Source organism: Arenibacter nanhaiticus (genome assembly GCF_900141935.1).
GTDB lineage: Bacteria > Bacteroidota > Bacteroidia > Flavobacteriales > Flavobacteriaceae > Arenibacter > Arenibacter nanhaiticus.
Window position 1 is genome coordinate 57,672 of the sequence record NZ_FQYX01000007.1, and the last position, 57,671, is coordinate 115,342.

General features: G+C 39.0%; 58 protein-coding genes (2 of these 58 cut by a window edge). 52 read left to right on the forward strand and 6 right to left on the reverse strand.

The window, feature by feature from the left end; genetic code table 11:
* From BUA16_RS06280 to BUA16_RS06320, 9 genes are all read left to right on the forward strand, one after another.
* A protein-coding gene (locus BUA16_RS06280; RefSeq protein ID WP_072763890.1) for a UDP-N-acetylmuramate--L-alanine ligase crosses the window boundary here: on the forward strand, positions 1-779 show its 3' portion. The gene continues 583 nt to the left of window position 1, outside the view; 779 of the gene's 1,362 nt are visible here — the last part of the coding sequence; the start codon falls outside the window, past its left edge; the stop codon is at positions 777-779.
* A gap of 391 nt (positions 780-1,170) precedes the next feature.
* Positions 1,171-4,446: a SusC/RagA family TonB-linked outer membrane protein gene (locus tag BUA16_RS06285; RefSeq protein WP_245795526.1), complete on the forward strand. Its 3,276-nt coding sequence runs from the start codon at positions 1,171-1,173 to the stop codon at positions 4,444-4,446.
* 25 nt (positions 4,447-4,471) lie between these two features.
* Positions 4,472-6,244 carry a RagB/SusD family nutrient uptake outer membrane protein gene (locus tag BUA16_RS06290; protein WP_072763892.1) on the forward strand — a complete coding sequence of 591 codons (1,773 nt, stop codon included), beginning with the start codon at positions 4,472-4,474 and terminating at the stop codon, positions 6,242-6,244.
* Positions 6,245-6,436: 192 nt separating this feature from the next.
* Positions 6,437-7,135 (forward strand): RadC family protein, encoded by a 699-nt coding sequence (radC, locus tag BUA16_RS06295; protein WP_072763894.1) that lies wholly within the window; start codon positions 6,437-6,439, stop codon positions 7,133-7,135.
* 151 nt (positions 7,136-7,286) lie between these two features.
* Entirely contained in the window at positions 7,287-8,534 is a 1,248-nt protein-coding gene (locus BUA16_RS06300; protein ID WP_394333067.1) for a polysaccharide deacetylase family protein, read from the forward strand.
* Positions 8,527-9,216 carry a YjjG family noncanonical pyrimidine nucleotidase gene (locus tag BUA16_RS06305; protein ID WP_072763898.1) on the forward strand — a complete coding sequence of 230 codons (690 nt, stop codon included), beginning with the start codon at positions 8,527-8,529 and terminating at the stop codon, positions 9,214-9,216. Before BUA16_RS06300 ends, BUA16_RS06305 begins: the two co-directional genes overlap by 8 nt.
* Positions 9,217-9,290: 74 nt before the next feature.
* The gene (locus BUA16_RS06310) at positions 9,291-9,839 is read left to right on the forward strand and encodes a hypothetical protein (protein ID WP_072763900.1); all 549 of its coding nucleotides are present in this window, start codon (positions 9,291-9,293) and stop codon (positions 9,837-9,839) included.
* Positions 9,840-9,841: 2 nt separating this feature from the next.
* A complete protein-coding gene (locus BUA16_RS06315; RefSeq protein WP_072763902.1) occupies positions 9,842-11,272 on the forward strand; it encodes a DUF5723 family protein in 1,431 nt (476 codons plus the stop codon).
* Between the two features lie 31 nt (positions 11,273-11,303).
* Positions 11,304-12,182: a hypothetical protein gene (locus tag BUA16_RS06320; RefSeq protein ID WP_072763904.1), complete on the forward strand. Its 879-nt coding sequence runs from the start codon at positions 11,304-11,306 to the stop codon at positions 12,180-12,182.
* A gap of 652 nt (positions 12,183-12,834) precedes the next feature.
* Here BUA16_RS06320 and BUA16_RS06325 read toward each other — a convergent pair.
* Entirely contained in the window at positions 12,835-14,112 is a 1,278-nt protein-coding gene (locus BUA16_RS06325) for a replication-associated recombination protein A (RefSeq protein ID WP_072763906.1), read from the reverse strand.
* A 220-nt stretch (positions 14,113-14,332) separates the two neighbouring features.
* Here BUA16_RS06325 and BUA16_RS06330 point away from each other — a divergent pair, with 220 nt between their 5' ends.
* The gene (locus tag BUA16_RS06330) at positions 14,333-15,070 is read left to right on the forward strand and encodes a rhomboid family intramembrane serine protease (RefSeq protein WP_072763976.1); all 738 of its coding nucleotides are present in this window, start codon (positions 14,333-14,335) and stop codon (positions 15,068-15,070) included.
* Here BUA16_RS06330 and rlmB read toward each other — a convergent pair.
* From rlmB to BUA16_RS06350, 4 genes are all read right to left on the reverse strand, one after another.
* Positions 15,067-15,810 (reverse strand): 23S rRNA (guanosine(2251)-2'-O)-methyltransferase RlmB, encoded by a 744-nt coding sequence (gene rlmB / locus BUA16_RS06335; RefSeq protein WP_072763908.1) that lies wholly within the window; start codon positions 15,808-15,810, stop codon positions 15,067-15,069. The genes BUA16_RS06330 and rlmB overlap by 4 nt on opposite strands.
* A gap of 238 nt (positions 15,811-16,048) precedes the next feature.
* Complete coding sequence (locus tag BUA16_RS06340) at positions 16,049-16,960, reverse strand: DUF1735 domain-containing protein (protein WP_072763910.1); 912 nt, start codon at positions 16,958-16,960, stop codon at positions 16,049-16,051.
* A 17-nt stretch (positions 16,961-16,977) separates the two neighbouring features.
* Positions 16,978-18,360: a SusD/RagB family nutrient-binding outer membrane lipoprotein gene (locus BUA16_RS06345; RefSeq protein WP_072763912.1), complete on the reverse strand. Its 1,383-nt coding sequence runs from the start codon at positions 18,358-18,360 to the stop codon at positions 16,978-16,980.
* A 17-nt stretch (positions 18,361-18,377) separates the two neighbouring features.
* Positions 18,378-21,587, reverse strand: coding sequence for a SusC/RagA family TonB-linked outer membrane protein (locus BUA16_RS06350; RefSeq protein ID WP_072763914.1), 3,210 nt, complete (start codon positions 21,585-21,587; stop codon positions 18,378-18,380).
* A 404-nt stretch (positions 21,588-21,991) separates the two neighbouring features.
* Here BUA16_RS06350 and rpsL point away from each other — a divergent pair, with 404 nt between their 5' ends.
* From rpsL to ctlX, 38 genes are all read left to right on the forward strand, one after another.
* Positions 21,992-22,366, forward strand: a complete 375-nt coding sequence (rpsL, locus tag BUA16_RS06355; RefSeq protein WP_072763916.1) for a 30S ribosomal protein S12 — start codon at positions 21,992-21,994, stop codon at positions 22,364-22,366.
* Between the two features lie 23 nt (positions 22,367-22,389).
* The gene (rpsG, locus tag BUA16_RS06360) at positions 22,390-22,866 is read left to right on the forward strand and encodes a 30S ribosomal protein S7 (protein ID WP_072763918.1); all 477 of its coding nucleotides are present in this window, start codon (positions 22,390-22,392) and stop codon (positions 22,864-22,866) included.
* 11 nt (positions 22,867-22,877) lie between these two features.
* On the forward strand, positions 22,878-25,010 hold the full coding sequence (gene fusA, locus BUA16_RS06365) for an elongation factor G (RefSeq protein ID WP_072763919.1): 2,133 nt from the start codon (positions 22,878-22,880) through the stop codon (positions 25,008-25,010).
* A 10-nt stretch (positions 25,011-25,020) separates the two neighbouring features.
* Entirely contained in the window at positions 25,021-25,326 is a 306-nt protein-coding gene (gene rpsJ / locus BUA16_RS06370; protein WP_006988551.1) for a 30S ribosomal protein S10, read from the forward strand.
* Positions 25,327-25,479: 153 nt separating this feature from the next.
* Complete coding sequence (gene rplC / locus BUA16_RS06375; RefSeq protein ID WP_072763920.1) at positions 25,480-26,097, forward strand: 50S ribosomal protein L3; 618 nt, start codon at positions 25,480-25,482, stop codon at positions 26,095-26,097.
* Entirely contained in the window at positions 26,097-26,726 is a 630-nt protein-coding gene (rplD, locus tag BUA16_RS06380) for a 50S ribosomal protein L4 (RefSeq protein WP_072763921.1), read from the forward strand. Before rplC ends, rplD begins: the two co-directional genes overlap by 1 nt.
* A gap of 7 nt (positions 26,727-26,733) precedes the next feature.
* The gene (gene rplW, locus BUA16_RS06385) at positions 26,734-27,024 is read left to right on the forward strand and encodes a 50S ribosomal protein L23 (RefSeq protein ID WP_072763922.1); all 291 of its coding nucleotides are present in this window, start codon (positions 26,734-26,736) and stop codon (positions 27,022-27,024) included.
* Positions 27,025-27,033: 9 nt separating this feature from the next.
* On the forward strand, positions 27,034-27,858 hold the full coding sequence (gene rplB / locus BUA16_RS06390) for a 50S ribosomal protein L2 (RefSeq protein WP_072763923.1): 825 nt from the start codon (positions 27,034-27,036) through the stop codon (positions 27,856-27,858).
* 13 nt (positions 27,859-27,871) lie between these two features.
* Entirely contained in the window at positions 27,872-28,150 is a 279-nt protein-coding gene (gene rpsS, locus BUA16_RS06395) for a 30S ribosomal protein S19 (protein ID WP_026810026.1), read from the forward strand.
* A gap of 6 nt (positions 28,151-28,156) precedes the next feature.
* Positions 28,157-28,564 (forward strand): 50S ribosomal protein L22, encoded by a 408-nt coding sequence (gene rplV / locus BUA16_RS06400; RefSeq protein WP_072763924.1) that lies wholly within the window; start codon positions 28,157-28,159, stop codon positions 28,562-28,564.
* A 10-nt stretch (positions 28,565-28,574) separates the two neighbouring features.
* Positions 28,575-29,294: a 30S ribosomal protein S3 gene (rpsC, locus tag BUA16_RS06405; protein WP_072763925.1), complete on the forward strand. Its 720-nt coding sequence runs from the start codon at positions 28,575-28,577 to the stop codon at positions 29,292-29,294.
* A gap of 20 nt (positions 29,295-29,314) precedes the next feature.
* Positions 29,315-29,734, forward strand: a complete 420-nt coding sequence (gene rplP, locus BUA16_RS06410) for a 50S ribosomal protein L16 (RefSeq protein WP_072763926.1) — start codon at positions 29,315-29,317, stop codon at positions 29,732-29,734.
* A 17-nt stretch (positions 29,735-29,751) separates the two neighbouring features.
* Positions 29,752-29,943 (forward strand): 50S ribosomal protein L29, encoded by a 192-nt coding sequence (rpmC, locus tag BUA16_RS06415; RefSeq protein WP_072763927.1) that lies wholly within the window; start codon positions 29,752-29,754, stop codon positions 29,941-29,943.
* Positions 29,944-29,956: 13 nt separating this feature from the next.
* Complete coding sequence (gene rpsQ, locus BUA16_RS06420) at positions 29,957-30,214, forward strand: 30S ribosomal protein S17 (RefSeq protein WP_031445107.1); 258 nt, start codon at positions 29,957-29,959, stop codon at positions 30,212-30,214.
* A 2-nt stretch (positions 30,215-30,216) separates the two neighbouring features.
* Entirely contained in the window at positions 30,217-30,585 is a 369-nt protein-coding gene (gene rplN, locus BUA16_RS06425) for a 50S ribosomal protein L14 (RefSeq protein ID WP_072763928.1), read from the forward strand.
* Between the two features lie 13 nt (positions 30,586-30,598).
* Positions 30,599-30,913 (forward strand): 50S ribosomal protein L24, encoded by a 315-nt coding sequence (rplX, locus tag BUA16_RS06430; RefSeq protein ID WP_072763929.1) that lies wholly within the window; start codon positions 30,599-30,601, stop codon positions 30,911-30,913.
* Between the two features lie 2 nt (positions 30,914-30,915).
* On the forward strand, positions 30,916-31,467 hold the full coding sequence (gene rplE / locus BUA16_RS06435) for a 50S ribosomal protein L5 (protein WP_072763930.1): 552 nt from the start codon (positions 30,916-30,918) through the stop codon (positions 31,465-31,467).
* 1 nt (position 31,468) lies between these two features.
* Positions 31,469-31,738 (forward strand): 30S ribosomal protein S14, encoded by a 270-nt coding sequence (gene rpsN, locus BUA16_RS06440; protein WP_072763931.1) that lies wholly within the window; start codon positions 31,469-31,471, stop codon positions 31,736-31,738.
* A 70-nt stretch (positions 31,739-31,808) separates the two neighbouring features.
* Positions 31,809-32,207 (forward strand): 30S ribosomal protein S8, encoded by a 399-nt coding sequence (gene rpsH / locus BUA16_RS06445; protein ID WP_072763977.1) that lies wholly within the window; start codon positions 31,809-31,811, stop codon positions 32,205-32,207.
* 20 nt (positions 32,208-32,227) lie between these two features.
* Positions 32,228-32,770, forward strand: coding sequence for a 50S ribosomal protein L6 (gene rplF / locus BUA16_RS06450; protein WP_072763932.1), 543 nt, complete (start codon positions 32,228-32,230; stop codon positions 32,768-32,770).
* Positions 32,771-32,781: 11 nt separating this feature from the next.
* Positions 32,782-33,138 carry a 50S ribosomal protein L18 gene (gene rplR / locus BUA16_RS06455; RefSeq protein WP_072763933.1) on the forward strand — a complete coding sequence of 119 codons (357 nt, stop codon included), beginning with the start codon at positions 32,782-32,784 and terminating at the stop codon, positions 33,136-33,138.
* 7 nt (positions 33,139-33,145) lie between these two features.
* Positions 33,146-33,670 (forward strand): 30S ribosomal protein S5, encoded by a 525-nt coding sequence (rpsE, locus tag BUA16_RS06460; RefSeq protein WP_072763934.1) that lies wholly within the window; start codon positions 33,146-33,148, stop codon positions 33,668-33,670.
* A gap of 13 nt (positions 33,671-33,683) precedes the next feature.
* Positions 33,684-33,863, forward strand: coding sequence for a 50S ribosomal protein L30 (gene rpmD / locus BUA16_RS06465; RefSeq protein ID WP_072763935.1), 180 nt, complete (start codon positions 33,684-33,686; stop codon positions 33,861-33,863).
* 15 nt (positions 33,864-33,878) lie between these two features.
* Positions 33,879-34,331 carry a 50S ribosomal protein L15 gene (rplO, locus tag BUA16_RS06470; protein ID WP_072763936.1) on the forward strand — a complete coding sequence of 151 codons (453 nt, stop codon included), beginning with the start codon at positions 33,879-33,881 and terminating at the stop codon, positions 34,329-34,331.
* 13 nt (positions 34,332-34,344) lie between these two features.
* On the forward strand, positions 34,345-35,688 hold the full coding sequence (secY, locus tag BUA16_RS06475; protein WP_072763937.1) for a preprotein translocase subunit SecY: 1,344 nt from the start codon (positions 34,345-34,347) through the stop codon (positions 35,686-35,688).
* Between the two features lie 3 nt (positions 35,689-35,691).
* On the forward strand, positions 35,692-35,907 hold the full coding sequence (gene infA, locus BUA16_RS06480; RefSeq protein WP_013751343.1) for a translation initiation factor IF-1: 216 nt from the start codon (positions 35,692-35,694) through the stop codon (positions 35,905-35,907).
* A 9-nt stretch (positions 35,908-35,916) separates the two neighbouring features.
* Positions 35,917-36,033 (forward strand): type B 50S ribosomal protein L36, encoded by a 117-nt coding sequence (gene ykgO / locus BUA16_RS06485; RefSeq protein ID WP_013621733.1) that lies wholly within the window; start codon positions 35,917-35,919, stop codon positions 36,031-36,033.
* 2 nt (positions 36,034-36,035) lie between these two features.
* Entirely contained in the window at positions 36,036-36,410 is a 375-nt protein-coding gene (rpsM, locus tag BUA16_RS06490; RefSeq protein ID WP_072763938.1) for a 30S ribosomal protein S13, read from the forward strand.
* 13 nt (positions 36,411-36,423) lie between these two features.
* Positions 36,424-36,816, forward strand: a complete 393-nt coding sequence (rpsK, locus tag BUA16_RS06495; RefSeq protein ID WP_072763939.1) for a 30S ribosomal protein S11 — start codon at positions 36,424-36,426, stop codon at positions 36,814-36,816.
* A 109-nt stretch (positions 36,817-36,925) separates the two neighbouring features.
* Positions 36,926-37,531 (forward strand): 30S ribosomal protein S4, encoded by a 606-nt coding sequence (gene rpsD, locus BUA16_RS06500; RefSeq protein ID WP_072763940.1) that lies wholly within the window; start codon positions 36,926-36,928, stop codon positions 37,529-37,531.
* A 19-nt stretch (positions 37,532-37,550) separates the two neighbouring features.
* Positions 37,551-38,543 carry a DNA-directed RNA polymerase subunit alpha gene (locus tag BUA16_RS06505; protein WP_072763941.1) on the forward strand — a complete coding sequence of 331 codons (993 nt, stop codon included), beginning with the start codon at positions 37,551-37,553 and terminating at the stop codon, positions 38,541-38,543.
* A gap of 57 nt (positions 38,544-38,600) precedes the next feature.
* Positions 38,601-39,095 (forward strand): 50S ribosomal protein L17, encoded by a 495-nt coding sequence (gene rplQ, locus BUA16_RS06510; protein ID WP_072763942.1) that lies wholly within the window; start codon positions 38,601-38,603, stop codon positions 39,093-39,095.
* 97 nt (positions 39,096-39,192) lie between these two features.
* A complete protein-coding gene (gene carA, locus BUA16_RS06515) occupies positions 39,193-40,305 on the forward strand; it encodes a glutamine-hydrolyzing carbamoyl-phosphate synthase small subunit (protein WP_072763943.1) in 1,113 nt (370 codons plus the stop codon).
* A 119-nt stretch (positions 40,306-40,424) separates the two neighbouring features.
* Complete coding sequence (gene eno / locus BUA16_RS06520) at positions 40,425-41,714, forward strand: phosphopyruvate hydratase (protein WP_072763944.1); 1,290 nt, start codon at positions 40,425-40,427, stop codon at positions 41,712-41,714.
* Positions 41,715-41,850: 136 nt separating this feature from the next.
* On the forward strand, positions 41,851-43,392 hold the full coding sequence (locus BUA16_RS06525; protein ID WP_072763945.1) for a glycogen synthase: 1,542 nt from the start codon (positions 41,851-41,853) through the stop codon (positions 43,390-43,392).
* Between the two features lie 114 nt (positions 43,393-43,506).
* Positions 43,507-44,790 carry a citrate synthase gene (locus BUA16_RS06530; protein ID WP_072763946.1) on the forward strand — a complete coding sequence of 428 codons (1,284 nt, stop codon included), beginning with the start codon at positions 43,507-43,509 and terminating at the stop codon, positions 44,788-44,790.
* Between the two features lie 100 nt (positions 44,791-44,890).
* Positions 44,891-45,805, forward strand: a complete 915-nt coding sequence (locus tag BUA16_RS06535) for a dimethylarginine dimethylaminohydrolase family protein (protein ID WP_072763947.1) — start codon at positions 44,891-44,893, stop codon at positions 45,803-45,805.
* A 145-nt stretch (positions 45,806-45,950) separates the two neighbouring features.
* On the forward strand, positions 45,951-46,880 hold the full coding sequence (gene ctlX / locus BUA16_RS06540; RefSeq protein WP_072763948.1) for a citrulline utilization hydrolase CtlX: 930 nt from the start codon (positions 45,951-45,953) through the stop codon (positions 46,878-46,880).
* 238 nt (positions 46,881-47,118) lie between these two features.
* On the opposite strand, the gene BUA16_RS06545 is transcribed toward ctlX, so the two are convergent.
* A complete protein-coding gene (locus BUA16_RS06545) occupies positions 47,119-48,543 on the reverse strand; it encodes an SDR family oxidoreductase (RefSeq protein ID WP_072763949.1) in 1,425 nt (474 codons plus the stop codon).
* A 337-nt stretch (positions 48,544-48,880) separates the two neighbouring features.
* On the opposite strand from BUA16_RS06545, the gene argS reads away from it, so the two are divergent.
* From argS to BUA16_RS06565, 4 genes are all read left to right on the forward strand, one after another.
* Positions 48,881-50,665 carry an arginine--tRNA ligase gene (gene argS / locus BUA16_RS06550; RefSeq protein WP_072763950.1) on the forward strand — a complete coding sequence of 595 codons (1,785 nt, stop codon included), beginning with the start codon at positions 48,881-48,883 and terminating at the stop codon, positions 50,663-50,665.
* Positions 50,666-50,819: 154 nt separating this feature from the next.
* Positions 50,820-53,138: a LamG-like jellyroll fold domain-containing protein gene (locus BUA16_RS06555; protein ID WP_143150467.1), complete on the forward strand. Its 2,319-nt coding sequence runs from the start codon at positions 50,820-50,822 to the stop codon at positions 53,136-53,138.
* A 142-nt stretch (positions 53,139-53,280) separates the two neighbouring features.
* Positions 53,281-54,549, forward strand: a complete 1,269-nt coding sequence (locus tag BUA16_RS06560) for a Gfo/Idh/MocA family oxidoreductase (RefSeq protein WP_072763952.1) — start codon at positions 53,281-53,283, stop codon at positions 54,547-54,549.
* Positions 54,550-54,571: 22 nt separating this feature from the next.
* Positions 54,572-57,671, forward strand: partial view of a DUF1080 domain-containing protein gene (locus BUA16_RS06565; RefSeq protein ID WP_072763953.1) — the 5' portion only. It continues 302 nt past the right edge of the window; 3,100 of the gene's 3,402 nt are visible here — the first part of the coding sequence; it begins with the start codon at positions 54,572-54,574; its stop codon lies beyond the right edge, outside the window.

The window sequence follows — 57,671 nt, forward strand, 5'->3', positions numbered from 1 at the left end:
TTCCAACTTATGAAGGATATGTACAACAATTTCAAATCTTTGTAGATAGTATTGTTAAAGGAGGGAGCGTTACTTATAATGAAGAAGATTCAGAAGTAAGAAGGGTCGTTGAGGCTTCCGAAAACCCGATCAGAAAATTACCTTATAGCACTCCGGAATATCAGGTAGAAAATGGAGAAACCATCTTGGAAACTTCCGAAGGTCCTATGCCAATAGAAGTTTTTGGTAAGCATAACCTTAATAATTTGGCAGGCGCAAAGTGGATCTGCCAAAACATGGGGGTAGATGAAGACGACTTTTATGAGGCCATTGCAAGTTTTAAAGGGGCCTTTAAAAGACTGGAAAAAATTGGCGAGGGAAAAAGTAGTGTTGCCTATAAGGACTTTGCGCATTCTCCAAGTAAGGTAGCGGCAACGACAACTGCGGTAAAGGAGCAGTATCCAAATAAAAAACTAATAGCCTGTTTAGAACTTCATACGTATAGTAGTTTAAATGCAGAATTTTTAAAACAATACCAAGGTGCATTGGATGCCGCAGATATGGCAGTCGTATTTTATTCCCCAGAGTCAGTAAAGATCAAACAGTTGGAAGAGGTGACCAAAGCGCAAATTGTGACTGCCTTTGAGAGAGAAAACTTAGAAGTGTTTACCGATGCCACTGCTTTTAAAGAATTTTTATTTTCTCAAAACATAATAGACGCAGCCTTGCTGTTAATGAGCTCGGGCAATTATGGCGGACTCGATTTAAAGGCTGTAAAAGAGTTGGTCGAATCGCACTAGAGGGTGTGTCAACAATTTTGTATAAAGTCAATTCCACTAATAGTACCGGTGTTTTACTCCGCCGGCCTTTCAAAATTTGACAGAGCTCCGATCTTTGGAGCTCTGTTGATTGTTACCCCCTTCCTTTAGTTTTTTCGAAGTCCTTTCTTTCGAATAATTACATTACCTAGTATTTTTTGTTTTGTTCGATATTAGATAGCTTCTTTTTGATAACTTTTATTCTTTTAAAATTTTAAGAATTTTCATTCTTTAAACAAAGTTTATTATGTTATAATTGTAGTTGTTTTTTGAGAAATTAATAAAATTTTACATCTCAAAAAACGAATTTAACAAACCATTTTATAACTGATTAACTAAATTATTAATGATTATGCTTAAAAAAAAATTGATTTTGATTAGGTGTACAAGGCAACTAGTTTCCTATGGACAATGTTTATTATTGTTCCTTGTATTGGGATTGCATACGGTCTATGCAAAAGGGATAGAACTAACCGTTAATTCCAATTCAAAAAACATTTTTCAAAATATAATTACCGGTACCGTGTTGGATGGGGAGACAGGTGATCCTATTCCTGGCGCCAACGTATTGGAAAAGGGAACTACCAATGGAGCGGTGACTGATTTTGATGGTAATTATAGTATTAAAGCTTCAGAGAATGGTATTTTGGTCTTTTCATACATTGGTTATAAAAGTGTGGAGATTTCTGTTAATGGACAAAACACTATAACGGTTAGTCTAGATGCGGATGTTACGGCCTTAGAAGAAATAGTGGTAGTAGGTTATGGTGTTCAACGCAAACAAGATCTAACGGGAGCCATTTCTGTGGTAAAAACAGATGAATTGGCCCAGCAACCTTCTGCTCAAGTCACTAGTCAGCTACAGGGAAGAGTTTCTGGTGTTACCATTACAGGTGGTGGACAACCAGGAGAAGCTCCACAGATAAAAATCAGGGGTTCTAATACCTTTGGAAATAATAACCCATTGTATGTTGTCGATGGAATTCCTACGGATAATATAAATGACTTAAACCCTAATGATGTGGGGTCCATGCAAGTGTTAAAGGATGCTGGTTCTGCCTCAATTTATGGTTCCAGAGCAGCTAATGGAGTAATCATTATCACTACCAAAAGAGGTAGGGGGAAAATGAAGATTACCTATGATGCCTATTACGGAACCCAAATGGTTAAAAGCGGTAATCCTTGGAATATCTTGTCTTCCCAAGAAATGGCCGATCTTACTTTTATGGCTTTAAGAAACACTAATCCTGGTGACCCAATAAACCACAGTCAGTACGGAAACGGTACTAATCCGGTACTACCTAATTATATAGCTCCGGTGGGTGCCGATACTGTTGATGAATCCCTATATAATGTAAACCCTGACTATACAAGCAGTTCGGATTTGAACAATTTTTACAGAATTGTGAAAGCAAATAAGGAAGGAACTAATTGGTTTCAGGAAATATTTAGTCCGGCAAGTATAACCAGTCATAATTTATCAATAAGTAATGGGAGCGAAAAGGGGAGTTATTTATTTTCTTTGAATTATTTTGATCAAGAGGGTTCTTTGAAAAACACTTACTTGAAGCGATATACTATGCGTGCCAATGCTGTGTATAATTTTACGGAAAACATCAGGTTAGGACAAAACCTTAGTTTTAGTATTCGGGATAACCCACAAATCGGAGCGCTTTCGGAAGGCAGTGCAATAGGGATGGCATTTAGACAGCAACCTATCATACCTGTAAGGGACATAAAAGGAAATTATGCTGGTTCTTTTGGCTCAGATTTAGGGAATGCTTTTAATCCTGTAGCTATGATGGATAGGACTAGGAATAACAGGGGTGTCTCTAACCGCGTATTTGGAAATATTTTTGCTGAGGTCGATTTTTTGAATGACTTTACTTTCAGGACAAGTTTTGGGGGACAGTATTTTACCAATAGCTTTAATTCCTTCACTTTTCCAGAATACGAAAATGCGGAAAACAACTCAGTAAGTTCCTACTCAGAGGCAGCAGCTACTAATTTCAACTATACATGGACAAATACGCTGCAGTATAAGAAGACTTTTGATGAAGTACATAACCTAAATGTTTTAGTGGGAACAGAAGCGTATAAAAATAGCGGAAGAGAAGTTGGGGGCACTATGCAAGGGTATTTTTCTTTTGACCCGGATTATGTGACTTTAGGAACAGGGTCGGGAACCCAAACTAATTATAGTTTTAAATACAAAGATGCCCTTTCATCTTTAATTGGGCGTTTAGATTATAATTATAGCAACAGATATTTATTAAGTGCAACAGTCAGAAGAGATGGCTCTTCCAGATTTTTAAATAACCAATATGGATGGTTCCCCGCTGTTAGTGCAGGTTGGAATTTGGGAAATGAAAGTTTTATGCCAGAATTGACTTGGTTAAACGAACTAAAGCTTCGTGGTGGTTACGGTGTTATGGGGAATCAGTTAAATGTAGATCCATCTAACTCCTTTACCACTTTTGGTGGAAACCAACAAACATCTTATTACGGTGTTTCTGGGGGAAACCAGACTATTGCCGAAGGTTTTCAACAAACAAGAATTGGCAACCCTGATGCCAAATGGGAAAAGAACACCAATTCCAATTTTGGATTAGATGCCGCTCTTTTTAGTAATACAGTTCGTCTAAGTGCAGATTATTACCGAAAAGACGTTAAAGACCTTTTGTTTAACCCAGATTTACCTGCTACTGTTGGATCGGCCTCCGTACCATTTGTAAATGTGGCGCAAATGACCAATAGTGGTTTGGACTTGGATTTGTCAACATATTTTAATCTAACGAAAGACTTACGTCTTAACTCGACTGTAACAGTAACGACTTACAACAATGAAATTGTAAAAATAGCCGATGGATATACGTATTTTGATAGGGAAGGAAGAAGGTTTAATGGAAGTAATATTATAAGAAATGCCGTGGGGCACTCAGTGAGTGAGTTTTATGGATACAAAATTGCTGGATTTTGGAATTCTGAAGAGGAAATCACCGATGCTAATGCGGCTGTTATAGCGGCGTCTGGTAATCCTGATGCGGTATACCAATCAGATGTGGCGGTAGGACGTTTTCGTTACGAAGATATTAATGGTGACGGACAGATATCAGCTGATGACCGTACCTTTATAGGAAATCCAAACCCTGATTTCACTTATGGCTTAAACGTAGAGTTGATTTATAAAAATTGGGATATGAGCATGTTTTTATATGGTTCGCAAGGAAATGATATTTGGAACAATGTGCGTTGGTGGACAGACTTCTACAGTTCTTTTACTGGGGCTAAAAGTAAAACTGCCTTGTATGATTCTTGGACGCCCCAGAACACCAATGCGACTGCCCCTATTCAGCAAACTACAGGTTCCTTTAGTTTAGCCGATGTACCAAACTCTTATTTTGTGGAGGATGGTTCTTATTTAAGAGCTAAACAGATTCAATTAGGGTATTCGTTCTCATCAGAAATGCTTGAGAAAACAAATATTTCAAAACTACGCCTGTATGCACAGATGGTTAATGCGTTTACCATTACTTCCTATTCGGGAATAGATCCTGAAATTTCTGGTGGTACTGTTAATTTTGGAATCGATGAAGGCGCCTATCCAAATCAAAGACAATTGTTATTTGGGGTAAATGTTATTTTTTAATTAAAAGACTTATAAAGTAAAGTATATGAAAATTATCAAACATATCAGTAAACTATATATTCCTGTTTGTGCCCTATTGTTAACCAGTAGTTGTGCCGATAGCTTTTTAGAACAACCTGCTTTAGGAGCTTTAAGTGAGGATGTTATTGCCAACCAAGACGGCGTAGAGAAATTATTGATTGGTGCATATGCTGCTTTGGACGGCCAAGGACTTGGTGGTGGTGGTGCTTGGGAAGCAGCACCGGACAATTGGGTATATGGTACCGTAGCAGGAGGGGAAGCTAGCAAGGGAAGTTTTGGAGGCGACCAGCCGGCAATAGATCAAATAGTCAAGTTTATTTCCAATCCTTCTAACGGTTATTATAACACCAAATGGAAGGCAGCCTATGAAGGCGTTAAACGGGCTAATAATACTTTGAGATTATTGGAAAAAGCCACAGAAATTACTGTAGAAGATCGTGAGAATATCGCGGGTCAGGCACGTTTTCTAAGAGGGCATTATTATTTTGAATTGAAGAAAATGTTTAATATGGTGCCATGGGTCGATGAAACTACAGAAGATCCAAAACAACCCAATAATGTAGATATTTGGCCTAATATCGAGGCGGATTTTCAATTTGCATACGAGAATTTGCCCGCGACACAAGGGGAATTTGCTAGGGCCAATAAATGGGCAGCTGCAGCCTATTTAGGCAAAACATATCTATATCAAAAGAAATTTACCGAGGCCAAAGATGTTTTTACGGATGTCATTAATCTAGGAGTAAATTCGGCAGGGGAAAAGTACGCCCTTATGGACACCTTTAAGGATAATTTTGATGCCGCATTTGAAAATAATTCTGAAACTGTTTTCGATATTCAAATGGTCGCTAACGATGGTACTGGAAGTATAGCGAATGCCAATCAGGGTGGAATGCTGAATTTTCCTTATAACAGTCCATTTAGATGTTGTGGATTCTTTCAGCCTTCTCAAGATTTGGTGAACTCCTTTAAAACGGACCCGATTACAGGCAAGCCTTATGTGAATAACTACAATCAGAATCCGGTTAAAAGCGATATGGGGGTCACCAGTAGTGAACCTTTTACACCGTATACAGGAACCTTAGATCCTAGGCTCGACTGGACGGTAGGTAGAAGAGGTATTCCTTACCATGATTGGGGGCACCATCCTGGTGCAGCTTGGATAAGAGAACAAACTTATGGTGGTCCTTATGCCCCAAAAAAGAATGTTTATAGACAAGCTACTCAAGATCAATATGCAGATCAAAGCTCCTGGGCGCCTGGAACGGCTCTTAACGTAAGGGTAATACGTTTTGCCGATGTGTTATTAATGGCAGCTGAGGCTGAGGCACAAGCGGGTAGTTTGTCCCTAGCCTTGGAATATGTAAACCGCGTTAGGAATAGGGCGGCCAATCCCGATGGTTTTTTAAAGAAATATTTAGATGAGTCAGACCCTGTAGCCGGATTTGATCCATCCCAAAATGCGGCTAATTACGTTATTGAACCTTATGGTCTGGTCGACTTTGCTACTCCCGAGATGGCTTTAGAGAAAATCTATTTCGAACGCAAGTTAGAATTAGCCATGGAAGGTCATCGATTCTTCGATTTAGTGCGATGGGGAATTGCCCAGGAAACGTTAAACGCCTATTTTGAATATCAAGGCAATATTACAACGGACGTAAGAGGTGGTAAGTTTATTCCGGGAAAAAACGAATACTACCCTATACCACAAGCACAGATAGATCTAAGTGTAGATGCTAGTGGAACGCCTACCTTAAAACAAAATCCTGGTTACTGAGATTTAAAATTCTGAGTCTTATTTAAGAAGGAACCATTCTATGATTGGAATGGTTCCTTTTTTTATGTTATTACCCCCTGTTTTTGAGAGCAATTGTAAGCCATGAATTTTAGTAATGAGGGGATTATCTACATATTTTGTAATTTAAAGTCAAATTGTGTTGGGGTAAGCGATTATTATTATCTTTAGATAATGCAGCCAAAACCAACCTATATACCTATTAAAAATTGGTCTTCTGATGATAAGCCAAGGGAGAAATTATTGCTGAAAAGCAAGGATGTCCTTTCGGATGCCGAATTAATAGCGATTCTAATTGGTTCTGGAAGTCGAAACGAAAGTGCTGTAACTTTGGCAAAACGCATTTTAGCATTGGTGCAAAACGACCTTAACGATTTGGGAAAACTCTCCGTAAAACAACTCATGCAGTTTAAAGGGATAGGAGAAGCTAAGGCAGTGACCATTGCAGCAGCCTTGGAAATAGGAAGAAGGCGTAGAGAGGAGGATGCTAAAAAGATTGTAGCGATTAAAGAGAGCAGGGATGTTTTTGAATTGTTACATCCTAAGATCGGCGATTTGTCGCATGAAGAATTCTGGGTAGTTTATCTGAACAATGCCAATACGGTGCTTTTTATGGGGCAATTGAGCAAAGGGGGAATTACAGGGACCTTGGTCGATGTGCGCTTGGTGCTCAAACAAGCCTTGGAGCTAGGGGCCGTAGGTTTAATATTAGCACATAACCATCCTTCGGGAACCTTAAAGCCTAGCGTAGCAGACAAGCAGATTACCGTTAAATTAAAAACAGCTTCCCAAGTACTCGATATAAAAGTATTGGACCATTTGATCATTACTCAGAAAGAATATTTTAGCTTTGCAGATGAACATATCCTTTAAAAAGAAACACATAACAAAGGTAGCTCCCCAAAAGTGAGAAGTAAACATAGGCTGTAAACCTTTTGGTTTTTACCCTATATTATAATTTAGACGCCAAGGTTTTATGTTATTAATATATACCCACAAAATTACCTCGAGGTTTACGTATGTTATGCGACATATATTTACCAAGGTTTTAGGGATAGAAATTACCTATACTACCAAGGTAGAAGATTTTATAAAGCATTCCGGACCAAAAATTACCTATACCAAACAGCCCTTACAAAACGAATTCTTTGTCCGTAGCAATGATTTACTTTTTGAGCAAGGGATTAACGATTTGCAAATTCACGTTTCGGATTGGGAAGGGACACCATGTTTTTTTGCCGCTGGTGACCGCAGCAGTTTGCCCTTCGATATTTTTTCTGCCAGTTTTTATCTGCTGAGCCGCTATGAGGAGTATTTGCCGCATGTAAAAGATATGCATGGTCGGTTTTCGCCTAAAGATAGTTTGGCCTATCAAAATAAATTTTTACAAAGACCAGTGGTCGATATATGGGCCTATAAGTTATTGGAAAAATTAAAGGACCGGTTTAAGAAACTGGAATATAAACTGAAGCCCTATCAGTATACTTCGGTGATAGATGTAACTACCTCCCATAGTTTTTCCCATAGAGGATTGGTAAGGGGGTTGGGGGGGCTCCTGCTAGATTTGGCCTCCTTGCGTATAAAACGGGTTTTTCAGCGGATTGCCGTTTGGGCAAATGTAAAAAAAGACCCTTATGATAATTTCTTCGAGCTATTGGCCGCCCATAAAAAATATAATATCAAAGGGATGTTCTTTTTTCAGTTTGCGGAGTATTCTACCTACGACAAAAATGTATCTCCAAATAATAATCAGTTCAAACACCTTATTAAATCGGTTGCCGATTATAATATCGTAGCGCTGTCATGCTCCTATAGTTCCTTTAACGATTTGAGCTTGCTGCAGCAAGAAAAAAAGAACTTGTCCAATGTTATTCATAGACCGATTAATAATTGTCGGTTACGGTATAATAGGGTAGATGTACCTTTGACATACAGAGATTTGATAGATGCCGGGTTTACGGATGATTACACCATGGGGTATAGCCATGAAATAGGGTTTAGGGCGGGCACATGTATCCCTTTTTATTTATATGATATTACCTTGGAAGTACAGCAGCCCATTAAAATACATCCTTTTGCGGTGCACGATTACGGCTTGTTAAAATACCAAAATAAAGCGGATGCACTTTTGGCTGTAAGTTCCTTGTACAAGGAGGTTAAAAAGGTCAATGGCAAATTTATTACGGTATTTTCCAATGAACTTTTAGGGGGCGATGGTACCGTAGAATGGAAAGAATTATATACGAATGTAATAGAAAAAGTACATGTATAAAGAAACAGTTACCGATGTGTTTTTTGATTTGGATCATACCCTTTGGGATTTTGAAAAGAACTCTGCCTTGACCTTTGAGAAAATTCTCTCCGAAAATTCCGTGCAAATTGCCCTGGACGATTTTCTTAAGGTATATGTGCCCCTAAATATGGATTTTTGGAAATTGTTCAGGGAAGGAAAAATAACAAAGGAGGAGCTGCGTTATCAAAGATTAAAAACTACCTTTGTGCGCTTGGGATATGCAGTGTCCGATGAACTTATATTTCGACTGTCCGAACAGTATATAGCTTATTTGTCGAGCTATAACCATCTGTTTCCTAATGCAATACATATTTTAAACTATCTGAAACCCTCCTATAAGCTTCATATTATTACCAATGGCTTTCAGGAGGTGCAGGATAAAAAGTTGCGTAATGCCAATATTGATAGCTTTTTTGGGCAGGTTGTAAATTCGGAAATGGCGGGCGTAAAGAAACCCGATCCGCTAATTTTTAAAATAGCCCTGCAAAGAGCCAATGCCCTGCCGGAAAGATCTATGATGATAGGGGATAGTATAGAAGCCGATATTCTGGGCGCCAAGGCGGTGGGGTTTCATACCCTTCACTTTAATGCCCATAAGGAACCGGCTCATGGATATTGTGATATGATTCACGATCTGGAGGAAATAAAAACCTATTTATGAGGTTGCAGCTTGTAACGGACAGTTAGCTTAAATTCTATTAATATCTTAGGATTGGCTACTTATATTTATTGAGGATGAAAAGGATTTTAAAAATAGTAATGATATTGGCCCTAATGACGAGTGGGCTGTCATGCGTAGAACGTCAGGATTTTGATCAGTATCAAGATTTGGATATAATTCCAAAGGTGCCGGCCAGCCTTTTGTATTATGAAGTTTCTGAAACGGCCCTTAATAACGCTCCCATCGGGGTACCCTTTAGTGAGGACTACAATTTTGACGCTTTTAATGAAGATTTTATTGCCGACAGAATAATAGAAGGCAGTATTGCTTACGAAATTGTAAACACCACCTCTAAGCCTGTTGATATTGTGGTGACTTTTTTGGATGAAAACGATCGAGAATTGGATTTTACAGATTTCTCGGTAGCAGCGGCAACCTCTGAACCATTCGTTTTGGAGAAAACCGTAGCGTATAATCAAGCCGATACCCAAAGGGTTGTAAAAAACATTTCCAGTATCAGAATAAGAGTAATAAACCGTGGCGACAATACTAGCCAGTCGTCTCTTAAGGATCCTAAAGTAATTTTTAAATCCAGTGCGGAATTCAAAGTTCGATTAAAATAAAAATGTATAGATTCCTTTTCTTTTTCACTTTGTTATGTGGCAGTTTTATCAATGCCCAAAACAAAGAACTTCTTTACGATTTTACCGATATTCCACAAGCCTTGTTGCTCAATCCAGGAATGCAGACAGATTTTCAATGGTATGCCGGTATCCCCGGGGTATCCGGAATTTCTTTTCAGGCCGGCTCTAGTGGGGTAACCGTAAACGATCTTTTTGCAGAAGATGGTATAGATTTTAATCAAAAGGTGAGGGAACGGCTTATACATGGGGTGAGCAGCCGGGACGACCTTAGCGGTACTTATCAGATAGAACTTTTGAGCGGTGGTTTTAGGGGGAGGAACCCGACGAATTTTTATTCCTTCGGAATTTATAATGAAGGCGATGCTATTGGGTATTGGTTTAAGGATTATGCCATACTTGGTTTTGAAGGGAATGCAGATTATATCGGAGATAAATTTAATTTAGGGCACCTTAAGACCCGAGGGGAAATATTGAATGTTTTTCATTTTGGGATCAATAAAAAGGTCAATAGGGAATTGACCCTGGGAGGACGAGCCAAAATATATTCCAGTGCCGTGAACTTTTCCTCTACTAAAAATCGTGGCTATTACATAACAGAGAAGGGCGAGAATAACCTTTTGGCCAATACCATAGATGCCGATATGGAGTTTAGATCCTCGGGGATGGAAGAGATTTACAGAGCCTTTGATGAGGATAGGGATCGAATACCGGGGATTTTAACCAAACGGTTATTTTTTGGAGGCAATCTAGGGGTAGGCGTAGATTTTGGTTTTTCTTATCAGCTCAATGCGCAAACTGTAGTGACCGGTAGTGTTTTAGACTTGGGCTTTATTTATAATAGCAGCAATGTTCGTAATTATACCTTAAAAGGGCAGGCTACTGTAGAGGGTGTTGAGGTTGTTTTGCCCGATGCCTTTGCCCCTAATGATACTGACTTTTGGAAGGAATTGGTCGATAAGGTAGAAAAACTGGTACCCTTTAATCAAAACAGGCAGGGGTATATTTCTTTTAGGCCAACCAAGCTATATGGATCCCTTCGCTATAACTTTGGCAAAGCCTTGCCTTCTCGGGAAAACTGTGGGTGCGATTACAGATATGCTAGCTATCGGGGGGTAGAGAGGTATGTAAACGCTGTAGGGGCCCAACTTTACGCGATCAATAGACCAAGAGGACCGCAAGCAGCGCTTACCGCTTTTTATATGCGTAGATTAGGGAATTCCCTGGCACTAAAGACCACCTACACGATCGATAAGTTTTCCTTTTCCAATATCGGATTAGGGCTGAATGTACAAGCAGGTCCCGTAAACTTTTACGTTATGGCCGATAATCTTCTGGCCTTGGAAAATCTAGCAGATAGCCACTACACTTCTTTTCAGTTAGGATTAAATATCATAACTTGGGGCAAGAAATAAATGAGACCTTAGGTCTCGATAAGCGATTTGTATGAAAAATATTATAGTATCCCTTTTTTTTATTTTCAGTTATTACGGGATGTCACAATCTAAAATAAATAATTATAAGTATATCATTGTTCCCGCAAAATTTGAGGCCTTTAAATCCGAGAACCAGTACTTAACAAGTACCCTGATGAAACAGCTTTTTGTAGAAAATGGATTTACTGCGGTCTATGACAATGATTTGCCAGAAGAACTGATGGTAGATCGTTGCAAAGGTTTGTTGGTTAGGTTGCTAGACGATTCCTCCTTGTTTACTACCAAGGTAAAACTGTCTTTAACGGACTGTGCCAATAAAGAAGTGTTTATTACGGGAGAAGGCAGGAGCAAGGAGAAGGAGTATAGGGCCGCTTATTCAGAGGCCATAAAAAACAGTTTTAAGGACATTGCAAATTTAAATTATGCATATACCCCAAAGGACAAAGATTCTAGGGTATCCATTAGTTTTAAAGACGATGTCGTTCGATTGCAAGACCCAGCTGAAAAGGACAAAGACATACGATTTGAAGATGCAGCTCAACATCAATCCGAAACTAATCAGCAGAAGGTAGTACAGCAAAAGGCAACCTTAGAGGAGCAATATTTTAAAAGTATGGAGCCTGTTTCTGCGGATCCTGCTTTGCATCACGTAAAACTTATAAAGGATACCGCGGTTTTATATGCCCAAAAAATTCCAAACGGATATCAATTGGTAGATAGTACTCCTAAAATTACCATGAAGTTGTACCATACCAGTCTCATGAATTTTTATATCGCCAAAACGGAGCAGCAAGTTGATGGTATTGTGTATAAAAAGGGCGAGAAATGGATTTTTGAATATTATCAAGAAGAGGAGTTGATCAATAAGGAGTTGAATATCAAATTCTAAGAGCGGCTACAGGGACACTTGTGAACAATAAAGAACAGTGGTTTTAATTGGTGAATGTCGCCTAACAAACCATTATCTTTTGTTTCTACTTTAATGCGGTTTGTCGGTCTTTATGGGTGCCAATTCCCTTGTTATATATGGGCGTTACCCTATCGGGTCGCTCTTTCCGCTGTATCTTTTTTAAAGGGCCCATGCCCTTTTAAAAAAGGATGCCGCTGCAATCCCTAACGCGGCATTCAATTAACAATTAGCAGTAAACAGTTTTTAATGGAAAAAGTGGTCGATGCTATTCGGGCATCGACATTTTCAACTGCCCTGATTGGTGTTGAACATTTTGGACGTTTTTCATGGATTATTGCTGCATTAATCAAATGCTATAATACCCCATTGGTTCATTGTTATATTTGTTAATTGGTACATGAACCTGCGTTAGGGACAGCGGCGGCATCCCCGCAGCAGCGCAAGGGATATAGCCAATGGCCCGCCCGACGAAGGAGGGAACGCCCAAATAATTAGCCTATAAGGTGTAAAAGGGGGCATTGACTTAATTTTATTGAAAAGCCCAACAGCTTTCTTGTTCGGCGTACTTTGTGCCTTGCATGTGATCCTTCTTTAAACAAAGCCCAGAAGGATTTTGAGGGGCTCACCTTTTCTATAACTCGTATTTATCCTTCCAGCGATTTTTTAAAAAGTCTTTTAAGGAATTTTCACGTGGATTGTTTCCGGGCTTATAGAGGCTGGTGCCAGACAATTCGGTTGGAAAAAACTCTTCGGCTACAAAATTATTGGCGTAGTCATGGGCATATTTGTACTCCTGTCCATACCCTAGATCTTTCATTAACTTTGTGGGCGCATTTCGCAGGGCAATAGGTACCGAAAGATCGCCGGTCTGTTTTACCAATTGCTGAGCGTGGTTAATGGCCATATAACTAGCGTTGCTTTTAGGAGAAGTGGCCAAATAAATGACACACTGACTTAAAATGATCCTCGCTTCCGGGTAGCCAATGGTCGTCACCGATTGAAAGGTAGTATTGGCCATGACCAGCGCCGTGGGATTTGCATTTCCTATGTCTTCGGAAGCCAATATAAGCAATCGACGAGCGATGAATTTGACGTCCTCGCCGCCTTCGATCATTCTGGCTAACCAATATACGGCAGCATTGGGATCGCTGCCGCGTATAGATTTTATAAAAGCAGAAACGATATCGTAATGTTGTTCCCCGGTTTTATCGTATAATACGGTGTTTTTCTGTATTTTATTTAGAACAATTTCATCGGTTATCGTTATGGTATCCGAGGCTTCGGAGTTAACGATGAGCTCAAAAATATTTAGAAGTTTACGGCCATCGCCTCCGGAAAGGCGCATGAGGGCCTCGGTTTCTTTCAGGGTTATTTTCTTCGATTTCAAATAGTCGTCTAGTTCCATGGCTCTGTAAAGCAAGGCTTCCAGGTCTTCCTTTCCAAAGGCATTTAGGATATATACCTGGCATCGTGACAATAGGGCGGGAATAACCTCAAAACTTGGGTTTTCGGTGGTAGCACCTATAAGGGTAACCCAGCCTTTTTCAACGGCAGCCAAGAGAGAGTCTTGTTGCGACTTGCTAAAACGATGAATTTCATCGATAAAAAGAATGGGGTTTTTAGTAGTAAAAAGTCCGCCACTTTGTTTGGCCTTATCAATGACTTCCCTGATATCCTTCACCCCACTGTTAATGGCGCTCAAGGTATAAAAAGGGCGTCCGCTTTCTTGGGCGATAATATTGGCCAGGGTAGTCTTTCCGGTCCCTGGGGGCCCCCAAAGGATTAAGGAGGGTAAAATGCCTTTTTTTATTTGATGGGTCAAGGCTCCTTTTTCACCTACTAGATGATTTTGACTGATATAGTCTTCGAGTGTTTTTGGGCGTACCCTTTCTGCAAGTGGCTCGTTCATGGTATAAAAGTAAGATAAAATTATACATTTTAAATTGTGGTGTAAAGGAAAATCCGAGGCCGCTTTTTAGTGGATTATCGGGTTTTGATTTTTACTTATGTAGGTTTCTTATTCCTAGAGCATTACTTTGGTATTGCTTTATAGTATTTAAAAAAGTTTAGAATTTGGAGACAAAATGTTACATTCGTATAGCACCATGTCCTCGTTTTTTTTGGTTGTTATGACAGAGCAAAAGTATTTTACATATACGGATTGGATACTATTAGTTCCTTTGGGGGCTGTTCTGTCTATATGGACGGTTTATTGGGCAGAGCTCCAATTTGGCATAAACCTCAACGAGTATGGTGTTTATCCCCGGACCTTAAAAGGGTTAAGAGGTATTGTTTTTAGTCCCTTTTTGCATGCTTCGGTGGAGCATCTTTATAATAACACCATTCCCTTGGCGATCCTTTTGGCGGCATTGGTATACTTTTATAGGAGTATAGCCCTTCGGATAGTTGTAGGAGGGGTACTGCTCTCTGGATTAGTTACATGGGCCATTGGTAGGCCATCGTACCATATTGGGGCAAGTGGAGTTATTTATCTGTTGGCAAGCTTTATTTTTTTTAAAGGAATTTTCACTAAACACTATAGGTTGGTGGCCCTGTCTCTAATAGTGGTTTTTGTTTATGGTAGTTTGCTCTGGTATATTTTCCCTGTTAAGGAAGATATATCATGGGAGGGCCATTTAGGAGGTTTCCTGAGCGGATTGTTGTTGGCGATGGTAGTAAAGGCTAAATTGCCTGTGGTAAAAAAATACGATTGGGAGCATGAAGATTACCCAGTAGAGGACGATGTATTTCTACAACATTTTGATGAGGACGGGAATTTTATTGAACAAAAAGAAAATGGAGCCGACACAAGTGTAGACTCCATTCAAATTATTTACGAGTATAAAGAAAGGAAAACAGATTCCTAGTTTAAGCGTTGCCGTACCGCTTCGTACAAGAACACCCCACAGGCAACAGATACGTTCAACGAGCCTATTTCTCCCAATAGCGGCAGTTTGGCCGTAGCATCCGAGGCTTTTAAAATAGAAGGGGTAATACCTACGTCTTCCGAGCCCATTACAATGGCAGATGGTTCCTTTAAGGAAACATCATAAATGGTATTTTCTGTTTTTTCAGTAGCGGAAATTACTTTTATGCCAGAGGCCTGTAAATAGAAAACAGCGTCCTTTAAATGATTTACTTTGGCAATAGGAACTTTAAAAGCGGCCCCTGCAGAAGTTTTAATGGTATCTGCCGTTACTGGCGCGGCACCTTTCTTTTGTATGATGATACCGTCTACGCCGGTACATTCGGCAGTTCTAATAATGGCGCCAAAGTTACGTACATCGGAAAGCTGGTCTAGCAATAGGAACAAGGGAACCTTATTTTCGTTGGCCAGCACTTTCTCGACCAATTCTTCGAGTTCGTAAAATGCGATGGGCGAGATAGAGGCGACCACCCCTTGGTGGTTTCCCCTGGTAAGCCTGTTTAGTTTTTCTATTGGGACATAGGAAAAACCTATGCCGTTTTTACGGATCAGGGTCTCTAGTTCCTTGATTAAATCTCCTTTTAATCCCTTTTGTATAAAAACCTTGTCCAAGGTTTTACCGGCGTTTATAGCTTCTATAATAGCGCGAATCCCAAAAATTTGGTAGTCCTCATTTTTCATCTGGCAAAGGTATAAAAAATTGAAGTTGTTATGGATGAAAATTTTCATAACAACACTTGATGCGGACTTTAATGGATTGAATCAATGATATCGACGATCTATATTGCCTCAAGCTTGATTAATATTGTTTGGTTTTTGGCTGTATAGCCCCGGTGCATAAAATAAGAGGCATTCAAATTAATGAATGCCTCTTTAAAATTTAACTATCGCAAGGGATAGGGAGTGTTCCTTTATATTTTTAATTCATGGTAAAGGTGCCTCCTAGCGTTGCTGAAGCTAGGTATGTAGGGAAGTATTGAGCGGCAAGCCCAGTGTCTTCCCCAACGTAGTAAATATCGTAATCTATAACAAGGGTAGGTTTTGCATCACAATTAGTCCATTTTCCTGTACCTGCTATTTCGTAGTCATAAGGATCTCCCTCATATTCGGTAGTATAAATGTATTGTCTTGGAATGGTTACTACGCCATTTGCAGCGACTTTAGCATTGATTGTGCCACCTTCTATTACAGCTTCTCCCCAGAAACCATTGATAAATGAAACTCCAAGACCGGAAATCATCAGATCTCCATCAGAGGCAACCGTGGTTATAGCATCTCCATATCCATTGAGGTCAATGGTAGAAGAATAAGCTCCAGCTAAATCTTCTGTTCCATTTTCTAAAGGACAAAAAGCAATTCGTAAAAGATTGTATGTTAAAAGCGTCCCAGCAGTTGCTGTATTTGCACCTGCGTCAACGTTTAAAACCAATTTTAATGGTTCTCCTACAGGCATTTCAGAGGTATTGGTTTTAAAGCTTACTGAAGCCCCTGTAGATCCAGCAGGAATAGTTACGGTTGAGGATGATAACTCATACATATTAGGTTCTATAGTGGTAGATGGGTCCACGGTCAAGTTTACTGTAACAGCTTCGGATTGTGGAAGTCCTAATAATGCAACAATAATGCTCGTTTCGATATCTACTAAATCACCCGATTCTGCAACCCCGGACTCCAAATTTTTGGACGCATCCTTAAACTGAACGTAATAGGTTGCGTTAGGGTCAGGAGCGTTATCTGTTAACTTTGCAAATTCTGTTTCATCGTACTCACAGGAGACTGCAAAAAGCGCGGTGACCAAGAGTAGAACTGAATAAATAATTTTATTTTTCATCTTAGATTTTTTTTATTTTATTGATCCCACCATAATTTGTCTGAAATACTAACCGACGGCACGTTTTCGCTATTGTAATCCAACTCGCTTTGCGCATAGGGAAATCTTGTTGGTATATTTGGAATTACTGCGCCCTCTGCAATATTAAGTGCAGGGAATCCAGTTCTTCTCCAATCGGCATATGGCTGATTGGTAGCAACGCCATCTATGTATTTTTGGGTAATAATATTCTCCAAAGTTACAGGAATCCCATTTATATTGGCATCTAACCAAGCCTGATTAGCTGCACCGGTAACTCTTAGTACTGAGGCTGCAACGGCTGCTTCATAAGCTTCTTGCGCTCCAGGCTGTCCTAAAGCTAACCGAGCTTCGGCTTCAATAAATTTCAACTCAGAATAAGTCATTAATTTGGTTGAGGCATCAAATGCGGCTATATCGCTACCTGGTTTGGATGCTCCATCATTTTGCCCTCCAGGGGTACTACCTGAAAAGTTGCCGTCCGAATCTTCTTCGGCATAAAAGGGAAGGCGTGGATCATCGTTGGCTGCTAACATATCGATCAAAGTGGCGCCCATTCTGATATCTGTCCTTTCTTCCATAAATTGGTAAATTGGGTTACGGTTTTTATCTTCAAAAGGCACCAACATATCATCGGCATTAGACGTAAAACCTCCGCTTACTGCAGCTAAAGCTGCAGTATAAGCAGCATTGCCGTTTACTCCGGATAGCTGTAAGTGATGCCTTGCCTTGATTGAGTTGGCTGCTTTTTTCCACTTATTAAGATCCCCGTCGTAAATAACATCCCCTTCAACAGCTATAGTATTGGCACTGTTGTCTAAATTGGCCAACGCCTTATCTAACAGTGAAAAAATGGTGTTGTAAATAGATTCTTGGGAGTCATAGGATGGTGACAATACGTTTTCCGACCCTTTAAAAGCTTCAGTGTAAGGAATAGATCCGAACAAATCGGTTGTTATACCTAGGGAGGTAGCCAACAATACTTGTCCAACACCTTCAAAATTTGGAGAGGCCGCACCTTCGATTCTAGCTTTGTTAATAATGATAGTACTGTTCATCATCATTTCGGTATATATGGATGACCAAACATTATTGACATCTGCCGGTGTTAATTGATACCTAGTTTCTGTATAAGATTGGCGGTCGGTACCATCAAAATGTTGCATCCAAATGTTATTGGTCCTTACCGTGTTGTTCCCAACCAAATTGTATCCCATTGATTGTTGAATGGCTGGCAAAAGTAAGCTCATTGGAACATCGGCAGGTGAGTCCGGATCAATGTTTAGATCGTGATCGATCCAATTGTTACATGACACTGATACAAGTAATATGCCTATTACTGCCATCAGGTTTTTAAATATGTTATTATTTGTTTTTTTCATGATTTAAATATTTACAATTAGAAGGTGAATTTAAGGCCCATTGTGTAACTTCTTGTACCAGGACTGTTAAAGTAGTCCATACCTTGGGCGTTTGTTGCTCCCCCTAGGTTTGTTTCTGGATCGATACCTGTATAAGGGGTGTCAATCCATAGGTTTCTACCTGAAAAGTATATTTGGGCGTCTTTGATTAATGGTGATAATTTTTTAAAGTTGTATGCAACCGTCAAATCTCTAAGTCTTACCCAGTCAGCAGGCTCCATTGCAGCTGAGGATGGGCCACCTCCAAAGTTACTTCCGTTTCCTTGGAACCAAGCTTGGTCCTGAACTACAGGAGTAACGTTTTTAGTTCCATTGGATACAACGTTTCCGTCACTATCTATATGGCCGTAAACCCCATCCATAACTACGATGTTTTCTTTAGGAGTCCTGTCAAAGTCAATGCTACCATCGGCAGTGTAATAAACCTCCCTATTTTCTGTGCGTTCATGAACCCCAAAGAAATTCATAGCAAATGCAGTTCCATTGTACATTACTCCCCCAGATTTTACATCTATTAGGAAGGAAAGACTCAAATTCTTATAAGTAAGGGTATTGGTCATGTTTGCTGTCCAATCTGGGTTAAAGTTGCCAATAGGAACTAAGCCTTGAGAGGTATTGGTCATTGGATATCCATCCCTAAAGTTGTCGGTAGGATCGTCATTGATGATAACATTTCCATTCTCGTCTCTATACCAATCCTCACCAAATATACTTCGGTATTCTTCGCCAACAACCGCTCTAACTTGGGGTGTTGTAAATCCTCCAAGGAAAATATTATCTACCCCATCGGCCAATTTGGTAACAATGTTGCTAAATTCCGTATAATTGGCCACAAAATCCCATTGAAAATCTTTTGTTTTTATAGGCGTGGCATTTAAACTGATTTCTATACCTTTCGATTCCATAGATGCTGCATTTAGGAATACCGAGGTAAAACCCGAAGACGCAGCAATAGGGACATCCATTAGCAGGTCGGTGTTGTTGTTGTTGAAATAAGTGAAATCTACACCTAAACGGCTGTTAAGAAATCTAAGATCGGCACCTACTTCCCACGAATCCTGGGTTTCATGTTTAAGGTCTGGATTTCCTAAGCCGGAGCTTACTGCAAATCCTGTTTGGCCTGCATAAGGGAATTCTACTCCGTCTGTCCACCCATCAGCCGTGCCTGCAGATACAAAGTTGTTCGTAGTTTGGTATGCTGGAGCAATGTTGGCGGTTGTTGCAGCAGACGCCCTTAACTTACCAAAAGATAGAATAGAATTGTTTTTTAAACCATCAATTTCTGTAAATACAAAACCTAAACTTGCTGATGGGTAAAAAGCACTATTGTTGTTCTCTGGCATCGTGGTTGCCCAGTCGTTCCTTCCTGTTAATCCTAAGTAGATCATATCGTCATAGGATAATTGTAGGTCGGCAAATATTGCCATGGTCCTAGAACGGCTTGTTCCGGTAGATGTAGTGTTGGCACTAGTATTGTTTAGCTGATAGAAATCTGGGATTTCTAAGCCGGTAGCATCTCCGAAAAGAAATTTACTGTTAGTCGAATAATAATTGTTCCCTATAGTAAGGCTGATGTCTAAGTTGTCTGTGATATCATTGCGATAATTCAGCAAAAGGTCAGAGTTAAATACGCTGTTGAAATTCATATACTCTCCCAAATATCCTCTTGGATTACCTCTGGAATTAATTTTGAACTGATCTACATAGCGTCTGTTGTACCAGTCGATACCAGTGTTATAGGTTAGGCTTAAGTGGTCGGTAAACTTTACATTCAAGTTAATTCCTCCAGTAAAACGGTTTACGTCTTCGTCAAACCTAATATTGTTCGCAATCCAATATGGATTGTCATATCCTCCACCATTACGGTAGTTACGTTGCGACCCATCGGCAAATTCATACCCTGCACTATTGTCAAAGGTTGTGGCAGTTCTTAATAATCCCAACATAATACCGGAAACGTTAGATCCCTTTTGGATCTGTACGGCGCGGGAATTGGTATAGGCCATATCGGCACCAAATTTAATATTGTCAGATATATTGGTATTGGCATTTAATCTAACAGTAGTTCTACCGTATTTGTTGTTAGGAACAATACCTTCCTGATCACGGTTAGATAAGGAGAAAAAATAGTCCCCTTGCTCATTTCCATTACTAATACTAACACTGTTGTTGCTAACCGTTCCATGCTGGAAAAAATCGTAAACATCGTATGCTTTTGCGGGCATACCGTTGCCTGTACCTTTAGGCACCAATCTACCGTTAGGATCCCATTTGTAAGAAGAATCCCCGTCGTATTCCAATTCGGCAATAGGTGCTCCCCAAGAGGCTGCATTGCCGCCGGACCAAGTCCCTCCACTTCCTTGCGAATATTTTTTCTGTCTACCTGGTACTTGTGAGATTACGTCTATTCCCATGGAACTATGTACCTCAATTTTTTTGGCATTTAAGTTCTTACCAGATTTTGTTGTAATGATTATGGCACCGTTAGCGGCTCTAACTCCGTAAAGCGCTGTTGCTGCACCTCCTTTTAGAACTGATACGCTGGCTATATCATCTGGGTTGATGTCAATAGAACGGCTCGAGGTATTAACGCCTCCAGTTCCGCTGCTTCCTCCGCCTGAAGCAATCGGCAATCCGTTTACTACGAAAAGCGGCTGGTTATTTCCAGTAATCGACGCTGACCCCCTAATGGTTATAAAGGTGGACGCCCCTGCCTCTCCAGAGGAATTCACGATCTGCACTCCTGAAGTAGCTCCAGATAGGGAGTTTACTACATCTGCATTTGGCTTCGTGCTAATAGCTTCGGCATCAACGGTCTGTACATTGTAGCCAAGTCCTTTTTCACTTCGTGTAATACCCACGGCGGTTACTACCACTTCTTCTAATGCTTGGGCATCCTCGGTCATCTGAATATCAATAATATTGCTGGTTCCGATGGTGCGAGTTACATTTTTTTGCCCAATGTAAGTGAATAATAAAACCTGTCCTGTGCTGCCCAATATGGAGTAATTTCCATCAAAATCCGTTTGAGTGCCTAAAGCGGTTCCTTTTACCAGGATGTTCACTCCAGGGAGCGGTAGGCCGTCTTGATCTGTAACCGTCCCTGAGATCGTTCTTTGCTGTGCAAACGCAAGCTGCACAACCAACGCTAAAAATAGCGTTAGAATTCCATTTAAATTTGTTTTCATTTTTATTTGTTTGAATTAGCTGTAGGCAAAATAGCTAAATAAATGTTAAAGAACCAAATAAAAATTAATAATAATTTATGATTTATGTTATAAATAAAACCATATAGGTTTTTTTTGTGTGATAAGTAAAAGAGGATTGTAGTGAGTATGTTAAGGGGTTAGGAGAGGTGTAAGAGTCGGTTGCTTTGTAGTTTATGCTTAAATAGAGGTGTTAAAGAATTAAGAGGTCTTGAGGTCTGTTTTAAAATACAGAAGAAGGAAAGAGGGAATAGTAGGTAGGGGATTTCCTTTTAAATAAATAAAAAACATAAAAAAAAGGTGATAAGGTTTGAATTATAGCGAATTAAGATTATATTTGCCGACCCTTAAAAAGAAGGGTTAAGTTTTATTATACATAAATTAGTATGCCAACAATTTCACAATTAGTACGAAAAGGAAGAGCCACAATTACTAAGAAGAGTAAATCGGCTGCTTTGGAATCGTGTCCTCAAAGAAGAGGTGTATGTACTCGTGTTTATACTACTACTCCTAAAAAACCAAACTCTGCAATGCGTAAAGTTGCAAGGGTTAGGTTGACAAATGGAAAAGAAGTGAACGCGTACATCCCAGGTGAGGGTCACAATTTACAGGAGCACTCGATAGTATTAGTAAGAGGCGGAAGGGTAAAAGATTTGCCAGGTGTTAGATACCACATCGTTAGAGGAGCTTTGGACACCGCAGGTGTTGCAGGAAGAACTCAACGTAGGTCTAAATATGGTGCAAAACGCCCTAAGAAGTAAATTAAACTTTTTAAAGAGAAGAAATGAGAAAAAAGCAGGCAAAAAAGAGACCCCTTTTACCGGATCCAAGGTTTAATGATCAATTGGTAACACGTTTTGTTAACATGATGATGTGGGACGGTAAAAAGTCAATCGCCTTTAAGGTGTTCTATGATGCAATTGATATCGTAGAAGAGAAGAAAACGGATGAGGAAAAAACAGCTTTGGAGTTGTGGAAAGATGCCTTGTCCAATGTAATGCCTCATGTAGAGGTAAGGAGTAGAAGAGTAGGAGGAGCTACTTTTCAGATTCCAATGCAGATTAGACCAGATCGTAAGATTTCAACTGCTATGAAATGGCTTATTAGTTATTCTCGTAAGAGAAATGAGAAGGCTATGTCTCAAAAATTAGCGGCAGAAATTCTAGCTGCTTCTAAAGAAGAAGGTGCTGCGGTTAAGAAAAGAGTAGATACTCATAAAATGGCGGAAGCGAACAAAGCTTTCTCTCATTTTAGATTTTAATTAATAGAGAAATGGCTAGAGATTTAAAATTAACAAGAAATATAGGTATTGCGGCTCATATCGATGCTGGTAAAACAACTACGACAGAACGTATTTTGTTTTATACAGGTGTGAGTCATAAATTGGGTGAGGTTCATGATGGTGCCGCTACCATGGACTGGATGGAGCAAGAGCAGGAGCGAGGAATTACCATTACCTCTGCTGCTACTACGTGTGAGTGGGTTTTCCCGATGGAAAATGCACAGCCAACAGAAGATGCTCAGTCTTATCACTTTAATATTATAGATACTCCCGGTCACGTGGACTTTACGGTTGAAGTAAACCGTTCTCTAAGGGTTCTTGATGGGTTGGTGTTTCTTTTTAGTGCAGTTGATGGTGTTGAGCCTCAGTCTGAAACTAACTGGAGGTTAGCTGATAATTACAAGGTGCCACGTATTGGTTTCGTTAATAAAATGGATCGTCAAGGGGCTAACTTCTTGAATGTAAACGGTCAGGTTAAGTCTATGTTGGGATCTAATGCGGTGCCTATTGTTTTGCCTATCGGAGACGAGGCGGACTTTAAGGGTATCGTTGATTTGGTGAAGAATAGGGCGATCGTGTGGCATGATGAGAATTTCGGGGCAACTTTTGATGTCGTTGATATTCCGGAAGATATGAAGGAAGAGGTTAGGGAGTACAGGGCGAAGCTTATTGAGGCGGTTGCTGAGTACGACGAGACTTTAATGGAGAAATTTTTCGAGGATGAGGATTCTATTTCGGAAGATGAAGTACATGCTGCCTTAAGAGCTGCTGTTATGGATATGAGTATCATTCCTATGGTTTGTGGTTCTTCTTTTAAAAACAAAGGTGTTCAGTTCTTGTTGGATGCGGTATGTAGATACTTGCCTTCTCCAATGGATAAAGAAGCTATTGTTGGAACAAATCCTGAAACAGGAGAAGAGGAAAAGCGTAAGCCAGATGTGAAGGAGCCTTTTGCTGCTTTGGCATTTAAGATTGCTACCGATCCTTTTGTTGGTCGTTTGGCATTCTTTAGAGCATATTCTGGGCGTTTGGATGCAGGGTCTTATATCCTGAACAACCGTTCTGGTAAGAAAGAAAGGATTTCTCGTATCTATCAGATGCATTCTAATAAGCAAAATGCTATCGATTTTATCGAAGCTGGGGATATAGGTGCGGCTGTTGGATTTAAAGATATTAAAACAGGGGATACCATGTCTGCTGAAAAGCACCCAATTGTATTGGAGAGTATGGATTTCCCAGATCCGGTAATTGGTATCGCTGTAGAGCCTAAGACGAAGGCCGATATGGATAAGTTGGGTATGGCCTTGGGTAAATTGGCCGAAGAAGATCCTACTTTCCAGGTGAAGACCGACGAAGCTTCAGGACAGACCATTATTTCTGGAATGGGAGAGCTTCACTTAGATATTATTGTTGACCGTTTAAGACGTGAGTTTAAGGTCGAGGTAAATCAAGGTGAGCCACAAGTAGAGTACAAAGAGGCTGTAACTAAAACTGCTGCGCATAGAGAGGTTTATAAGAAACAATCTGGTGGTCGTGGTAAGTTTGGTGATATTGTCTTTGAATTAGGGCCTGCTGATGACGATTTCGTTGGAGCTGGATTGCAGTTTGTAGATGAGATCAAAGGTGGTCGTATTCCAAAAGAATTTATCGGGCCTGTTGAAAAAGGATTTAAAGAGGCTATGAAGGCTGGACCATTGGCTGGTTATGAGATGGATCGTATGAAGGTTGTTCTTAAGGATGGTTCTTTCCACCCTGTGGATTCTGATGCGCTTTCTTTCGAATTAGCAGCTAGAATGGGGTATAAAGCTGCAGGTAAAGCTGCAGGTGCTGTTATAATGGAACCTATCATGAAATTGGAGGTATTGACTCCGGAAGAAAACATGGGTGATATTGTAGGTGACCTTAACCGTAGAAGAGGAACTATTACCAATATGGATGATAGAGCCGGATCTAAAGTTGTAAAAGGTACTGTGCCACTTTCAGAAATGTTTGGATATGTTACTTCTTTAAGAACCTTGTCTTCTGGTAGAGCAACCTCTACAATGGAATTTTCGCACTATGCCGAAACTCCATCCAATATCTCAGAAGAGGTCATTAAAAAAGCTAAAGGTTTAACAGCGTAATCGTACTAAGATGAGTCAAAAAATTAGAATCAAATTAAAGTCATACGACCATAACTTGGTAGATAAATCTGCTGAGAAAATCGTAAAAACGGTAAAGAGTACTGGTGCAGTAGTAACTGGACCAATTCCTTTGCCAACACATAAAAAAATATTTACAGTTTTGCGTTCTCCGCACGTAAATAAGAAAGCAAGAGAGCAGTTTCAGTTAAGTTCTTATAAAAGACTTTTGGATATTTACAGCTCTTCATCAAAAACTATTGATGCTTTAATGAAATTAGAGCTCCCTAGTGGTGTAGAAGTTGAGATAAAAGTTTAACTTTGCAAAATCTTTTGCCAATTATAGTGGTGAAGAACATGTCCTGAGCGTTTCGCGAGGGAAAAACGGAAAAAATAAATTCAGGGTCAGTTTATTTTTGGGCCCTGTTTTTTTTTTTAAAACTAAATAGTAATCAATTAATTAATTATAAATATGTCTGGGTTAATAGGTAGAAAAGTAGGTATGACCAGCATTTTCGACGAAAATGGAAAGAACATTCCATGTACGGTAATCGAAGCTGGACCATGCGTAATTACCCAAGTCAGAACCGAAGAGGTCGACGGGTACAGTGCCCTTCAGCTTGGTTTCGATGACAAGGCAGAAAAACGTGCAAACAAAGCGGCTACAGGTCACTTTAAAAAAGCAGGTGCTTCTCCTAAGAAAAAGGTCATGGAATTCCAAGGTTGGGAAGGTGAATTTAAATTGGGAGACACTTTGGGTGTTGACTTGTTTGTAGAAGGAGAATTTGTAGATGTTGTTGGAACATCTAAAGGTAAGGGTTTTCAGGGTGTTGTTAAGAGGCATGGCTTCGGCGGTGTTGGACAAGCAACCCATGGTCAGCACAACCGTTTAAGAGCTCCAGGTTCTATTGGTGCGGCTTCATATCCTGCAAGAGTTTTCAAAGGAATGAAGATGGCAGGTAGAATGGGTGGCGATAAAGTTACCGTACAAAACCTAAAAGTTTTAAAAATTGTTCCAGAAAAAAATCTTTTAGTAGTAAAAGGTTGTGTACCGGGACATAAGAACGCTTACGTAACTATTGAGAAGTAATGAAGGTAGCAGTTTTAGATATTAAGGGAAAAGAAACAGGCAGAGAGGTTGAGCTTTCTGATGCTGTATTCGCAATAGAGCCAAACAATCATGCTGTATATTTGGATGTTAAACAATATTTAGCACACCAAAGACAAGGAACGCACAAATCTAAAGAGCGTGCCGAAATAGCTGGTAGTACAAGAAAAATCAAGAAGCAAAAAGGAACAGGTACTGCTCGTGCGGGTAGTATTAAGTCTCCTGTATTCAGAGGTGGTGGTCGTATTTTTGGGCCTAGACCAAAGGATTACAAGCAAAAATTGAACAAAAACGTTAAACGTTTGGCCAGAAGGTCTGCTTTGACATTGAAGTCTAACGAGAACGCCATTACGGTTGTAGAAAACTTCAATTTTGAAGCTCCAAAAACAAAAGAGTTTAAAGATATTTTGAAGTCTTTAGGGCTTGAAAACAAAAAGTCTTTAATTGTATTGGGTGAGGCGAATAATAACGTATATTTGTCTTCACGTAATTTGCAAAATTCTGAAGTTGTAACGAACGCAGAATTAAGTACTTACAAAATTTTAAATGCTAACAATGTCGTGTTGTTAGAGGGTTCTTTGGAAGGAATCGAATCGAACTTAATTAAATAAGCGGACCATGAGTGTGTTGATAAAGCCAATTATTACGGAAAAAATGACTGCAGATAGCGAGTTGTATAATCGTTATGGTTTTTTTGTTAACCCTAAGGCTAACAAAATCCAGATAAAAGAAGCAGTAGAGGCAACTTATGGCGTTTCAGTCGATAAAGTTCGAACTATGAATTATGGTCCTTCGCGTAAATCGCGCTACACTAAAACTGGTGTGCAGCACGGAAAGACAAGTGGTTACAAAAAAGCCATTGTTGATATCGCAGAAGGAGAAAATATTGATTTTTACAGTAATCTATAAAGACAAAAAATGTCAGTTAGAAAATTAAAACCAATCACTCCAGGGCAGCGTTTTAGAGTAGTTAACGGATTTGACGCCATTACTACTGATAAGCCGGAAAAAAGCTTGCTTGCTCCGTTAAAAAAATCTGGAGGTAGAAACAGTCAAGGAAAAATGACGATACGCCAAAAAGGTGGAGGTCATAAGAGAAGGTATCGTGTAATCGATTTCAAAAGGGATAAACAAGATGTTGTTGCTACCGTAGAATCGATTCAGTACGATCCGAACAGAACAGCTTTTATAGCGTTATTAGCGTATGCTGACGGTGAAAGAAAATACATTATTGCTCTAAACGGTTTACAGGTTGGGCAGGAATTGATTTCTGGAGCTAATGCTGCACCGGAGATCGGGAATGCGCTTCCTTTAGGTAATATGCCGTTAGGTACTATTATTTCTGGAATTGAGTTGCGTCCTGGACAAGGAGCTGTTATGGCTCGTAGTGCAGGTACTTTTGCTCAGTTAATGGCTAAGGATGGAAAGTTTGTTACTATCAAATTGCCATCAGGTGAAACCAGATTGGTTTTGGCTGATTGTATGGCTACTGTAGGTGCTGTGTCTAACCACGACCACCAATTGTTGGTATCTGGTAAGGCTGGTAGAAGCAGATGGTTAGGTAGAAGACCAAGAACAAGACCGGTAGCGATGAACCCTGTCGATCACCCAATGGGTGGTGGTGAAGGTAGAGCTTCAGGAGGTCACCCAAGATCTAGAAACGGAATTCCTGCTAAAGGATTTAGAACCCGTTCCAAGACTAAGAGTACAAACAAGTATATTTTAGAACGTAGAAAGAAATAAAAAGTAGAAAGAAATGGCACGTTCATTAAAGAAAGGACCTTACGTTCACTATAGTTTGGATAAAAAAGTCCAGCAAAATGTTGAATCTGGGAAAAAGGCAGTCATTAAGACATGGTCTAGAGCTTCTATGATAACTCCTGATTTTGTAGGACAGACTATAGCAGTTCACAATGGGAAACAATTTGTACCTGTTTTTGTAACTGAGAACATGGTAGGTCACAAGTTAGGTGAATTTTCTCCTACACGATCTTTTAGAGGTCATGCAGGTGCAAAAAATAAAGGTAAAAAGTAGTAAGCTATGGGAGTTCGAAAAAAACAAATGGCCGAAAGAATAAAGGCGGAAAAGCAGCAAATAGCGTTTGCAAAATTAAATAATTGCCCTACTTCTCCTAGAAAAATGCGCTTGGTAGCGGATTTGGTAAGAGGGGTGCAGGTAGAAAAAGCGCTTGCTATTTTAAAATTCAATTCAAAAGAGGCTTCTCGTCGTATAGAAAAGTTGTTGTTATCTGCAATAGCTAACTGGCAGGCAAAAAATGAGGACGCTAATATTGAAGAAGCTGAACTTTTTGTTAAGGAGATTAGAGTGGATGGTGGAAGTATGTTGAAAAGACTTCGTCCAGCGCCACAAGGAAGAGCACATAGAATCAGAAAACGTTCCAACCATGTTACCTTGGTTTTGGGATCTAACAATAACACACAAAGCTAGAGCATTTAGTATGGGACAGAAAACAAATCCAATCGGAAATCGTCTAGGAATTATCAGAGGATGGGAATCTAACTGGTACGGTGGAAACGATTATGGCGATAAGCTTGCCGAAGACGATAAGATCAGAAAATATGTTCATGCACGTTTGGCCAAGGCTAGTGTGTCTAGAATCATTATTGAGCGTACTCTTAAGTTGATCACTGTAACAATCACTACTGCCAGACCAGGTATTATCATCGGTAAAGGGGGTCAGGAAGTAGATAAGTTGAAAGAGGAGCTTAAAAAAATTACAGATAAGGAAGTTCAGATCAATATCTTTGAGATTAAAAGACCTGAGTTGGATGCAAACCTTGTTGCTGCTAGTATAGCACGTCAGATTGAAAGTAGAATTTCTTTTAGGAGAGCTATTAAAATGGCGATTGCCGCAGCGATGAGGATGAATGCTGAAGGTATCAAGGTTCAGATCTCTGGAAGATTGAACGGGGCAGAAATGGCGAGGTCTGAGTCTTATAAGGATGGACGTATTCCATTATCGACTTTTAGGGCAGATATCGATTACGCTTTGCATGAAGCACATACTACTTATGGAAGATTAGGTATTAAAGTATGGATCATGAAAGGTGAGGTCTATGGAAAAAGAGAACTTTCTCCCTTAGTTGGAATGGCAAAAAGCCAAACTGGAAAAAGTGGTAAACAAGACGGACCAAAGAAACAACGTCGTAGAAAGTAATTTTTTAAAGAAGGAAAGAAATGTTACAGCCAAAAAGAACTAAGTTTCGCAAAATGCAGAAGGGTCGTATGAAAGGGATCTCTGGTAGAGGTCATCAACTTTCAAACGGTATGTTTGGTATCAAATCTTTGGATACCTCTTTTATAACATCGCGCCAAATAGAAGCAGCTCGTATTGCGGCAACTAGATACATGAAAAGAGAAGGGCAGTTATGGATTAAAATATTCCCGGACAAGCCTATCACTAAGAAGCCTTTAGAGGTACGTATGGGTAAAGGTAAAGGAGCACCGGAATATTTCGTTGCTGTTGTGTTGCCTGGTAGAGTGTTGTTCGAGATTGCTGGTGTATCTATTGATATTGCAAAAGAGGCATTACGTCTTGCAGCTCAGAAACTACCGGTAAAAACTAAATTTATTATTGCTAGGGACTATTCTGCTTAATATAATTGCAAGGAATCATGAAACAATCAGAAATAAAAGAATTATCAGTTGAAGGGTTAAACGAAAAGGTTGCTGAGTTTAAAAAACAGTACGCCGATTTAAAACTAGCTCACTCTGTAACACCATTGGAAAATCCTTTGCTTATCAGAAAAGTGAGAAGAACCGTGGCTAGATTAGCAACTGAATTAACAAAAAGGGAATTACAATAATCGGTTCTGCTTTATGGAAAAAAGGAATTTAAGAAAAGAGAGAATAGGGGTTGTAACTAGCAACAAAATGGAGAAATCGGTAGTGGTTTCAGAAGTTAAACGTGTGAAGCACCCTATGTACGGAAAGTTCGTGTTAAAAACAAAGAAATATGTTGCGCACGATGAAAAGAACGATTGCAATATTGGCGATACTGTAAAAATAATGGAGACTCGTCCATTGAGTAAGACCAAGTGTTGGAGGTTAGTTGAAATCATTGAAAGAGCTAAATAATTATGTTACAGCAAGAATCTAGACTAAAAGTAGCGGACAATACGGGGGCAAAAGAAGTTTTGACCATCCGTGTGCTAGGAGGTACAAAAAGGAGATATGCTTCTGTTGGGGATAAAATAGTAGTGACCGTTAAGGAAGCTACTCCAAACGGGGCTGTCAAAAAAGGTGCAGTTTCCACGGCAGTTGTTGTAAGGACAAAAAAAGAAGTTAGAAGACAGGATGGCTCTTACATTCGATTCGATGATAATGCTTGTGTGCTTTTGAACCCTGCAGGGGAAATGAGAGGTTCACGTGTTTTTGGACCAGTGGCCAGAGAGCTTCGTGATAAGCAATTCATGAAAATTGTATCTTTGGCTCCAGAGGTGCTTTAATAAAATTAGCAAAATGAAAAAACTGAAAATAAAAACAGGGGATACTGTTAGAATTATTGCCGGAGATCACAAAGGGGTCGAAGGCAAAGTTGTAAGTGTTGACCGTGAAAAAAACAAGGCGATTGTGGAAGGGGCCAATATGGTCTCTAAGCACCAAAAGCCTAGTGCGAGCAACCCTCAAGGAGGAATCGTAAAAAAAGAGGCGCCTTTGCATATATCTAATTTAGCATTGATCGACGCAAAGTCGGGAGATACTACAAGAGTTGGGTACGAAGTGAAGGATGGTAAGAAAGTACGAGTTTCTAAGAAATCTAAAGAAGTAATTTAGTTATGGCTTACGTTCCAAGATTAAAACAGGAATATAAAGAGAGAGTAGTAATAGCTCTTAAGGAGGAGTTTGGTTACAAGAATGTAATGCAGGTTCCTAAATTAGAAAAAATTGTTGTTAGTAGAGGTGTTGGTGCTGCAGTAGCAGACAAAAAACTTATCGACCATGCGGTTGACGAGCTTACATTGATCACAGGACAAAAAGCAATTTCAACAATGTCTAAAAAGGATGTTGCTGCATTTAAATTACGTAAAGGGATGCCAATTGGTGCAAAAGTTACTTTACGTGGAGAAAAAATGTACGAATTCTTAGATAGATTGGTGACTAGTGCATTGCCTAGAGTAAGGGATTTCCAAGGAATTAAGGCTACTGGCTTTGACGGAAGAGGGAATTATAGTCTTGGTATTACGGAGCAAATCATATTTCCAGAAATAAACATTGATAAAATTAATAGAATCAATGGAATGGATATTACATTTGTAACTTCTGCGGATACAGACAAGGAAGCAAAATCATTATTAACTGAATTAGGACTACCTTTTAAAAAGAATTAGTATGGCTAAAGAATCGATGAAGGCCCGTGAGGTCAAAAGAGCAAAGACTGTAGCTAAATATGCTGAAAAGAGAAAAGCTTTGAAAGAGGCCGGGGACTATGAAGGGCTACAAAGATTGCCAAAGAATGCTTCTCCTGTTCGTATGCATAACCGTTGTAAGCTAACTGGAAGACCAAGAGGGTACATGAGAACCTTTGGTATTTCTAGGGTTACTTTCAGAGAAATGGCCAACAATGGTCTTATCCCTGGAGTTACTAAGGCAAGCTGGTAATAAAAATTAATATCAACTGGTTTCAGGTTTAACCAAAATGGTTAAAAACCGTTACCGCAATTCTATAATTATGTTTACAGATCCAATTTCGGATTATTTAACAAGAATTAGAAACGCTAGTCGTGCCGGCCATAGGGTGGTAGAGATCCCAGCGTCTAATTTAAAGAAAGAAATCACTAAAATATTATTCGATCAAGGATATATTTTAAGCTACAAATTCGAAGATAACGCGGTTCAAGGCTCTATTAAAATAGCCTTGAAATACGATAAGTTCACAAAAGAGCCGGTTATAAGAAAAATTCAACGTGTAAGTAAGCCAGGTCTAAGGAAATATGCTAGCTCAACCGAGTTGCCACGAGTTCTTAATGGTTTAGGAATCGCGATAGTATCTACTTCCCATGGTGTTATGACAAGCAAGCAGGCTAGATTAGAGAATGCAGGTGGAGAAGTATTATGTTATGTTTATTAATACTATAAAGAGTTAGAAGAATGTCTAGAACAGGTAATAATCCGATAGCAATTCCAGAAGGTGTAACCGTAGCGGTTAAGGAAGATGTTATTACTGTAAAAGGTAAGTTGGGAGAACTCTCCCAAGAATTTTCTGGAGCAACTGTAAAGGTTGAGGACGGACAGATATATGTAACCAGACCGTCTGATTCCAAGGATCACAAAGCAAGACATGGTCTTTACAGATCTTTGATCTTTAATATGGTCGAGGGAGTTTCTAAAGGTTGGGTAAAAGAATTGGAATTGGTTGGGGTAGGATACCGTGCCAGCCATCAAGGACAAAAGTTAGACCTTGCTTTAGGATTTTCGCACAATATCGTTATTGAATTGGCTCCGGAAGTAAAAGTAGAGACAACGTCAGATAAAGGAAAGAATCCAATTATAAAGCTAAGTTCACATGATAAGCAATTAGTGGGTCAAATAGCTGCTAAAATTAGAGCTTTCCGTAAGCCAGAGCCTTACAAAGGAAAAGGAATTAAGTTTGTTGGTGAACAATTAAGAAGAAAAGCTGGTAAATCAGCTTAATAAATAGCATTATGGGATTATCGAAGACTGAAAGAAGACAACGTATCAGAAGGAGAATTAGAAAAGTATCCTCAGGTACTGCAGAAAGGCCAAGACTTGCTGTTTTTAGAAGTAATAGTGAAATATACGCTCAAATTATCGATGATGTTGCAGGAACCACTTTGGTTGCTGCTTCCTCGAGAGATAAAGCGTTAGCTGACGCTAAAGGAACTAAAACAGAAGTTGCTAACTTAGTAGGTAAAGCTATTGCCGATAAGGCAAAACAAGCTGGTATCGAAGCTGTGGCTTTTGATAGAGGTGGTAACTTATACCACGGTAGAGTAAAATCATTAGCCGAAGGCGCTAGGGAAGCAGGATTAAAATTCTAAGAAAATTATGTATCAGAAATACAAAAACGTAGAGACTGTTAAGCCGGGAGGTTTAGAATTAAAAGATAGATTGGTAGGGGTACAACGCGTTACCAAAGTAACAAAAGGTGGTAGAGCGTTCGGATTTTCTGCAATCGTGGTTGTAGGTGATGAGAACGGCGTAGTAGGTCAAGGTTTAGGTAAGTCTAAGGAAGTTGCTACCGCAATTGCCAAGGCGATCGAAGATGCTAAAAAGAATCTTATTAGAATTCCGCTTAACAAAGGAACTTTGCCACATGAACAAAAAGGGAAATTCGGTGGAGCTAGAGTTTATATCCAGCCTGCATCGCACGGTACCGGAGTAATTGCAGGTGGTGCGGTTAGATCAGTATTGGAAGCAGTAGGTGTTAGTGATGTATTATCTAAATCTCAAGGTTCTTCCAACCCGCACAACGTAGTAAAGGCTACGTTTGATGCTCTTTTACAACTTAGAGATGCCAAGACGATTTCGAATCAGAGAGGTATTTCTTTAGAAAAAGTTTTTAAAGGATAAAACCAGGAATAAAATGGGAAAGATAAAAGTTAAACAGGTTAAGAGTGGTATTAAAAGAACTCTAAGACAAAAGAGAACTCTAGAAGCTCTTGGTTTACACAGGATAGGTCAGGTCGTAGAACATGAGTCTACGCCAAATATTCTTGGTATGGTAAATAAAGTTAAACACTTAGTTTCTACAGAAGAAGCTTAATATAAAAGTAGTGTTATGAATTTAAGTAATTTAAAACCGGCAGAAGGCTCTATTCAGAGAGCTGGAAAGATAATCGGTAGAGGTCAAGGATCCGGTAAGGGTGGTACCGCTGCTAGAGGTCATAAAGGAGCTAAATCAAGATCTGGGTATTCTAAGAAATTAGGTTTCGAAGGTGGTCAAATGCCATTGCAGAGACGTGTGCCTAAGTTTGGTTTTACCAACATTAACAGAAAAGAATACGCAGGAGTTAATTTGAACAAATTACAGGAATTGGTAGACAAAGGTGCTATCAAGGACGTAGTCACTTTGGAAACTCTTGTTGAAAACAGATTGGTAGGTAAAAACGATTTGGTAAAGATTCTTGGAAGTGGTGAATTGAAAGCTACATTAAAAGTTTCTGTACATAAATTTACAGCTACTGCAAAAGCTGCTATTGAAGCTGCAGGTGGTGAGGCTATAAGTTTATAAGCAAAAGAATACTATGAAGAAATTTTTCGAGACATTTTCAAATATTTGGAAAATAGAAGAGCTTAAGGGTAGGATCATCGTTACCCTTGGGTTGCTTTTAGTGTACCGTTTTGGTGCACAAATAGCACTCCCAGGTATCGATTCTACTCAGTTAGGAGCTTTGGCTTCCAATACGGATAGCGGTATCTTGGGTATCTTAAATGCATTTACAGGCGGGGCATTGTCAAATGCTTCCGTTTTTGCATTGGGTATTATGCCCTATATTTCTGCTTCCATTGTAGTTCAATTAATGGGAATTGCTATACCTTATCTGCAGAAATTGCAGAAGGAAGGCGAAAGTGGAAGAAAAACCATCAACCAAATCACACGATGGTTGACAATAGGGATTTGTATCGTTCAGGCACCCGCTTATTTATATAGTTTAGGTGCTTTAGGTGTTCCTGAAAGTGCCTTTGTATTTGGTAAAGGTCTAGATTTTATCGTTCCATCCGTAATTATATTAGTTGCAGGTACTATATTTGCAATGTGGTTGGGAGAGAAAATCACGGACAAGGGTATTGGTAATGGTATTTCCTTATTGATTATGGTGGGGATTATCGCGAATATGCCTCAAAATTTTGTTCAAGAATTTATATCGAGAACAGCCAATAACAGTGGTGGGCTTATGTTTATGCTTATCGAAGTTATTATCTGGTTCGCGGTTATTTTAATGTGTGTATTGTTGGTGATGGCTACACGTCAGATACCGGTGCAGTACGCAAGAAGGACGGCTTCTGGGGGCTATGAGAAAAATATCATGGGATCCAGACAATATATTCCTTTAAAATTAAATGCATCTGGGGTTATGCCTATTATCTTTGCACAGGCCATTATGTTCGCTCCTGGTTTACTGGGGAAAACGTTCAATAATACGGCAGTTGGGCAATGGATGGAAGTTCAGTTTCAAGATATTTTTGGACTGGCCTATAACTTGTTATTTGCATTTTTGATTATTGTCTTTACTTATTTTTATACGGCAATTACAGTGCCGACTAATAAGATGGCCGATGATTTAAAGAGAAGTGGTGGTTTTATTCCGGGGATTAGACCTGGAAAGGAAACAGGAGATTTCTTAGATAAGATAATGTCGTTAATTACTTTGCCTGGTTCTGTATTCTTGGCCATTCTTGCAGTATTGCCTGCGGTTATAGTTAAGCTTATGGATGTACAAGCCGGATGGGCATTGTTCTACGGAGGTACTTCCCTACTTATTTTAGTAGGTGTAGCTATTGATACCGTTCAGCAAGTGAATTCTTATTTGTTGAATAGACATTATGATGGATTAATGAAAACTGGTAAAAACAGAAAGGTAGCATAGATTATGGCTAAACAGGCAGCAATAGAGCAGGATGGGAGCATAATTGAAGCATTGTCAAATGCAATGTTCCGAGTGGAGTTGGAAAATGGCCACGTGGTAACGGCGCATATATCTGGAAAGATGAGAATGCACTATATTAAATTGCTTCCAGGAGACAAGGTGAAATTGGAAATGAGTCCGTACGATTTAAGTAAAGCAAGAATTACATATAGATATTAAGCAAATAGGATGAAAGTTAGAGCATCAATTAAGAAAAGAAGTGCCGAGTGCAAGATTGTGCGTAGAAAAGGCAGATTGTACGTAATTAATAAAAAGAATCCTAGATTTAAACAAAGACAAGGGTAATTATGGCAAGAATTGCAGGTGTAGATATACCAAAACAGAAAAGAGGGGTTATAGCCCTAACCTATATCTTCGGAATAGGAAATAGCAGGGCAAAAGAATTATTAGCTACAGCCCAAGTGAGTGAGGATACCAAGGTTTCTGACTGGAATGATGATGAAATAGCCCGTATTCGTGAGGCAGTTTCTGGTTTGACCATCGAAGGAGAATTGCGTTCTGAAAACCAATTGAACATTAAGCGTTTAATGGATATTGGATGTTATAGAGGAATTCGTCATAGATCTGGTTTGCCTTTAAGAGGTCAAAGAACTAAGAACAACTCTAGAACAAGAAAAGGTAAAAGGAAAACAGTTGCTAACAAGAAGAAGGCAACTAAATAATAAGTAAGATATTATGGCAAAGGCAAATGCAAAAGCAGTAAAGAAGCGTAAGGTTATAGTTGAGTCAGTGGGTGAAGCCCATGTAACTGCTTCTTTTAATAATATTATTATTTCTTTAACCAATAAGAAGGGCGATGTTATCTCTTGGTCATCTGCAGGTAAGATGGGCTTTAGAGGTTCTAAAAAGAACACTCCTTATGCAGCTCAAGTAGCTTCTGAGGATTGTGCTAAAGTTGCTCACGAGGCTGGTTTAAGAAAAGTGAAAGTTTATGTAAAAGGACCAGGAAACGGTAGAGAATCTGCTATCCGTGCTATACATAATTCAGGAATTGAGGTTACCGAAATTATCGATATTACCCCAATGCCGCACAACGGATGTAGACCTCCGAAAAGAAGAAGAGTTTAAGAATTAGTTAATCAAAAAACCCATACAAGGGTGTTTCAAAGGAAGTGTAGTTACGATTATCGAAGGATAAGCCTTAATTCATGATCACACTTCCAAATTTTTTAAGAAAATGGCAAGATATACAGGACCCAAAACTAAAATCGCCCGTAAATTCGGTGAAGCGATTTTCGGAGATGATAAATCTTTTGAAAAAAGAAATTATCCTCCGGGACAACACGGTAACGCTAAGCGTCGTGGAAAACAATCTGAATATGCAATCCAGTTAATGGAAAAGCAAAAAGCAAAATATACTTATGGTATTTTGGAGAAGCAGTTCAGAAACATATTTGCAAAAGCAAATAGTAGTAAAGCGGTAACCGGTGAAGTTTTACTTCAACTGTGTGAGTCTCGTTTAGATAACGTGGTTTACCGTATGGGATTATCTAATTCTAGAAGTGGTGCAAGACAATTAGTGTCTCACAGACACATCACTGTAAACGGTGAATTAGTGAATATTCCTTCTTATACGCTTAAGGCTGGTGATGTGGTAGGTGTAAGAGAAAAATCAAAATCTTTGACAGCAATCGCTGATGCATTGGCTTCTAATAGCAGTGTCTATGAGTGGATTACTTGGAATTCTGAAAAAATGGAAGGTACTTTTGTTGCTGTTCCTGAAAGATTACAAATTCCAGAGAATATAAAAGAACAATTAATAGTCGAGTTATACTCTAAATAAAAACAACACTGATCCAGTTATGGCATTATTAAATTTTCAGAAGCCCGATAAAGTTATAATGATTGATTCCTCCGACTTCGAAGGTAAATTCGAATTTCGTCCGTTGGAACCAGGTTATGGCCTAACCGTTGGGAACGCATTAAGAAGAGTATTGCTTTCGTCCTTGGAAGGTTTTGCTATCACTTCTGTTAGAATTGATAAGGTAGAACATGAATTTTCTGTGATTCCCGGTGTTGTTGAAGATGTTACCGAAATCATCCTAAACCTAAAACAGGTTCGTTTCAAAAGACAAATAGAAGATGTGGATAGTGAAACAGTTTCTATTACAGTTAGTGGAAAGGAACAATTGACAGCAGGTGATTTCCAAAAATTTATTTCGGGATATCAAGTATTAAATCCAGATTTGGTTATTTGTAACATGGATCCCAAGGTTAGTATCAACATGGAGATTGTTATTGATAAAGGTAGGGGGTATGTGCCAGCAGAAGAAAATAAAAAATCTAATGCATCTATAGGGACTATAGCCGTCGATTCTATCTTTACGCCAATCAAAAATGTAAAGTACAGCATTGAGAACTTCCGTGTAGAACAAAAGACCGATTATGAAAAATTGGTATTTGAGATCGTTACAGATGGTTCTATTCATCCTAAAGAAGCTTTAACTGAAGGAGCAAAGGTGTTAATTCACCATTTTATGTTGTTTTCTGATGAGCGTATTACGCTTGAAGCAGATGAAATTGCTCAGACAGAAACCTATGATGAAGAATCATTGCATATGCGTCAACTTTTGAAAACTAAATTGGTAGATATGGATCTTTCTGTAAGAGCATTGAATTGCTTGAAAGCTGCAGAGGTTGATACTCTTGGAGATTTGGTTTCTTTCAACAAGAACGATTTAATGAAGTTTAGAAACTTTGGTAAAAAATCTTTAACGGAGTTAGAAGAATTGGTTATCAACAAAGGTTTAAGCTTTGGAATGGATTTGTCAAAATATAAATTGGATAAAGATTAATAGCGCTTCTTAAAAGTTGGAGAAACCACTACTGAGGGAAGTATATAGAATAGAACAATGAGACACGGTAAGAAAGTTAATCATTTAGGAAGAAAGGCAGCGCATAGAAAAGCTATGTTGGCAAATATGGCCTGTTCTTTAATTGAGCACAAGAGAATAAATACAACTGTTGCTAAAGCGAAAGCTTTAAAGCAATTTGTAGAGCCTTTAATTACAAAATCTAAGGCAGAGAATAACCAATCTATTGAAAAGGGTACTCATAACAGACGTATTGTTTTTAGAAATCTTAGGGATAAATATGCGGTAACAGAGCTTTTTAGCACTGTAGCCGATAAAGTTGCCGATAGACCAGGTGGTTATACAAGAATCATTAAACTAGGAAATCGTCTTGGGGATAATGCAGATATGGCTATGATCGAATTAGTGGATTTCAACGAAATTTACAATGCTGATAAGCCTAAGAAGCAAAAAACTACAAGAAGAGGAAAGTCTAAAAAAGTTGCTGATGCACCTAGTGTAGACACTGAAACTAAAGCTGATGATTCAGAATAGTAAATTTGTTATTAAATTTTAATAATTCGAAAAGGATAAGCCTAATAGCTTATCCTTTTTTTATGTTATTTTGTCAAAAAAAATTGGAACGTCAATAATGAAGTATCAAACAAGAAAAAAAGCAATTTTATTGCTGGCCGATGGAACTATTTTTCATGGTAAGGCCGTAGGGGATAAGGAGGGAACAGCCTTTGGAGAGGCTTGTTTCAATACAGGAATGACTGGTTACCAAGAGATTTTTACAGATCCATCTTACTTTGGGCAATTAATGGTAACAACCAATGCACATATTGGTAACTATGGGGCTCATAACGATGAAGTGGAGTCAGATTCGGTAAAAATAGCAGGTTTAATTTGTAAGAACTTTAGCTATAACTATTCTAGGGTCGATGCGGATGAAAGTCTGGAAGAATTTATGGAAAAAAGCAATTTATTTGCTATTTCCGATGTAGATACAAGAGCCTTAGTCGCCTATATCAGAGATAATGGAGCTATGAATGCGGTTATATCTACCGATGTGGACAATATAGAAGGATTAAAGAAAGAATTGGCAAAAGTACCTAGCATGGAAGGTTTGGAACTTTCTTCAAAGGTGTGTACTAAAGAACCCTATTTCTATGGGGATAAAAATGCTAAATACAAGATATCTGCTTTGGATATCGGGATAAAAAAGAATATTCTTAGAAACTTGGCGAAAAGGGATGCTTATATTCAGGTGTTTCCTTATGATGCTACTTTTGAAGAATTGAATGCCTGGAACCCTGATGGTTTCTTTATTTCCAACGGGCCCGGAGATCCAGATCCATTACACCAAGCTATTGCTACCGTAAAAGAAATTATTGCAGGAGACAAACCCTTGTTCGGGATTTGTTTAGGACATCAGGTGTTGGCACTTGCCAATGGGATATCTACCTATAAGATGCACAATGGACATCGCGGAATCAATCATCCGGTTATGAATCTTGTGACTGGGAAAGGTGAAATCACTTCTCAAAACCATGGGTTTGCTATCAATAGAGAAGAAGCAGAGGCCAATCCTAATATCGAAATAACACATGTTCACCTGAATGACAATACTGTAGCAGGGATGAGGATGAAAAATAAGAATGTGTTTTCGGTACAATATCACCCGGAAGCTAGTCCTGGACCACATGATGCAGATTACCTTTTTGATCAGTTCTTTGATATGATCAAATCAACGGTAAACTAAAACGTTGTAGTTTTAAATTATTGTTATCAAATCAGTATAAATTGCAATATTACTGAAGCTAAAACAGCTTGGTTTCGTATATTTGCATATTATTTTAACTAAATACAAAAGAAATATATATGAGTATTATCCTAAGTGTTCATGCGCGACAAATTTTAGATTCTAGAGGTAATCCAACTGTAGAGGTAGATGTTGTTACTGAGAATGGAGTTATGGGTAGAGCTGCAGTTCCTTCTGGAGCTTCTACTGGAGAACATGAGGCCGTAGAACTTCGTGATGGAGGAAAAACATTCATGGGCAAAGGAGTTACCCAAGCAGTGAATAACGTAAATACAGTGATTGCCGAAGAAATTTTGGGAATGAATGTATTCGAACAAAACTTGGTAGACCAAACCATGATCGAATTGGATGGTACTCCAAATAAATCAAAATTAGGAGCCAACGCTATTTTAGGGGTTTCTTTGGCGGTGGCCAAAGCAGCTGCGAACGAGTTGGGAATTTCCTTATTTAGATATATCGGTGGTGTTAGTGCTAATACCTTGCCAGTTCCTATGATGAATATCATCAATGGTGGTTCGCATTCAGATGCTCCTATCGCCTTTCAAGAATTTATGGTTATGCCAGTTAAGGCAACTAGTTTTTCGCACGCCATGCAAATGGGGACCGAAATTTTCCATAACCTTAAAAAAGTATTGCACGACAGAGGTCTAAGTACTGCTGTAGGTGATGAAGGTGGATTTGCACCTACTTTGGATGGTACTGAAGATGCTCTGGATACTATTGCTTTGGCTGTAGAAAAAGCAGGATACAAATTAGGAGATAATGTTATGATTGCCTTGGATTGTGCGGCAGCAGAATTCTATGTAAACGGTAAATACGATTATACCAAGTTTGAAGGTGATAAGGGAGCTGTGCGTACTTCAGAAGAGCAAGCTCAGTATTTAGCAGATTTAAGTGCTAAATATCCTATTATTTCTATCGAAGATGGTATGGATGAAAACGATTGGGACGGTTGGAAATCTTTAACTGAAAAAATCGGAGATAGAGTTCAATTGGTAGGAGATGATTTATTCGTTACCAATGTAGAGCGTTTGTCCAAAGGTATTAAAAACGGCATTGCCAATTCAATCCTTATTAAGGTAAACCAAATAGGAACCTTAACAGAGACGATTGCTGCGGTTAATATGGCGAAGAATGCAGGATATACTTCTGTAATGTCTCACCGTTCTGGTGAAACTGAAGACAATACCATTGCCGATTTGGCAGTAGCATTGAATACAGGGCAAATTAAAACAGGTTCTGCTTCTAGATCTGATAGAATGGCAAAATACAATCAATTGCTAAGAATTGAAGAAGAATTGGGAAGCGTTGCTTATTACCCACAAGAGAATGCTTTTAAAGTAAAGTAATTTTCTGAAATTTATAATACTAAAAGCCGTTCCAAAAAAGAACGGCTTTTTTTTAAATAAACCCCACCTTAGTTTCCTTATAAAGAATTAATAATTAACTTAACCAACAATAGATTTCTAACCAAATTCTAGACCAATGAATAATTTTCTTTTTGTTGCCGCTGAAAATGACGGTATCGCCAAATGTAAAGCTGGCGGTATGGGAGATGTGGTTCGCGATGTGCCACGCCAGATCTCGGAAAGAGGCGATAGAGTGCATATTGTGGTACCTTCTTATTCCAGGCTGCATCAAAACGGCTCCTTTAAAACGCATTTAAATATACAATTAAGGGGTATTACCTATACGGCAGAACTTTACGAAGTAATTCCAAAGAAGGAATATAAAAATGTACATCATTACGTTATTCATCATCCGGAAATTGAAGCAGGGGATATAGCGCATATTTATCACAACGATCCCAAAGAACCCTTCTATACCGATGCCATAAAATATATTATATTTTGTACGGCCGTGGCCGAGGCTATTAAAAAAGGGAGCTTCGGAAGGCTCGATATAGTGCACTTGCACGATTGGCATTCTAGTTTATTGTTGTTTTTAAAAACCTATCACCCTGCATATAGTGTTTTAAAACAGATTCGATTTGTATACACCATACATAATTTGGCGATACAAGGGATAAGACCTTTCGATAATAATTATTCTTCTATTAAAAATTGGTTTCCAGAGATTCCAATAGATCATAGAGGATTGATGGATTACAGATATCAGGATTGTATCAACCTAATGGCGGTGGGGATACGTTTTGCCGATGCTGTGCATACGGTATCGCCTTCTTATAAGGAAGATGTACTCTTGCCAAGTAGGCCTCCCGAATTTATAGGGGGCGAAAATCTGGAAAGCGATTTACAAAAAGCTAATAATGAAGGCCGTCTCTTTGGGGTGCTCAACGGCTCTAATTATGCTAATATAAGAGTAGCAGAAACTGGAAATATTTACAGGAATATTTTGAAGGCCATTTTTATATGGCTACAAGAAGAATCTAAAAAATACAAGGCAGATTTTTTAGCTCATACCGGGGAAAAGGTAGTGGAGTTTTTAAAAGAACCACCTAGCTTTGTTGTTTCTAGTGTAGCGAGGTTAACGGAACAAAAGTTTTATTTCTTTAAAAGATCGCCCGAATCCCTCATTACTATATTAGAGCAATTGGAAAAAGTGAATGGGGTATTTATACTTTTAGGTACCGGGGACCCCGATTATGAAACGCTTTTTAGGGAAGTAAGTTATAACCATAAGAATTTTATTTTCATCAATGGCCAATCCGAAGATGTTATAGATTCACTTTATCTGGAGACCGATCTGTATATTATGCCTAGCCTATTCGAACCTTGTGGGATAAGTCAAATGTTGGCTATGCGAAATGGGCATCCTTGTTTGGTGCATCAAACAGGAGGGTTAAAGGATACTGTGAAACATCTAAAAACCGGATTCTGTTTCGACGGAGAAAGTTATGATGAGAAAATTAGAAATATGAACGAAGTACTGGCCCAAGTGCTCGATATTTTTACCAACGATAAGACGCAATGGAAAAAAATACAGGACAATGCAAGGAAAATGCGTTTTACATGGGAGAAATCAGTAGATGATTATTATAAATATCTATATTCTATTAATCCTTAAGTATAGGATTTTATGGAGTTTGCCAAAGATTTCATAATTATAAAATCTTCCATTGGCAAGCTTATGTGTTTTTATTAAATTTACAAACAATCGAAATAAACAGTAAATTAAGAAATGTCAGATAAAGCAACATTAGAATACAACGGAAAAAGATTTGATTTTCCCGTTATTAAAGGGACGGAAGATGAACTGGCGATAGACATTAAAACAATGCGTGCTATCTCAGGAATGATAACAATAGATCCAGGATATAAAAATACAGGTTCTTGTGAAAGTGCCATCACATTTTTAGATGGTGAGAAGGGGATCTTGAGGTATCGTGGTTATTCTATCGAAGAACTGGCAGAGAAGGCCGAATTCTTAGAAGTTGCTTATTTGTTGATTTTTGGACATTTACCGAACAAAGAAGAATTAGAGCGTTTTCATAACGATATAAAGGCGGAGTCTCACGTAGATGAGGAAATGAAAAAGATTTTGGACGGTTTTCCAAAATCGGCACACCCTATGGGAGTCCTTTCTTCCCTAACGAGTGCCTTAGTCGCTTTTAACCCCGGATCAGTCAATGTGTCTTCTGAAAAGGATATGTATTGGGCTATCGTTAAGATATTGGCAAAATTCCCAGTATTGGTGGCCTGGACCTTAAGAAAGAAAAAAGGCTTACCATTAGATTATGGTGACGATTCTTTAGGGTATGTGGAGAACATTCATAAAATGATGTTCAAAAAACCAAACCATAAATACGAAACAAATAAAATTGTTATCGATGCCTTGGATAAGTTATTGATCTTACATGCAGATCACGAACAAAACTGTTCTACTTCTACAGTACGGATAGTAGGTTCTTCACATGCAGGCTTATATGCTTCCTTGTCAGCAGGGATATCTGCACTTTGGGGCCCATTGCATGGAGGTGCCAACCAAGCCGTTTTGGAAATGCTAGAGGCTATAGAGGCCGATGGCGGCGATACCAAAAAATATATGGCCAAGGCTAAGGACAAGAACGATCCGTTCCGTTTAATGGGCTTTGGACATAGAGTATATAAAAACTTCGATCCAAGGGCTAAAATAATAAAGGTAGCAGCTGAAGAGGTGTTGGCCGATTTAGGAATAGACGATCCGATATTGGAAATCGCAAAAGGCTTGGCAAAAGAAGCTTTGGAAGATAAATATTTTGTAGACAGAAAATTGTATCCGAATGTAGACTTCTACTCGGGGATTATATACAGAGCGTTGGGAATTCCAACAGAAATGTTTACCGTAATGTTTGCCTTGGGACGTTTACCGGGTTGGATAGCTCAATGGAGGGAAATGCGTCTTAAAAGTGAGCCTATTGGACGTCCACGTCAGGTGTATACAGGAGAAAAACAAAGACCTTTTGTCTGTTTAGAAAACCGATAGGTACAAATCATAAATTTAGCTGCCCCTTGTGTTATTTCACAAGGGGCAGTTTTTTTTGAGGGCTAAGGAAGTATTTCTATATTTGTTTAAAAACTAACATATGCTGAAGTTAAATGTTAAGGATGAAACATCACGCCTAAAAGCCGTGGTGTTGGGGACGGCGCAAAGTAATGGGCCAGTACCTATGCCTGAGGAGGCTTATGATCCAAAATCCTTGGAACATATTTTGGCAGGTACCTATCCCAAGGAAGAGGATATGGTACGTGAAATGGAAGCCTTTGCTGCCGTTTTAAAAAAATATGGGGTACAGGTTTTTAGACCCAAGCTCATAAAGGATTGCAATCAGATATTTTCTAGGGATATAGCCTTTGTGATCGATGATAAATTGATTAAAGCTAATATCTTGCCCGATAGGGAAATAGAATTTCAGGCAATTAAGTATGTGTTGGACAAAATAGAAGATAGTCAGATTATATATCCCCCAAAGGAGGTACATATCGAAGGGGGTGATGTAATGCCCTGGAAAGATTATATTTTTATCGGCACTTATTCCGGGGAAGACTATTCCGACTTAATAACAGCGCGAACCAATAGGGCTGCAGTTGATTTTATAGCCAAAACCTTTCCACATAAAAAAATAAAATCTTTCGAACTTCGTAAATCCAATACCAATGCAAGGGAGAATGCCTTGCATTTAGACTGTTGTTTTCAGCCTATAGGAACAGATAAGGCTATCCTTCATAAAAACGGGTTTTTAGTGACCGAAGAATACGAATGGTTGCTTAATTATTTTGGTAGAGAGAACGTTTTTGAGATAACCAAAGATGAAATGTACAGCATGATGAGCAATGTGTTTTCTATTGCTCCTGATGTGGTCGTTTCGGAACGTAATTTTACGCGATTAAATAATTGGCTTAGGGAGAAAGGATTAACGGTAGAAGAAATACCTTATGCAGAAATAGCCAAACAAGAAGGGCTTCTTCGGTGTAGTACCTTGCCCTTGGTTAGGGAATAGGCTATTAATTTAAAAAATAGGGTTAGTAAGCTGCTCCGCTTCTTAGGCGTAGACTAAGAGAATAGTAATATTTATAAAATTCATAGCATCCTCACGTAATGAACTAGTTTCTAGGAATCCCATAAGGATATAATAAAATATAAAAATGCAAGTAACCAATACAATTTTAATGGTCCGTCCTGTGAATTTTCGCAAGAACGAACAAACGGCGGTAAATAATTATTTTCAGGAAGACCTGGATTTAAAGAATCAAGAAATCAATGCAAAGGCTCAGGCCGAATTTGATGCCTTAGTTACCAGTTTACGGGAAAAGGGAGTAAATGTTATAGTAGTAAATGACACCCTTGAAAACGATACTCCAGATTCTATTTTTCCAAATAATTGGGTCTCCTTTCACGAAGATGGTACAGTTGGACTTTATCCTATGTTTGCGGAAAATAGGAGAAAGGAAAGACGAGAGGATATTTTGGAGACTTTAGAAGAGCGAGGATTTGTAATCGATAGTCTTATGGATTACACCTCTGCTGAAGATTCTGAGTATTACTTGGAAGGAACCGGCAGCATATTATTGGATAGGGTGAATCGAAAGGCCTACTGTGCCCTATCGGCCAGGGCCGATGAAGAGCTGTTTATTGAGTTCTGTGAGGATTTTGAATATACGCCTATCATTTTTACAGCTAACCAAACTGTAGGCGATGATAGACTTCCTATTTATCATACCAATGTTATGATGTGTTTAGGAGAAACCTTTGCCGTGATATGTTTGGATACGATCGATGATAAAAAGGAGAAAAAGCATTTGGTTTCCCAACTCAAAGAAGATGGAAAAGAAATTATAGCCATAACGGAGCAGCAGATGCATCATTTTGCCGGAAATATGCTCCAGGTAATGGGTATGGGGAATAAGCGATATTTGGTGATGAGTTCAGCTGCCTACAATAGTTTGGCTCCCGCCCAGATAAAAAGCTTGGAGAAGCACTGCGATATCATTCATAGTCCCTTAGATACTATAGAGACCTGTGGCGGAGGAAGTGCCCGATGTATGATGGCAGAAGTGTTTTTACCTAAAAATTAATTAGGCCGGTATACATATGAAAGCTCCATTTTTTAATTTAAAATGGAGCTTTTTTCTATACTTTAAAAGGTGCCGATTCTACTCCGCTATTTATTTGGAACTATTATTATTCCATATGCCAAGAAGTATCAAGAACCTCAGGGAAAATTTTTCCTTTCTTGTGGGCGGATCAATGATCTTGACCGTTGGTATGTGGGGGTAATATATGAATTATTAAAAATCAGGTCCTAAAAATTGCTTAGGTATTGGCAATATTTCGGATCATTCCCCCAAAAATGAAATAGTGGAAAGGGAGCATACTGTACCAGTACAAGCGACCCCAAATTCCCTTAGGCCTAAAAGTGGCTGTTTGATAAAGGGTGTTGTCGTCGGCTATTCTAAATTCTAACCAAGCCTCGCCAGGAAGGCGCATTTCGGCAAAAAGAAGCAATCTTTTATGTTCCTTGTCTGCTAGGAGTACACGCCAAAAATCTAAGGAGTCTCCAGTGTATATTTTATCGAGATGGGTACGCCCTCTTCTCAATCCTACCCCACCGTTGAGTTTATCGAAAAAGCCCCTTAGCCTCCATAGCCAATTGGCATAGTACCAGCCCGTTTCTCCGCCTATTTTCCAGATGTTTTCCAAGACCTTATCTGGATCGTTTATTCTTATCTTTTTTTCGTCTTTTAAAACACCGTATTTAGGTACTTGTATATATTTCTTTAGTCCAGAATGGATACGGCTACTGATCATACTGTCTTTCCAACTGCTGGCGACCAAATTTTGTTCAATTTTAATGAACGCCATTTTAATGGCCTCGGCATAAGTGTGGGTCTTTATCCCTAGTAACTGTTGTAGTCTGTTGTCTTTGGCAACAACTTCCATTTTCATGCTGTCCACTAAATTCATGGCAAGCTTAAAAGAGGTAGAAGTAACAAAATATAACCAATAAGACGATAGCTTAGGAGTCATTACCGGTACGGTGATAATCCCAATTCTCAATCCCCTTATCTTAGCATATTGTTCTAGCATCGCTTTATAGGTAAGTACTTCTGGTCCGCCGATATCAAAAGAGTCGCCATAGGTTTTTTCATGGCCTAGCACACCGGTTAAAAAACTGATAACATCTCGGATCGCAATGGGTTGGGTTTTGGTAAGCACCCATTTAGGGGTAATCATTAAAGGCAGTTTTTCGCATAGGTCCCTTATGATTTCAAAAGAAGAACTTCCTGAGCCAACTATAATTCCGGCCCTTAGAACGGTGAGGGCATAATTTCCCTGGTACAAAATGTCTTCTACATTTTTTCTGGAACGCAAGTGTTTAGAGAGGTCTTTGTCATTGACAATACCGCTGAGGTAAATAACCTGTTTAATCTCGGTGCCCTGCATATAGCGATTGAATGTTTTGGCAGAAATCGCCTCCTTTTCATCAAAATCGCTGGTAGAAGAACTCATAGAATGAATCAGATAGTATGCAGCATCAATATCCTTTGGGATACTATTGGGCTGGTAGTCTTCCAAAAAATCGATTTCAATAATGTCTATGGCGCCAAAAGTGTCTTGGTTGATAGAGAATCTCTTTTTATCCCGAACAGCACAAACAACTTCATGGCCCATGGCCATTAATTGCGGCAATAAACGCATTCCAATATATCCGTTGGCTCCAGTTAGTAATATTTTCATAGGTGTTTATTGTTTTTTTAAGGTCCTTTGTAATTCGCATAGCTGAATTTGTCTTAGCGACCAATTTTCGGTTTAGCTCATTTCATAATCAAGTGAATGCTAACTCACCTCGTTGTTTAAAATTAACAGAATGTCTATTGGAATACTGCTCTTTTTTGTCCTATCATTGGAGTAAGGGTAAGGATTAACAATAGAGTTTAATACAATTTTGAGATCTATTTTTGAAGATCTTCCTTAAAGTTAACGAAAACTTGGGTCATTCTGGGGAGTTGACTTTATATTCAGGGTAAAAAGAATAAAAATTGCTTAGTTTTGCAGCCTTAAACATCAATATTTAATGAACATCCAAGAAGTCCTAACCACAAAGGTAAAAGAAGCAGTTAACTCTGTTTATAAGGTAGCATTGCCGAGCGTTGAATTTCAACCCACAAGAAAGGATTTTGCAGGGGATATCACCGCTGTAATTTTTCCTATGTTGCGTTTTGTTAAAGGAAACCCGGTACAAATAGGAGAACAGATTGGCCAATTCTTAAAGGATAATGTGGCCGAAGTTGAAGATTTCAATGTAGTTAAAGGGTTTTTAAACATAACCATTAACGATAGTTTTTACCTGAATTTCTTTAACGGCATTAAGGATGTTTCGGACTATGGTTTCGTTTCTGCACAGGATGATAATGCTATTATGGTAGAATATTCTTCTCCCAACACTAATAAACCATTGCATTTAGGACATGTTCGTAATAATTTGTTGGGATATTCAGTGGCGGAAATTATTAAGGCCTCTGGAAAAAAAGTGTATAAAACCCAGATAATTAACGATAGGGGAATACATATTTGTAAAAGTATGTTGGCTTGGCAGCGCTTTGGCAATGGAGAAACTCCAGAAAGCACGGGCTTAAAAGGCGATAAACTTGTAGGGAGCTATTATGTAGCCTTTGACAAGGCCTATAAGGAAGAAATTGCAGCTATGATAGCTGAAGGCGTAGATAAGAAAGTGGCAGAAAAAGAAGCTCCACTTTTATTGGAAGCCCAAGAAATGCTTAGAAAATGGGAAGCTGGCGATGAAGAGGTGGTACGTCTTTGGAAAAAGATGAACCAGTGGGTGTACAATGGTTTTGAAGTTAGTTATAATAATCTGGGCGTAGATTTTGACCAGTATTATTATGAAAGTGATACCTATTTATTAGGAAAGGATGTGGTAGAAGAGGGACTTAAAAAAGGAGTCTTTTATCGCAAGGAAGATAGTAGTGTGTGGATAGATTTGACCGACGAAGGTCTAGATGAAAAAATAGTACTAAGGTCCGATGGTACCGCTGTATATATGACCCAAGATATTGGTACTGCCATACAGCGAGTAAAAGACAATCCAGACATTGGTGGGATGGTTTATACTGTAGGGAACGAACAGGATTATCATTTTAAAGTATTGTTCCTGATCCTAAAAAAATTAGGGTATACATGGGCAGAGAAATTATACCATCTAAGTTATGGAATGGTCGATTTGCCTAGCGGAAAAATGAAAAGTAGGGAAGGTACGGTGGTAGATGCCGATGATTTGATGGAGGATATGACCCGTACGGCAGCAGAAATTTCCGAAGAATTGGGGAAACTAGACGATTATACGGCCGAAGAAAAACAAGGGTTGTATAAAATGATCGGTTTAGGAGCCTTAAAGTATTACATCCTAAAAGTAGATCCTAAAAAGCGAATTCTCTTCAACCCTGAAGAATCGGTAGATTTTCAAGGAAATACAGGTCCGTTTATTCAATATACCTATGCAAGGATTCAGTCGATTATAAGAAAGGCAGATTTCGATTTTTCACAAGAAATGTCTCATCAAGCTCTGGGTCAGCTTCATGAAAAAGAAAAAGAATTGCTGAAACAGTTAGAGCAGTATCCTGTAACGATACAATTGGCGGCAGAAAACTTTAGTCCGGCCCTTATAGCGAATTATACCTATGACCTGGTAAAAGAGTTTAATTCTTTTTACCAAAATGTTTCTATATTGGGAGAGTCAGATGCTTCTAAAAAAATCTTTAGGGTGCAATTGGCTAAAAAAGTAGGCGAAGTTATTCAATCTGCATTTAGTCTTTTGGGAATTCAGGTTCCAGAAAGAATGTAATACACCTAAAAAGACGGTCTTTAAAGAGGACATTTCTATAATTGGAGATGTCCTCTTTTTTATTGTTCGAAAACTTATAATTTTCGTGTAATGGAATTTTATATATTCTTCCTAAATTCGTGAGCAGATTGTATAAAATACTATTCCTTAAATTTTGTTGAAAAGATTATTGATATTCGGATGTTGGTGCCTACCCTTTCTTCTATTTTGGAGCAGGGCATGGGGTCAGGAATATGATGGTCTTTCCGAGGAAGAAAAATGGGAATTGCGCTTGCAGTCGCATTTACTTGTCGATATAGATAAAATTACACCTTCCAATGTACCCGTGCTACTAGAGCGAAAAGCTCCGATAGCGCTGCTAGTCCATCAGGATTCTAAAAAACAGGAAGAACTTATAGCAACTATTGCTGCCCAACACAAGGACCTAGTGATATTATACGATATGGATACTTGTGAGGAGCTCGGCTCGAGCTATAACCTCATTAAAATCCCCAAGAATATTATTGAAAGCCTAGTCGTAAGTGCCAAGACTCGGGACACGGTTTTACCCATGTTCAAAACAGCCATGGAATTAGGACTCATTACGGTCGAAAAGGCCAGTAGTCTTAAGGATAGTACCTTGTTCAATATTTGGAAAAATTCTGGTCGAAAACCTACTTTTGTTCAAGTAGCACCAGAACTGCTCGCGTCGGCAGACAGTCTGGTAGGTGCGCTCAACGCAACAAGAAAGGTGTATGGGACCCTAAAATCTAAAGAAGGGCTATTGTACAATGTAAGCTTCAAGGATAAAAAAGATATTCTTGTTCAAGGCCTGTTTAGTTTTCCACTTTCTAAACAGAATAGTTTGCCGGTCTTTATTCCCCATAAGCCTGGGTATTATTTCTCTCCGGATATAATTATTACGACTCCCGAAAATCGTGATAATATTAAAGAATTTGTTGGCTTTCCCCTGGATTTCGAATACGGGCTTACCGATCATTTTAGTTTTGATACCGCCGTTAAAAATACTATTAGAAAAAATGATAGGGAGATTTTATCCAATAATATTAAGGTGTACAATGATCCTGTTCGGGGTACCGTGGGATATCTAAGTGAAGGAGCCTTTGTCGATGCCGGAATAAACAGCCGAGGTTCCTTGCAGGGGAGTTTTACAATTTCGGGATGGATTAAACCAACGGAACTAAGCAATAACAATAGTATTTTAGGAAAGGGCGATAATTTTGTGCTGAAACTTCATAAGGGATATTTAACCTTTACCATGGCCGGTGTGAAGGATTATATTTCCAATACTTCGAAAGTTCCCTTAAATGAGTGGACCCATGTGGGCTTGGTGCATTCCAAGGTAAAGGATGAACTTTATTTTTACCTCAATGGAAAGCAAACCGATAAAATTAAATTAATAGAAAATTACGATACTTCCGACTTCAATATTTTAATAGGTAGCAACCTTTGGCAAGAATTTTTTACGGGCTATATCACCGATATCAAGATTTGGGAACGAGAACTGAATGCCGACGAAATTCAAAAGGACTTTGAGAACACAAGTGCCAACGGATTTTCATACAACTATTACCTTCTGATTGTAGGTTTGGGCCTAATCGCAGTTTTCGGTTTTATAGGGTATAGGGTTTTTAACAGATTCAATACATTACCGCGTAAACCTACTATAACACCCCAGGAGATTGTTGAAAAACCTGTGGAAATGGTGTCTGTGAAGCAAGATGTCCAGGAAAAAATTCTTTGTTTTGGCGCTCTTCGTATTCTTACCGCCGAGGGTGAAGATGTTGCTAAAAAGCTTTCGCCCAAACTTAAGCAACTCTTTGTTGTAGTGTTATTAAACAGCATTGAGGGCAAAAAAGGAATCACTACTAAAAAATTGACCGAATTGCTATGGCCTGGAATGAGTGTTCAGGAGGCCAAGAATACCAGAGGGACCAATATTCAGAATTTAAGGGCTATTCTTTCTGCCAGTACAGGGATACTATTAAGCTTTAAGGATAAATCCTGGATGTTAGAATTAGGAGATAATAGCTATTGCGATTACCAAAGGGTTCAAAAATTTATAGAAGAACTAGGCCAGGGAAGTTTTCAAAAAGAGGACTTAGAGAAGCAATTGCCCTCTTTTTTTAACATTTTAAAAGAAGATCGATTTTTAACCAATATCAAGGATTCGTGGTTCGATCCTTTTTTAGAACGATTTAGCCACCAAATTATTGAGGTTTGTACGGACTTATCTGCTGTTTTGGAGATCGATGACCACGCAGCAGTTTTATATGACCTTGCCAAAGTGATGTATCTCTATGATGAGCTGAATGAAACAGCTCTTAAAATAAAACTTCAAATTTTAATCAAGCAAGGTAAACTTAGCTTAGCTCGCAAGGTGTATAATAATTTTACGAAACTGTATGAAGAGTTATACGGTGATTCATATCTGGTTAGGTTTGAAGACGTAGTGGCCAATGAACCCGTATAGAATCCGGTAGCATTATTTTTTTCTTTAAATACCCTTATTTTAAAAGTATTACCCCAAACATTACCCCTTTTTTTACGCATTACCATCTTTCTTTGTTAAGAAATACATCAAATTATTTAATAATACCATAGAATATATTTTAATGAAGAAAAATTCAACTGGCCGTAGGGATTTCGTAAGAAAATCGTTAGTGGCAGCTGCAGGAATCAGCATTATTCCAAGACATGTTATGGGGGGCACGAATTTTATTCCTCCTAGTGATCAATTGACCAAGGCTGTAATTGGTGTTGGTGGAATGGGGCAGGGTCACCTGACATATGAAGGAACAAGGTTGTTGGCTATTTGTGATGCCGATGGAAACCATTTGGCCAATACCCTTAAGAAAGTAGGTAGTGGGGTAACCGGATACAGAGATTTTCGTGAGGTCTTACAAAGACCCGATATTGATATAGTTCATATTGCAACTCCTCCGCATTGGCACGGGCTTATGTCTATTATGGCCGCAGAGGCAGGAAAAGACGTATGGTGTGAAAAACCGATGACCAGAACCATAGGGGAAGGTAAAAAGGTAGTCGAGGCCATGGCATTGCATGGAAAAATGTTCCGTTTAAATACTTGGTTCCGTTTTAAAGATAATTTTTACGGAATGGGAACCCCAGTTAAGAAACTTAAAAAAGTGGTCGATAGCGGTGCCTTGGGTTGGCCGTTGAAAGTAACCATTAGTGGGGTTACTGGGTTTAACTGGAAGTTTTACTGGGTAGGGAAAGAAAACTTGACCCCTCAGCCAGTTCCGGCACAATTAGACTATAATATGTGGCTAGGGCCAGCACCGGAAAAACCTTATAACCCACATAGAGTACACGGTACCTTTAGAGGTTATTGGGATTATGATGGGGGTGGATTAGGTGATATGGGACAGCACTATATAGACCCTGTCCAGTATTTCTTGGGAAAAGACAATACCAGTCCTGTAAAGGTTGAGGTCGATGCGCCACAACAACATTATGACGCTATTGGTACATGGAGAAAAATTACCTATACCTATGCTGATGGGTGTCAGATAATTTTAGACGGAGAAAATAAGGATAAGGACGCGGCCTATATCGAAGGTCCCAATGGAAAAATATACAACGGATTTAAATCGACTATCCCTAATATAGAAGGACTGATCGATAGTATGCCAGATCCGGAAGAACAAATTACCTTGTTCTCGGAATCTGTAAAAACCCGTCAAAAATTTGCTCTTAATGAAGAAAACGGCCACCGTTCCGCAACTGTGGTGAATATGGGGATTATTGCACTTCGTTTAGGAAGAACGTTAGAATTTGACCCTGTTAAGCAAGAATTCATCAACGATGAAGAGGCAAACAGATTAATAGATCAACCAATGAGGGCCTCTTGGGCTTATTAATTAAAATTAAAGAATACTAAAAATGAATACACTATATAAAAAGCTATCTGTGCTTTTGCTATTTATAGGCGCCTTTGCCATGAATGCCCAGGACAATAGAACGTTGGATACTAAGGTAGCCGATATATTAGCACAATTGCCGACAGAAGATTTGGAACATTCTGATCGATTGATGCAAGAAATCATTGATTTGGGTACCGATGGGGTACTTAAATTTTCTGATATGTTAATACCCTTAGGAAGCGGTGATGACACCAAGGCTCGTTACGCCATGCAGAGTGTAGCGGTGTACAGTGGAGGAACCCAGGCTATAATTAAAGAAGGTGTTGTAGAAAAGGCCATATTAAAGGCTTTGGAAAAAGCTTCAAACGAAGAGGTAAAGACCTTTTTGATCGATCGCCTGATGTTTTGTGGTACCAATGCTAGTATTGTTGCCTTAAAAAACTACCTATCCCAAGAAGCCTTGTTTCATCCTGCACTAGCTGCCCTAACCTCTATTGGGACCAATGAAGCCGCTGCAGCAATCTTAAATGCCGTAAAAGGTGCCGATAGCCATAAACAAGCCTCCTTGGTAGATGCTTTAGGAGAATTAAAATATGCTGCAGGTGAAACCGTACTTAAGGAATTGGCTGCTTCGTCATCAAAAACGGTACAGCAAAAAGCCATAATGGCCTTGGCCAATATTGCTGGGGTAAGTTCTTATGAGGTATTGGCGAATGCTGTTGAAAATTCTAATTATAACTTGGATGATACCAATAGTGTTTTGGCCTTTATCCATTATGGGAATAGGTTGCAAGAAGAAGGCAATAAGGCGCTTAGTACAACGATAGCCAATGCTTTGTTGAAGAACTGCAAGGACGAAGAACAATTGCATTTTAGATCAGCTGGGGTTCATATACTAGCTGCAAACGATGGCAAGGGAATAACTAAAACCTTATTGAAGGAGGCTAAAAACAAGGATAGCAAGTATGTTGGAGCAGTATTGGATGCGGCTTCTGACCAACTTGGGTATGCGGAAGTGGCCAAATGGACCAAATTGTACAAGAAATCTAGTGCCGATATCAAACCACTGGTTATTAGAATGTTGCAAACAAGGGAAGATGCCGTGGTTTTTGAAAAGGTAATTTTAAAAGCCTTAAATGATAAGCATTCCAATGTTAGAGTGGCAGGGATAAAAGCCTTGGCATATCAAGATAAAGTAAAGGCCTTGCCAGAGTTGTTCAAAAGCTTACGAAAAGCTTCGACTAGTGAGGAATTTTCTGCCCTTGAAGGAACCTTTTTAAGAGTTGTAGATGCCAAGGATAATGAGTTATTGGCTTTTCAATTGAACAAGGTTGCCGAAGATGCAAAAGTAGTTCTAGTAAATGTTTTGGCTGCTCGTAACGCAAATAATCAATTCGATGCTCTTTTGGGACTTGTCAACAAAGGAAGTGATAAGGTAGATGCCGCTATTTACAAGGCATTACCGTCGATAGCTACAGGAAATAACTTGTCCGATTTAATGGTCCTTTTAGGGAAAACGGAAAAGGAAGAATACATAGAAAACAACCAAAGGGCTATCCTAAACGTGCTTAATGGAAGTGATAGCGATTTTTCAGGAAAAATCCTTTCAACTTATGAAAGTGCAGAAGATAAATCTAAGTTATTGCCAATTTTAGCGGCTTTGAGTTCAGAGGAAGCCTTAAAGATGGTTTCGGATCGACTTTCTACAGGAAATAAAAATGAAAAGGCATTGGCCTTAAAAGCCTTGACGAATTGGAAAAACAACGATGCTATCCCTTATTTGTTCGAAACTGCAAAAAATGGATCAGACAATGAAATCCGTAAAAAGGCGTTTGGAAACTACCTGACCAAGGTGGTAAGGTCTAATTACCCAGATGATCAAAAATTACTTTTGGTGCGTAAAATAATGCCAGAAGCTACAAATGTACAGGAGAAGAAGCAAGTGCTTATGGCAGCACAAAACATAAAGACCTTCCTTTCTTTGGTGTTCGTTTCAGAGTATTTGGACGACCAGGAATTGTTGACTACCGCTTCAAATGCAGCGATAGCTATAGCGCTGCCAACACCAGGTGTTAAAAATGGTTTGAGTGGCGATGTTGTTAGGGATATCGTTTCCAGAAGTGTCGACAACCTTACTGGTCCGGACAGCCAATATATAAAGATTGATGTTAAAGAGTTTTTGGATAAGATGCCAAACGATAAAGGGTTTGTCTCTATTTTCAATGGAAAGGATTTTACAGGCTGGGAAGGATTGGTAGCAAACCCAATAGCACGTTCTAAAATGTCCGCTTCTAAATTGGCAAGGGAACAGGCTAAGGCCAATGCACAAATGATGGAAGATTGGTATATAAAAGACGGCGTTATTGGCTTTAAAGGAGAAGGATATAATAACATATGTACTGTAAAAGATTACGGCGATTTTGAAATGTTGGTCGATTGGAAGATTACCAATGGAGGGGATAGCGGTATTTATCTAAGAGGTACTCCCCAAGTTCAAATTTGGGACGTCGCTTTGGTAGAAGTAGGTGCTCAGGTAGGATCCGGTGGATTGTACAATAACCAAAAACACGAAAGTAAACCTTTGCAAGTAGCCGATAACCCGGTTAATGAATGGAATACCTTCCGTATTAAAATGGTAGGCGATAGGGTAACCGTTCATTTAAACGGAGTATTGGTAACCGATAACGTGGTTATGGATAACTATTGGGATCGTACACAGGCAATTTTCGCTAAGGAAGCTATAGAACTTCAGGCACATGGTGAAGATCTAGGATTTAGGAATATATACGTTAGAGAAATTAGCTCTGGTGACGACCAATTGACGCAAGCCGAAAAGAAGGAGGGTTTCAAATCCTTATTAGGAGGAAAAGATCTTGATCATTGGATAGGGAATAAAACAGATTATATCGTAGAAAACAATGAGTTGTTGGTGAAGCCAAAACAAGGTGGACACGGTAATTTGTACACGGCAGAGGAATATTCTGATTTTGTTTTTAGATTCGATTTTAAACTAACTCCCGGTGCCAATAACGGATTGGGAATTCATGCTCCTTTAGAAGGTGATGTTGCCTATATGGGGAAAGAATTGCAGATCTTGGATAATACTGCCCAGATTTATG

What these genes read in the sequence shown, in the direction of transcription:
- BUA16_RS06290 (WP_072763892.1), top strand. Translation starts at nt 4,472, where the DNA reads ATGAAAATTATCAAACATATCAGTAAACTATATATTCCTGTTTGTGCC.
- radC (WP_072763894.1), top strand. Translation starts at nt 6,437, where the DNA reads ATGCAGCCAAAACCAACCTATATACCTATTAAAAATTGGTCTTCTGAT.
- BUA16_RS06300 (WP_394333067.1), top strand. Translation starts at nt 7,287, where the DNA reads ATGCGACATATATTTACCAAGGTTTTAGGGATAGAAATTACCTATACT.
- BUA16_RS06305 (WP_072763898.1), top strand. Translation starts at nt 8,527, where the DNA reads ATGTATAAAGAAACAGTTACCGATGTGTTTTTTGATTTGGATCATACC.
- BUA16_RS06310 (WP_072763900.1), top strand. Translation starts at nt 9,291, where the DNA reads ATGAAAAGGATTTTAAAAATAGTAATGATATTGGCCCTAATGACGAGT.
- BUA16_RS06315 (WP_072763902.1), top strand. Translation starts at nt 9,842, where the DNA reads ATGTATAGATTCCTTTTCTTTTTCACTTTGTTATGTGGCAGTTTTATC.
- BUA16_RS06320 (WP_072763904.1), top strand. Translation starts at nt 11,304, where the DNA reads ATGAAAAATATTATAGTATCCCTTTTTTTTATTTTCAGTTATTACGGG.
- BUA16_RS06325 (WP_072763906.1), bottom strand. Translation starts at nt 14,112, where the DNA reads ATGAACGAGCCACTTGCAGAAAGGGTACGCCCAAAAACACTCGAAGAC.
- BUA16_RS06330 (WP_072763976.1), top strand. Translation starts at nt 14,333, where the DNA reads ATGACAGAGCAAAAGTATTTTACATATACGGATTGGATACTATTAGTT.
- rlmB (WP_072763908.1), bottom strand. Translation starts at nt 15,810, where the DNA reads ATGAAAAATGAGGACTACCAAATTTTTGGGATTCGCGCTATTATAGAA.
- BUA16_RS06340 (WP_072763910.1), bottom strand. Translation starts at nt 16,960, where the DNA reads ATGAAAAATAAAATTATTTATTCAGTTCTACTCTTGGTCACCGCGCTT.
- BUA16_RS06345 (WP_072763912.1), bottom strand. Translation starts at nt 18,360, where the DNA reads ATGAAAAAAACAAATAATAACATATTTAAAAACCTGATGGCAGTAATA.
- BUA16_RS06350 (WP_072763914.1), bottom strand. Translation starts at nt 21,587, where the DNA reads ATGAAAACAAATTTAAATGGAATTCTAACGCTATTTTTAGCGTTGGTT.
- rpsL (WP_072763916.1), top strand. Translation starts at nt 21,992, where the DNA reads ATGCCAACAATTTCACAATTAGTACGAAAAGGAAGAGCCACAATTACT.
- rpsG (WP_072763918.1), top strand. Translation starts at nt 22,390, where the DNA reads ATGAGAAAAAAGCAGGCAAAAAAGAGACCCCTTTTACCGGATCCAAGG.
- fusA (WP_072763919.1), top strand. Translation starts at nt 22,878, where the DNA reads ATGGCTAGAGATTTAAAATTAACAAGAAATATAGGTATTGCGGCTCAT.
- rpsJ (WP_006988551.1), top strand. Translation starts at nt 25,021, where the DNA reads ATGAGTCAAAAAATTAGAATCAAATTAAAGTCATACGACCATAACTTG.
- rplC (WP_072763920.1), top strand. Translation starts at nt 25,480, where the DNA reads ATGTCTGGGTTAATAGGTAGAAAAGTAGGTATGACCAGCATTTTCGAC.
- rplD (WP_072763921.1), top strand. Translation starts at nt 26,097, where the DNA reads ATGAAGGTAGCAGTTTTAGATATTAAGGGAAAAGAAACAGGCAGAGAG.
- rplW (WP_072763922.1), top strand. Translation starts at nt 26,734, where the DNA reads ATGAGTGTGTTGATAAAGCCAATTATTACGGAAAAAATGACTGCAGAT.
- rplB (WP_072763923.1), top strand. Translation starts at nt 27,034, where the DNA reads ATGTCAGTTAGAAAATTAAAACCAATCACTCCAGGGCAGCGTTTTAGA.
- rpsS (WP_026810026.1), top strand. Translation starts at nt 27,872, where the DNA reads ATGGCACGTTCATTAAAGAAAGGACCTTACGTTCACTATAGTTTGGAT.
- rplV (WP_072763924.1), top strand. Translation starts at nt 28,157, where the DNA reads ATGGGAGTTCGAAAAAAACAAATGGCCGAAAGAATAAAGGCGGAAAAG.
- rpsC (WP_072763925.1), top strand. Translation starts at nt 28,575, where the DNA reads ATGGGACAGAAAACAAATCCAATCGGAAATCGTCTAGGAATTATCAGA.
- rplP (WP_072763926.1), top strand. Translation starts at nt 29,315, where the DNA reads ATGTTACAGCCAAAAAGAACTAAGTTTCGCAAAATGCAGAAGGGTCGT.
- rpmC (WP_072763927.1), top strand. Translation starts at nt 29,752, where the DNA reads ATGAAACAATCAGAAATAAAAGAATTATCAGTTGAAGGGTTAAACGAA.
- rpsQ (WP_031445107.1), top strand. Translation starts at nt 29,957, where the DNA reads ATGGAAAAAAGGAATTTAAGAAAAGAGAGAATAGGGGTTGTAACTAGC.
- rplN (WP_072763928.1), top strand. Translation starts at nt 30,217, where the DNA reads ATGTTACAGCAAGAATCTAGACTAAAAGTAGCGGACAATACGGGGGCA.
- rplX (WP_072763929.1), top strand. Translation starts at nt 30,599, where the DNA reads ATGAAAAAACTGAAAATAAAAACAGGGGATACTGTTAGAATTATTGCC.
- rplE (WP_072763930.1), top strand. Translation starts at nt 30,916, where the DNA reads ATGGCTTACGTTCCAAGATTAAAACAGGAATATAAAGAGAGAGTAGTA.
- rpsN (WP_072763931.1), top strand. Translation starts at nt 31,469, where the DNA reads ATGGCTAAAGAATCGATGAAGGCCCGTGAGGTCAAAAGAGCAAAGACT.
- rpsH (WP_072763977.1), top strand. Translation starts at nt 31,809, where the DNA reads ATGTTTACAGATCCAATTTCGGATTATTTAACAAGAATTAGAAACGCT.
- rplF (WP_072763932.1), top strand. Translation starts at nt 32,228, where the DNA reads ATGTCTAGAACAGGTAATAATCCGATAGCAATTCCAGAAGGTGTAACC.
- rplR (WP_072763933.1), top strand. Translation starts at nt 32,782, where the DNA reads ATGGGATTATCGAAGACTGAAAGAAGACAACGTATCAGAAGGAGAATT.
- rpsE (WP_072763934.1), top strand. Translation starts at nt 33,146, where the DNA reads ATGTATCAGAAATACAAAAACGTAGAGACTGTTAAGCCGGGAGGTTTA.
- rpmD (WP_072763935.1), top strand. Translation starts at nt 33,684, where the DNA reads ATGGGAAAGATAAAAGTTAAACAGGTTAAGAGTGGTATTAAAAGAACT.
- rplO (WP_072763936.1), top strand. Translation starts at nt 33,879, where the DNA reads ATGAATTTAAGTAATTTAAAACCGGCAGAAGGCTCTATTCAGAGAGCT.
- secY (WP_072763937.1), top strand. Translation starts at nt 34,345, where the DNA reads ATGAAGAAATTTTTCGAGACATTTTCAAATATTTGGAAAATAGAAGAG.
- infA (WP_013751343.1), top strand. Translation starts at nt 35,692, where the DNA reads ATGGCTAAACAGGCAGCAATAGAGCAGGATGGGAGCATAATTGAAGCA.
- ykgO (WP_013621733.1), top strand. Translation starts at nt 35,917, where the DNA reads ATGAAAGTTAGAGCATCAATTAAGAAAAGAAGTGCCGAGTGCAAGATT.
- rpsM (WP_072763938.1), top strand. Translation starts at nt 36,036, where the DNA reads ATGGCAAGAATTGCAGGTGTAGATATACCAAAACAGAAAAGAGGGGTT.
- rpsK (WP_072763939.1), top strand. Translation starts at nt 36,424, where the DNA reads ATGGCAAAGGCAAATGCAAAAGCAGTAAAGAAGCGTAAGGTTATAGTT.
- rpsD (WP_072763940.1), top strand. Translation starts at nt 36,926, where the DNA reads ATGGCAAGATATACAGGACCCAAAACTAAAATCGCCCGTAAATTCGGT.
- BUA16_RS06505 (WP_072763941.1), top strand. Translation starts at nt 37,551, where the DNA reads ATGGCATTATTAAATTTTCAGAAGCCCGATAAAGTTATAATGATTGAT.
- rplQ (WP_072763942.1), top strand. Translation starts at nt 38,601, where the DNA reads ATGAGACACGGTAAGAAAGTTAATCATTTAGGAAGAAAGGCAGCGCAT.
- carA (WP_072763943.1), top strand. Translation starts at nt 39,193, where the DNA reads ATGAAGTATCAAACAAGAAAAAAAGCAATTTTATTGCTGGCCGATGGA.
- eno (WP_072763944.1), top strand. Translation starts at nt 40,425, where the DNA reads ATGAGTATTATCCTAAGTGTTCATGCGCGACAAATTTTAGATTCTAGA.
- BUA16_RS06525 (WP_072763945.1), top strand. Translation starts at nt 41,851, where the DNA reads ATGAATAATTTTCTTTTTGTTGCCGCTGAAAATGACGGTATCGCCAAA.
- BUA16_RS06530 (WP_072763946.1), top strand. Translation starts at nt 43,507, where the DNA reads ATGTCAGATAAAGCAACATTAGAATACAACGGAAAAAGATTTGATTTT.
- BUA16_RS06535 (WP_072763947.1), top strand. Translation starts at nt 44,891, where the DNA reads ATGCTGAAGTTAAATGTTAAGGATGAAACATCACGCCTAAAAGCCGTG.
- ctlX (WP_072763948.1), top strand. Translation starts at nt 45,951, where the DNA reads ATGCAAGTAACCAATACAATTTTAATGGTCCGTCCTGTGAATTTTCGC.
- BUA16_RS06545 (WP_072763949.1), bottom strand. Translation starts at nt 48,543, where the DNA reads ATGAAAATATTACTAACTGGAGCCAACGGATATATTGGAATGCGTTTA.
- argS (WP_072763950.1), top strand. Translation starts at nt 48,881, where the DNA reads ATGAACATCCAAGAAGTCCTAACCACAAAGGTAAAAGAAGCAGTTAAC.
- BUA16_RS06560 (WP_072763952.1), top strand. Translation starts at nt 53,281, where the DNA reads ATGAAGAAAAATTCAACTGGCCGTAGGGATTTCGTAAGAAAATCGTTA.